Here is a 55,529-nt window from a genome sequence, read left to right as displayed (position 1 = left end):
GCAGAGGGCTCGGAGAGTACGATCCAGCATGTTGACGCTCCTTGAAAGCGTTGGCCATGCCCCGGGACGGCTCCACCCGTCGCCGGGGTCTTCTTTACACGTGGCACGCTACTGGGTGCAGGGGCTTGGTGTATAGCGGTTGGGCGCACTCCGTAGAGCCGCGCAGCTCAAGGGTGTCGTACATTGTTCGAATGGCAGGAGACTCAGCTCGCAATCGGCCGCCGATCGACCCGACGAAGATCGCGTACGTCTACATGCAGATGGCCGACCACATTGCCGAGCGCATCGCCAAAGGCGACCTGCACCCAGGGGCGCGCCTGCCCGGCGAGCGGGATCTCGCGGCAGAGTACGGAGTCGCCCACCTGACCGCCCGCCGCGCGACCCGTGAACTCCGCGAACGCGGCTTGGTCGTTACGCTGCCCGCCAAGGGATCGTTCATCGCCTACCCGGAGACCGAGACCGAGGGCGAAGAGCCCGACAAGAGCTGAGGCGGCTCCCGTGACCGAACAGCGCATCGCGCGCAACCTTCCACACCTGCTCTCGCTCGCCGAGCACGTCGAGGAGCGCGTGGAGGGGGTGGACGTCAGCGTCGTCGGCGACGTGGTGATGATGTCGCCCGTGTCTCCCGCCCACTTCCGCACACAGCGAGAAGTCGACCGTCAACTGCGCGAGCAGGTGGGTGACGCCGCCCTTGGTGGGATCGAGTTCACCCATCCCGAGTGGGACACGCGTCGCAGCCCCGACAACATCGTGTGGCACGGCGATGAGGAGGAGCCCGCCCCCTACGACGCGGACACCATCGATCTGGCTGTCGAGATCGTCTCCGCGTCGTCCGTCGAGAACGACTACGTCATCAAGCCGCGCGAGTACGCAGCCGCAGGCATCCCGGCGTGCCTGGTGCTCGACCCGTACACCAGGGCCTGGACCGTTTTCACCGACCCGTCGGGCGGTGGGTAACGCGAGCGTGCCACGGGCCCCTACGGCAAGACGCTCAGCCTCGACACCGGCGAGCACGTTCTGAGCATCGACACGGCGCTGCTCGCCGTCGCCAAGGAGTGGCAGCAACGGGACGCTTGGCCGACGCACCGGGTCTCGGGCGACGAACTGTGACGCGTAACGACGATCTGCTCGTCCTTACGCGTCACAGTTCGCTCAGTCGGACTTGGGGAGGGAGACCTCAACCCTGCGGTTCTTCTTGCGACCCTGTTCCGAGTCGTTGTCCGCGATGGGGTAGTCCTCGCTGTAGCCCCTGACCTGGAACGTGATGTCCCCGCCCTGCGCGCCGAGCGCCGCCGTCAGGGCATCGTGGACGGCTTCCGCGCGGTTCTTGGAGAGCTTGAGGCCGTGGGCGTACGAGCCGAGGTTGTCGGTGAACCCGAAGACGCGCACGGAGCTTGCCTTTTGGTTCTTGATCTCGTCCGCGATGGCCTGGATGCGGGAGTTTCCGTCGGGGTTCAGCTTGGGGCTGTCCTTGGGGAAGAGGACCTCGGCCTGGAGGGCGAACGTCACGTCCTCATTGGTGTCCGTGCGGCGCTCGTCGCCGGAGAGGTCCTCCACGACCGACTTGATGTCCAGGACCTTGGCGGGGGCGAGGGTGGCCCCGTCGGCGAGCTTCAGGCCGGGACTGTTGGCGTCCACCGAGGGCGGCGGGGAGCTGCTGTTGCTGCCGGGCGGGGCGCCGGTGGGTTCGTCGTCGGCGTGGGCGACCACCGCTCCGGTGGTGAGCAGGAGCGCCGTTGCGGCGGTGAGGACCGTGGCGGTTCGGCGGCGTCGGGGCATGGTTACTCGCCCTCGGTGAGGTTGAGTTGGGCCGGGGGCATGGTGGGAACCTGGAGCTGCACCGACTTCGTCCCCTCGGGTGGCGCGGGGAACTGGGCGAACCAGTCGGCGCTCTTGCCCTGGTCGATGCCGCCCTCGAACTTCGTGCACAGGCATCTGCCCTGGGTGTCACGGAGGACCAGGTACTTCTTCTTGCCTTCCTGGTCCACAACACTGGCACCGGCCAGGGACCCGCCATTGCCCTGCAGTTCGGTCTCGGGGCTGCGCCACTCGTTGGCGACCCATATGCCGGACGTGTTGTTGGTGACCGAGCCGGTAACGGTGAGGAAGCCGCCCTGATCACGAGTGGCCGAAGTGACCTTCACCGTGATGTCGTTGCCCTTCACCTCGGCGAGCGTCTTGTCCGCCGCCGGCACTGACGGCTTCGCCTTGCCGTCGCCACCCTGCTGCGCCGGGGCAGAGGACTTCGCGGAGCCCCCCTCGCTCTTGTCGCCGTCACCTCCGCAGCCAGTCACGGACAGGATCAGGCCCGCCGAGATCGTCGCCGCAGCCAACGCTCGGCGGGTGGTGGTCGTACGCCGAAGATTCATCGCTGCGGCTTCCCTCTCTCGTCAGTCGGCAAGGTGGACGGCGAACAGGTCGGACGCGTCCGGCAGGTCGTCCAGGTCGAAGTCCTCGGGGTCGAAGTCCAGCTCCCTACCGTCGCAGGTGAGTTCCAGGGGCTCCTTCGGGTCGGCGTCCAGGGGGACTTCGCAGCGCGGCTGAACCACCGCTGTGGCATGCGCCTTGGCGTGCTTGCCCTCAGTGCCGGGGATGACCGTGTCGCCGACCGTGTAGCGGGTCTCCACCTCGACCCGATAGCCCGGAAAGCCGTTGACCTCCGTGGAGTCCGGGCCGCCCACGACGTCGGCATGATTGGCTGCGGCCAGACGGCCCGCCGCGGCCCCGGCATCGGCGTCATTGGTGTTCTTGCCATCCAGCCAGTCCAGCCAGTTGTCCCCACCTTTGAGCGCACCGCCGAGGCCCAGCATCAGCTCGTCGCGAGACGACTGCGCCGCCGCCAATGCGGCCGCGTCGGCGGCCGATTGCGCCCCGTTTCGCGCCGAAGCCGCCTGAGCGAAGGCGAAGAAGGCGAAAGCAGCGAACAGGAGAATCCCGGTCAACCAGATGTAGATCGGCAATGTGGAACCTCGATCCCCGCGCGGCAGGCGTGTGGTCAGCCGCCTCCGATGACGCGGTTGATGGCATTGCCGATGGCCTGGGAGATCTTCCCTCCCAACCCCAACTGGTCGATCGCCACGAAAATCCCCGCGATCAGAATCATCAGCCCCGCGTACTCCACAAACCCGGCCCCGGAATCCCGCCGGGACCCCCGAACCCGCTCCCCGAGCGCATTGGTCCACGTCACCCACACCCCGAGCAATTTGTCCCTGATCACGGGAGCCCCCTTTCACCACTTCCGGCACTTTCGCCAAGGCAACCAAATCAACACACGCAACGTACGTGGAGCGCAACCCTCTGCACTCGTATTCGCCAAGTAAGGGGTCGCGCTTGACCGGAAGTTGTCGGCGCGTTGCGTCGCCCGTCATCGCCGGTACCCCCCTTACGTAGAAGAATCAACGGCCCAATACGGAGCCGAAGTTGGTTCCGGAACCGAGGAACATCCCGGTTCCGATCAGGATCATCGTCGCCGGCAACATGAACACCAACGTCACCATCGTCGCCTTCGGAATCGTCTTCGCCGCCCGGCGGCGGGAGTTCTGGGCGTCCGTGCGGCGCATGTCCGTGGCGAGTTGGATCAGGGTGTCGGCGATCGGGGAGCCGAGTTCCTCGCCCTGTTGGAGTGCCGAGACGAACTGGGCGACCTGTTCCGAGGCGTTGCGGCGGCGGAGTTCGTTGAAGGCCTGGCGGCGGGGGACGCCCATGTCCATCTGGCGGAGCGTGATGCGGAGTTCGTCGGCCCACGGGCCCTCGTACTTCTCCGAGACCCGGTCGAGCGCCTGGCGGAAGCCGAGGCCCGCGGAGACGACGACCGCGAGGACGTCCAGGAAGTCCGGGAGGGTGCGGTCGATGACCTCTTTGCGGTCCCGTACCGCCTGCCAGATGAGCGCGTCCGCCGCCAGCGCGCCGAAGGCAAGGGTCAGGAGGCCGAAGAGGGGGCTGTCGGCGGAGAGGAAGACCAGGCCCATGACCAGGCCGAACGCTCCGTAGACCGCGCGGCGGGCCGCGTAGCGGTCGATGGTCAGGCCGCCGGGGTTGCCCGCCTGGTCGATCTTCCGGCGCTTCGCGTCGACGCGGCGCGGGCCCATCAGCCGGAGCACCAGCGGCGCGAACCGCATGCCGATGCGGTCGACCGCCGAGCCTGCCGTGGAGACCCGGCCGGCGCCCACCTCCAGGGCCAGGGCCAGGTCGCTGGGGACCTTGGCGTCCGCGCGGTACATGCGGATGCCCAGGCAGATGCCGAGGGTCGCCGCCCCCGCGAGGGCCGCGAGGAGTATGCCCACCATCGTCGTCGACATCGTCGCCTCACACCTCGATTCGGCCGAGGCGGCGGATCACGAAGAAGCCGATGCCGTAGAGGGCCAGGGAGATCAGGATCAACGTGCGGCCCACTCCCGATTCCGTCACGCGCGCAAGTGCTCCGTCGTTCGAGGAGTTGATCAGGAGGAGGGAGCCGAGGCCGAGGAGCGGGACGGTGAAGGCCGTCGCGTTGACCTCGGAGAGCATCGTGCGGATCTCGCGGCGGGTCTCCTTCCGGTCCTCCAGGGTTTTTGTGAGGTTCCGGAGGGACGAGACCACCGTGCCACCCGCCTTGTTGGACAGGACCAGGGTGGTCACGAGCACGACCAGTTCGCGGGAGGGCAGGCGGGACGCCAGTTCGTCCAGGGCGTCGTCCACCGAGCGGCCGAGTGCCAACTGGTCGGCCACGCGCGAGAGTTCCTCGCCCGCGGGGGCCTCCAGTTCCTCCGCCGCCATCGCGAGCGATGTGCGCAGGGCGAGGCCCGCGGCCGTCGCGTTCGCCAGGAGGCGGGCGACGTCCGGGAGTTGGTTGATGAAGGCCTCGATGCGTTTCTGGCGTTGCCAGTTGAGGAAGATGAGCGCGCTGTAGATGGTCACCAGTGCGGCGATCGGGCCGAAGAACGGCGCCAGGGTCGATGCCGCCAGCAGCCACAGTGCCACCGCGACCACGGCGACGTAGACCGTGAACTCGCCCGCCGTCACGTTCAGGCCCGTCGCCGACAGGCGCAGGTGGACCGAGCGGCCGAGGCGGGTGCGGCGCAGGCGGCGGTCGACGGCGGCGAAGCGGCGGGCCCGGCCGCCCGCGCCGGAGGCGGCCGGGTCGCCGCCCGCCGGGTACGCGTCCAGACGGTCGGCCAGGTCCTGGCGCCGGGCGCGCCCCGAGGCCAGGATGTGGACGCCCGCGATCGCGACGACGCAGGCGAGGACCGTGGCGGCCAGGGCCAGCAGGACAGGGGTGGTCATCCCGTCGCCTCCCTCGTGTTGCGTACGTCCACCGACTCCACGACGCCGAACGCCGGTGGCACCGCCTCCCCCGCCACGTACAGCCGGTCGGCGAGGAGGCGGGGCAGCGGAAGGTGTTCGTAGTAGCCGCGGACCCGGCGGATCTCGTCGTCCGTGGCCCCGGAGACGTAGGGCTGCGCGACGAAGCGGGTCGCGGTCGCGATCCTGAACTGTTCGCGGCCGTGGGAGATGAGGAGGGCGATCTCCGTGATGCGGCGGGAACCGTCGGCGGCGCGCGTGAGCTGGACGAGGACGTCCACCGCCGAGTTGATCTGGTCGCGCAGCGCCTCGAAGGGGATGTCGACCTCCGACATCGAGCCGAGGGTCTGGAGGCGGGTGAGGGCGTCCTCCGCCGTGTTCGCGTGGACCGTGGCGAGCGAGCCGTCGTGGCCGGTCGACATCGCCTGGAGCATGTCCAGGGTCTCGCCGCCGCGGACCTCTCCGACGATGATGCGGTCGGGGCGCATGCGCAGGCTGTTGCGGACGAGGTCGCGGATGGTGATCTGGCCCTTGCCCTCGACGTTGGAGGGCCTCGATTCGAGGCGGATCACGTGGTCCTGTTGGAGTTGGAGTTCCGCCGAGTCCTCGATGGTGATGATGCGTTCGCGGGCGGGGATGAGGGCGGAGAGCGCGTTCAGGAGGGTGGTCTTTCCGGAGCCCGTGCCGCCGCTCACGATGACGTTGAAGCGGGCGCGGACGCAGGCGGCGAGGAACATCAGCATGTGCTCGTCGAGCGAGCCGAGTTCCAGGAGTTCGCTCAGGCTGTACGCGCGCGGGAAGCGGCGGATCGTGAGCGTGGCGCCGGTGAGCGAGAGCGGCGGGATGATCACGTTGACGCGTTCGCCGGTGGGGAGGCGGGCGTCGACCATGGGGTTCGACTCGTCGACGCGGCGGTTGACGGTCGACACGATGCGTTCGATCGTCTGCATGAGTTGTTCGGGGGATGCGAAGCGGAGCGGGAGTTGTTCTACGCGGCCGGCTCGCTCCACGAAGATCGAGTCCGGGCCGTTCACCATGATTTCGGTGACCGACGGGTCCGCGAGGAGGGGTTCGAGGATGCCGAGTCCGAGGGCCTCGTCGACGACGCGGCGGATCAGCTGGGTGCGTTCCGTCGAGGAGAGGACGGGGCCCTCGCGGCTGATGATGTGGCCGAGTACGCGCTCCAGGCGGACGCGGCGTTCGTCGGCCTGGAGGGATGACATCTCCGCGAGGTCGATCTCTTCGAGGAGCTTGGTGCGGTAGACGGCGACCAGGCCCTCGTCGCGGGCGGCGGGGGTGGCGGGGCCGGGGCCTCCGGCCGGGTCCTGGGTGGCGACCACGCGGGAACGCAGGCTCATCTCCGCGTCACCTCAACTTCCTGCGTCTGTGCGGTCGTTGGGCATGGTTGCGGTGCGGCGTACGTTCCAGCCGTCGCCGAACAACGGGATGATCGGTGGTACGTGGACGGTCACGGTGAACGTCACCGTGTCCTCGCCGCCGGACCCTTCGGCCTTGGGCTCCAGCCAGGAGCTGGTGGAGGCCGCGGCGGCCGTCTGTGCGGTGCCGGGGGCGAGGGATTGGGCGCGGGCCGCTGCGCGGGCGGCGGATCCGGCCTGGTTCGCGGCGTAGCCGACGAGGCCGAGTTGGATCGCGGCGATTCCTATCACCAGGAGGAAGGGGAGGAAGCCAGCGAACTCCAGCATGGAGACTCCGCGGTCACCGGTCAGGTTTCGCCGCGGCGGCGTTACGGCCTCGGGGCTCCGCCCCGGACCCCGCTGCTCAATCGCCGCAGGGGCTTGAAAGGCCTGCTCAAGCGCCGCAGGGGCTTGAAGTGCCTGCTCAAGCTCCGGCGGGGCTTGAGGGATCAAGCCCCGCCGGCGATTGAGGCGATCCAGCCCCGCCGGCGTTTGAGGCGCGGGGTCCGGGGCGGAGCCCCGTGGCGTCAACCACGTCACCGGGTCGCCTCCGTTGCCGCGCCGGCTTCGCCCTTTACGGACCAGCCTGGGTTGACGCCCGGGAAGAACAGCGGGACGTCGACCTCGACCGTGGCCTTCGTGACCACGCCGTCGCTGTCCGGGCAGCTGATCTCCGCTCCCTGCCACGCCCCCGGCAGGTTCTTGCGGCCCGCAGCGTCGCACGCCCCCTGCCCATCCGCGCCGGAGGCGTACGCGGACGTCGCCGCCCGCGCCGCCTCGTCCGCCGCATTCCCGGCCAGGGAGTACGTGTAGCCGTACAGGACGCACTGCCACATCAGGGCGAGGACGACCAGGACCAGCGGGAACATCGCCGCGAACTCGAGGGTCACCGCGCCCTTGTCGGAGGCGCGGCGGCGGGCCCGGCGGCCCGATGCCGGGGGCGTGGGCGTGGCGACCAGGTCGAGTTCCGCCGCCAGCGCCCACATCGCCTGCTTGACCGTGGAACGGTTGTCGAGGTCCTGCATGCGGCCCGCGTCCACGGCCGCCTGGAGTTCCTTGTACGCGGCCGGGATGGAGGTGCGGGCCGTCTTCGTGCCTGTTACGCGTTCCACCAGCGTCGATTGGATCTCCGCCGAGCGGGCGTGGCGGTTCACGACCGTGAGGGTTTCCTCCGCCTTGCGGATCTGGAGGCGGTCCCAGAGGCGGACCATGCGTTTGGCCGCTCGTACCGCCACGACGTCCGGGGTGACCAGGAGGGCCGCCTGGTCGGCGAGTTCGATGGCCGTGGTGTTCGCCGCGCCCATCTGCGTACCGCAGTCGATGATCACCACGTCGTAGCGGGCGCGCAGGGCGTGGATCACCTGGCGGGCGACGCGGTCCGTGACGTCCTCGCCGCGTTCGCCGTCGGCGGGGGCCAGGAGGAGGTCGACGCCGGACTCGTGGGCGAAGGCGGCGTCCTGGAGGACACGGGGCGTGATGTCGCGGATCGCGGCGAGGTCGGCGACGGAGCGGCGGAACTGGACGTCCAGGTAGGAGGCCACGTCGCCGGACTGGAGGTCCAGGTCCAGGAGGGCGGCGGTGCGGCCCGAGGCGCGGGCGGCGAGGGCGAGTTGGACGGCGGTGACCGTCGTTCCCACGCCGCCCTTCGCGCCCGCCACCGCGATGACGCGGCCGCCGCCGCCCGCCGGGACGAGTTCCGTTCCGGTGCCGCCGGCCAGGTGGCGGCGCATGCCGGCCGACCAGGCGGCGGCCGCGTGTACGCGTTCCGCGAGGGCGTCGTAGCCGAGGGGGAAGGCGACGATGCCGCGCGCTCCGCTGTCCATCGCGGCGGTGAGGAGGGCGGGGCCGGTGTCGGCGGTGAGCAGGACGACGCCCACCGCCGGGAAGCGGAGGACGAGGTCGCGGATGAGGTCGAGGGCGGGGACGGGGCCGATGCGGTCGTGGACGAGGACGACCTCCGGGAGTTCGTCCAGGGATTCGGCGGCGAGGGCGGCCAAGGTGTCGAGGAGGGCGGTGGCGTCGGGGGCGGGTGGGGCGGGCTCGGCGTCCGGGAGTTGGGAGAGGAGGGTCCCCAGGGCTCTGGTGGTTTCCGGGTCGGCGGTGGCCGGGAGTATGCGAATGGTCATCGGCGGGACGCTCCGTTCCACGACACCGTGGTCGACGCCTCGGGGCTCCGCCCCGGACCCCGCGGGCTCTCGTCCAAGAGCGGGGCTTGAAAGACCTGCTCAAACGCCGCAGGGGCTTTAAGTGCCCTCACTTGTCCCCCTCCAGCGTGTACGACTTGTCGTCAGGGGCGATCGTGGCGTCGGCGCCCGGGGCGACCAGCGCCAGCCTCACGTGGGACGCGAAGGACTCGGCGTACGCCACCCGTTGGGCGTCCGCGGCGGACAGCGCGAAGGTGATCGGGACCGCCTCGCCCTGCCGCCGGGCGGCACTGTCGTCGCCCGCGGCGCCCTGCTGGTCGATCGGGGTGAGCTTGCCGACGTCGATGACGCCGGCGTTCTCCACGATGACCTTGGACTGGTCCTTCTCCTTGTCGTTCTCGGCCTTGAACGTCGCGTAGATGTTGACCTTCGAACCGGGGCTGATCTTCCCGGCGACGCCGGTCTCCGCGTCGATCATGATGGCGATCTCCTGCTGGCCCGCCTCCAGCTTCGGACGGTCGACGATCATGTCGGTCTGGAGGAGGGAGCCCTTCTTCAGCTGCGTGACGGCGATCTTGCCGCGCAGGTCGCCGAGGTCGGTGACGGCCGTGTCCGACAGCCACCGTTTCGGCATGTCCACCTTCTCGAACTGGTCCGCCGTGAGCTGCTTGTACGGGGCCACGTCCTGCTTCAGCCGGTACGCGGCCACCTCGTCGCCCACCTTGGAGTTCACGTCACGGATCACCGCGAGCACACCGGCGAACGCGCCGATGGCACACAGGGCCGAGACGACCAGGAGTATGACGCCGCGGCGCTGACGTGAGTTCATGGACCGGGCAACCTCGTTGGTAGGGACGGGTAGGGACGGGCAGGGCCAGTTCGGGTCAGTGGTGGTGCGCGCGAGGGAGCGCCGTGCGGGTCGAGCCCGACGCGGGTGCGAGCGCCGAGCGCGCCGGAGCGCCCGCGCCCTCGGGTGGCGCCTCGCCCGCCAGCGGCGCGGAGCAGAACCCGCAGCGGTCCCCGATGAGTTCGAGGCCGCACCAGTGGCACTGCTCGCGGCGGACGGACGAGACCAGTTGGTAGAGCACGGAGATGTTCGGGATGGCCGCCGCGAACTCCACGATCCGGCCGGGGTTGTCCGGCCTGCCCGTCGCCCACCACCGCGACGACTCGGCCGGCAGCCGCGTCCGCGTCACCCCCTGCACCCGCCAGGCGGGGGCGAGGACGCCGGTGAGCCAGTCCGGGGTGTGGCGGCCGACGGCGTAGACCATGCGGGTCCCGAAGGCGGGTCCTGTGGGGGTCTCGGAGCCGGTCAGGCGCAGGAGTTGGGGTTGCGGTGAGGCCACCACCGCGAACTGGGCGTTCGGGGACCAGGACTTGGCGTGCGCCTTGAGGGAGACCGGGACCCGGTCCAGTTTGGCCACGGAGCCGACCACCGCGCCCGCGTAGACGTAGTGGGCGAGCAGCCGGGCGGACGACGCCAGCACCCCGGGGCTGAAGTCGCAGATCGACAACTGGCGCAATTGCAGCGCGAGGACGGCGAGTCCGAGGGGCGGGAGCGCGGGGCGCAGGATCGCGATCCGGTCGGTTTCCAGCACCGAACGGATCGAATGCAGCCGGTGCACGGTCGCGTCCGGCGCCGATTCCGGGCAGAGCACGATCACGTACCCGTGCTGTTCGATCAGCGTGTGGACGTCGGTGAGGGCGCGGTCGAGCGGATACTTCTGCTGCGGTTCGCCCACGGGCAGCACGGTGGCGGTCGGTGTGTGCCGGTCCGGTGAGGCGAGGACCAGGTCGGGGTCGGTCACGGCTATGGCGGTCGGCACGCGTGAACCCCCCGGTCGTCGCTCTGCGTCCCTGCGGCAGCACCTCGCGATGGTGCTCCCGGTTCTGCTTGAGCACCATATCCACGCCGCCGCCCCGCAACACCCCACTTCGCACTGTTCACAGCGCGATCGGCGTCGGCCGGTGGCGGGTTGGCGAAGAAGCGTCGGTGCCAACCCTTGACAAGTTCAATGGTCTGGACCAGCTTGTACGGCCAGCAGCTGCTTCCCCAACTCCCCCCACTTCTCCCCCACTTCGGTGCCGGGAGACCTCCCCCCACTTGGAGGAAGAAATGGCGCATTCCTATCGCAGACGGTCCCGGCTCGGCGTACTTCTCGGCGCGTTCACGGCGGCGGCGCTCGCCGTGGGCGGTCTCGCCACGACAAGTACGGCGAATGCGGCGAGTACGGCGGAAAGCACCACGGCCGCCGTTCCGGCGCACGCCGTCACCGGCTACTGGCAGAACTTCGACAACGGCGCGACCGTGCAGAAACTCGCCGATGTCCCGGACGCGTACGACATCGTTGCCATCGCCTTCGCCGACGCCACCGCGAAGCCCGGAGCCGTCGACTTCACGCTCGACTCGGCGGGCCTCGGCGGCTACACGGAGGACGCCTTCAAGGCCGACGTCAAGGCCAAGCAGGCGGCGGGCAAGTCCGTGGTCATCTCGATCGGCGGCGAGAAGGGCACCATCCAGGTCAGCGACGCGGCCTCCGCGGCCAACTTCGCCGACTCCGTGTACGCGCTCATGCAGGAGTACGGCTTCGACGGGGTCGACATCGACCTGGAGAACGGGCTGAACTCCACGTACATGTCGCAGGCGTTGAAGTCGCTGGCGTCGAAGGCGGGCAGCGGGTTCGTGCTCACCATGGCGCCGCAGACCATCGACATGCAGTCGACCTCGGCCGAGTACTTCAAGACGGCTCTCGCGGTGAAGGACATCCTCACCGTCGTCAACATGCAGTACTACAACAGCGGTTCGATGCTGGGCTGCGACGGCAAGGTCTACAGCCAGGGGTCCGTGGACTTCCTGACCGCCCTTGCCTGCATCCAGCTGGAGGGCGGGCTCGACCCCTCGCAGGTCGGCATCGGCACGCCCGCGTCGTCGAGCGCGGCGGGCAGCGGATACGTCGCCCCGTCGGTCGTGAACGACGCCCTCGACTGCCTCACCAAGGGCACGAACTGCGGTTCGTTCAAGCCGTCGAAGACCTACCCGGGCCTGCGCGGCGCGATGACCTGGTCCACCAACTGGGACGCCTCGTCCGGCAACGCGTGGTCCTCGGCCGTGGGCCCGCACGTCGACGGCCTGTAATTCCCCTGTACGTGGGCCGCACCGCCGCTCCCCCGGCGGCGCGGCCCGTCACCCGTTCTCCGCCGCCGCCACTTCCTTCTCCGCCCAGTCGGCCCACTCCGCCTGCATCGCCATGAACCGCTTGCCCCATTCCAGGGTCAGCCGGCCGTAGACCGAGAGCGGGTCGGCGCTCCAGTCCATCGCCGCGTCGAGTTCCTCCAGGTCGCCGAGACGGCCGCGCGCCGACTCGGCCCTGCCGCGCAGGAAGGCCCGCGCCTCGCCGCCCTTCACGGTGCCGAGGAGGAAGACCCGCAGCAGCACGTCGTTGCGCCGGTATCCGATCGGGGCCGCCTCAAGGAGCCAGTGCCGCAGCTCGCCGCGGCCGGCGTCCGTGATCTCGTACGTCTTGCGGCCGCGCGGCCCCTCCTCCGCGACCCGGATCAGCTCGGCCGCGTCGAGCTTGGTCAACTCGGTGTAAATCTGGCTCTGAGTGGCGGGCCAGACGTTTTCAAGGCTGATACGAAAGGTCCCGAGCAGGTCGTATCCGCTGGCCGGACCGTCCGCGAGGAGGCCGAGCAGTGCGTGTCGAAGGCTCATGGGACTACTGTAACCACGACATTCCAGTATTGACATGTCGCGACGTGAAGTTCTAACTTCGACATGTCAGTTCAGGAATGTCGAATGTCGTATGTCGGGCCGGACCATACCTGGGGGATCTCATGGCTTACCTGCGCAGCTTCCTTCCGTGGATCGCCGTGAGCGTGCTGATCGGCGCCATCGAGGTCCGGTACGCGCTGCTCGTCGGGCTCGTCCTGGCCGTCGTGCTCGCGATGGGCCAGCGGCGCGCGGGCCGTGCCTGGGACGCGCTCGTCATCGAGGTGAGCGCCGCCGTGTTCTTCGCGGTCGGCACCGGCGTCGCGTTCGCCGTGCCGGACTCCGCCTTCGTCGAGCACTACGCGTCGGCCGGATCCTCGCTGTGGCTGGCCCTGATCGCCTGGGGGTCCCTCCTCATCGGACGGCCGTTCACGCTGGGGATCGCGAAGACGCAGGTGCCGGCCGCGTTCTGGGGCAACCCCGTGTTCCACAGGGTGAACGTCACCATCAGCGCCGTGTGGGCCGCGTCCTTCACCGTCAGCGGGATCGGCAGCGCGTGGCTGCGCCACTCCCAGCCGGGCAGCGACACCGCCCGCACCGTACTGACCGTGGCCTGCATCGCGCTGCCGATCCTCTTCACGGTGCGCTACCCGGACATCGCCCGGGCCCGCGCCACCGCCAAGTAGGCAGAACTAGAAGAACTCCGACCACGGCTGGTCCCAGATCTGCTTCACGCACAGGACGACGAACAGCAGGCCGGAGATGGTGAGCATGCTGTTGCTCAGCCAGCCGTTGCGCCAACTGGCCGGTGTGCGCGAGGAGTTGAGCAGCCAGACCAGGGTGAGCGCCAGGAACGGCATGAAGGCCGCGCCGAGGACTCCGTAGATGATGACCAGGCGGAACGGCTGGCCCTGGAAGAGCAGGACGATCGGCGGGAAGGTCATCCACAGCAGGAACGCGCGGAACGGCCAGCCCTTCTCCCGGTCGCCGCGCGCCACTTCCTCGCCGGTGACGACGCGGGACAGGCGGTAGCGCTCGACGAAGTCGGCGAACATCAGGCTCACGCCGTGCCAGACGCCGATGAGGGAGGTGAAGGACGTGGCGAAGAAGCCGACCAGGAAGAGCTTCGCCGTCGCCGTGCCGTACTGGGCCTCAAGGATCTTGGAGAGGTCGACGAGTCCCTTGTCGCCCTCGGCGATCGCGGTGTGGGACGAGTGCAGCAGTTCCGCGCCGACGAACAGCATCGCCACGACGAAGATGCCGGTGGTGATGTACGCGACCCGGTTGTCGAGGCGCATCACCTTCATCCACGACGTGTTCGTCCAGCCCTTCGCGTTGACCCAATAGCCGTACGCGGCAAGGGTGATGGTGCCGCCGACGCCACCGATCAGGCCGAGCGTGTTGAGGATCGAGTCCTTCTCGTCGGGCAGGACCGGGAGCAGGCCGGCGAAGGCATCGCCGAGGTGCGGGGTGACGCGGATCGCCAGATAGACCGTCACGACGAACATGACGCCGACGAGCACCGTCATGACCTTCTCGAAGACGCTGTACTTGTTCAGCCAGACGAAGACCAGGCCGACCACGCCGGACAGAATCGCCCACGGCTTGATCGACCAGTCGGCCGGGAACACGTCGGGGAACAGTGCCTGAAGGGGCAGTCCGCTCGACGACATCGCGGCGGCGCCGTACACGAAGCCCCAGATCACCGCGTAGATCACGAAGAAGTACGTGGTCCACTTGCCGAGGCTCGCCCAGCCGTCGAAGAGGGTGCGTCCGGTGGCCAGGTGCCAGCGGCCCGCCGCCTCCGCGAGGCTGATCTTGACGAGGCAGCCGAGGACCGCGGCCCACAGCAGGGTGTAACCGAAGTTGCTGCCCGCGATGAGGGTGGCGACGAGATCGCCCGCCCCGACGCCCGTCGCGGCGACGACGATGCCGGGGCCGATGTACTTCCAGCTGGACTTGCGGGGTTGCGAGTCGGAGGGGGTGGTGATGCCGGTTCCTGGGGTGCCCGTGGTGTCCGCCATGAACATCAAGGGTGCGTAAAGCTGGGCCGCTGGCAAGAGGGCGGGGCGGACTACTCCCGTTCGATCCCGCTTCTCCCCGTCCCCTACCCCTCCTCTACTCCTCGAAGTACGTGTCCAGCGCCTTGTCCAACTGGTCCGTCCACTCGGTGAGGCGGGCCTTGTCGGGGGCCTCGACGTCGTTCGGGAACCAGCGGCTGTTGGGCATGTGGACCGTCACCGTGAGGCGCTTGCGGACGGTGCCGTACTCGACCGCGCTGATCTCGTCCCAGGTGAAGTCGGCCTCCTGGTCGTCGAGCGTGAAACGGACGCCGGTCGCGTCGACGGTGATGGAGCCACGGCGGTCCTCGGCCTCCATGACGGGGCCTTCGGCGTCATCGGGGTCCGCCGGGTCCTCGGCTTCCGTTTCGGCTGTTGCCTCCGCGTCCGCCTCTGCCTCTGCCTCCGCTTCCGCCTCTTCGGGCTGCGTCGTCGTCACCTCCTCCGGAGTCTCTTCGGCATCCGTGACATCGGCGTCCGGCTGCCGTGCGGGAGCCGTCAGGCCGGGGATGTGCGCCGGGTCGAAGCCGGCACCGGTGACGGGCGTGACCTTCTCGTTCTCCATACGCTGCTCCACGGCGGAAGTATGGCGGACAAGCCTGTGCCGCACCTCCCCCAGGGGTGGGTGCGGCACAGGTGCGCGGCGGTGCGCTAGACGAACAGGCTGATCACGAGGGCCACCACGAACCCGGCGACCGACAGGACCGACTCCAGGACCGTCCACGTGCGCAGGGTGTCCCGCTCGGTGATGCCGAAGTACTTGGAGACCATCCAGAAGCCGCCGTCGTTGACGTGCGAGGCGAAGATGGAGCCCGCCGAGATCGCCATGATGACGAGGGCCGTGTACGGCTGCGAGTAGTCGCCCGCCTGGAGCAGCGGGCCCACGATGCCGGCCGTGGTGACGATGGCGACCGTCGCCGAACCCTGCGCGACGCGCAGCACCAGCGAGATCAGGTACGCGAGGACCATGATCGGCAGGCCGATGCTGCTGAACGTGTCGGACAGCGCCTGCGCGATGCCGCTGGCCTGGAGGACGGCGCCGAAGACCCCGCCCGCGCCGACGACGAGCAGAATGTTGGCGACCGGCTTCAGGGACGAGGTGGACACCGTCTCCAGGGACTTGCGGGACCAGCCGCGGCGCAGGCCGAGCAGGTAGTACGCGGCGAACAGCGCGATGGTGAGCGCCACGAACGGGTTGCCGAAGAACTCGATGACCGAGCGGGCCGTGGAGGGGTCCATCGCGATCGAGGAGAAGGTCGCGGCGAGGATCAGCACCAGCGGGATGGCGATGATCGTGAAGACGATGCCGAGCGGAACCGGGTCCTCGCGGGGCGTGATGCCGTCCTTGCGCTGCTCCGCGGCGAGCGCGGCCTTCGCCTCGTCGGCGGCCTCGACCATGTCCTGCGGCACGGACACGAAGATCTTCTTGCCGATCCAGGCGGCCCAGGCCCACGCGGCGAGCACGGCCGGGATGCCGCAGACGATGCCCATGAGGATGACCCAGCCGAGGTCGACGTGGAGCAGTCCGGCCGCGGCGACGGGCCCCGGGTGCGGGGGCAGGAAGGCGTGGGTCATCGACAGGCCGGCCAGCAGCGGCAGGCAGTACAGCAGGATCGACTTGCCGCCGCGCTTGGCGGCCGCGTAGACGATCGGCGCGAGCACGAAGATGCCGACGTCGAAGAAGACGGGGATGCCGAAGATGAGGCCGGTGAGGCCCATCGCGATGGGGGCGCGCTTCTCGCCGAAGAGGTGGATCAGGCGGGACGCCAACACCTCGGCGCCGCCGGACACTTCGAGGATCGCGCCGAGCATGGTGCCCAGGCCGATGATGATCGCGATATGTCCGAGGGTGCCGCCCATGCCGTCCTCGATGACGGACGTGGCGGTGGACTTCTGGACGGTGCCGAAGAGTTCGGTGACGGAGAGGCCGGCGGCGAGGCCGACGACGATGGAGACCGTCAGGAGGGCCACGAAGGGCTGAAGGCGGGCCTTGATGATCAGGAAGAGCAGCAGCACGATGCCGAGGACGGCAACGGTCAGCAGGCCGGCCGTGCCGGGTATCAGGAGGAGCAGACCACCGGTGTGTTCGGGCTGCTCCGCGGCGGCGGCCGCGAGCGGGGCGTACGGGGACATCGTTGACCTCGTAAGTACATGGTGCTTTCGGGCAGGGGGGGTCGCGGCACGGCGCGCCGTGGGGGTGCGCCGTGCCGTGATGACGAGCGAAGTGCCGTTGAGGCAAAGGGAGTTAGCTCAGGACGGCGAGCGCGTCGATCTCGATGAGCAGACCCTTGGGCAGACCGACGTAGACGGTCGTGCGGGCGGAGGCCGGGGCCTTGAGGCCCTCGCCCTCGAAGTACTCGTTGTAGATGGCGTTCATCTCGGCGAAGTGGTCGACGTCCGTCAGGTAGACGCGCATCATCATGACGTCGTCCCAGCTCGCGCCGCCCTCTTCGAGGATCGCCTTGACGTTGGCGAAGGTCTGGAGCGTCTGCTCCTTCAGCGTCGGGCCCGCGGGGGTCGGGGCCTTGCCCTCCTCGGCCGGCAGGAAGCCGACCTGACCCGCGACCTGAAGGATGTTGCCCTTCTTGACGCCGTGCGAGAACTTCGCCGGCGGGGTGGTGTGGGTGGAGGGCGTGAGCGCGGTCTTCTCGGTCATGAGAACTGGTCCTTCTTTGAGGGGTGTTACTTGGGGGTACTTGGGGGTTCTGGCGGGCCGGGCTACTTGGGAGGGGTACCGGAGTAGTCCCGGCTGATGGCTTCCGCCGTGCGGCGCACCAGCGGGAGCAGCGTGAGGAGTTCCTCGGCGGTGACGACGACATTCGGCGCGGAGACCGACATGGCGGCGACGACCCGGCCGTCCGCGCCGCGGATGGGGGCGCCGACGCAGTTGATGGACTCCTCGTGACCACCGAGATCGGTGGCCCAGCCCTGTTCGCGGACCTTCTCCAACTCCCGCAGGAAAGCCGCGGCGTTGGGGGTCGAACGGGACGTGTACATGGGGTAGTCGAGCTTCTCCGCGAGGGCGCGGCGCTCGGCTTCGGAGAGGTCGGCGAGCAGCAGCTTGGCGACGGCGGCCACGGTGATGGCGACCGGCTTGCCGACGCGCGAGTACATGCGCACCGGGTAGCGGCTCTCGACCTTGTCGATGTAGAGGACCTCGTTCTCCGCGTACACGGCGAGGTGGATGGTGTGCCCGACCTTCTCGTTGAGTTCGACGAGGTGGGCGTGGGCGATCTCGCGGACGTCGAGGTTCTCGACGGCCTCCTGGGCGAGCGCGAAGAGGCGGGCGCCGAGGCGGTAGCGCTGGTCGGTCTGCCGGTAGACCAGGCCGTGCTCGTGGAGGGTGCGCAGCAGGCGCAGCGCCGTGGACTTGTGCACGTCGAGGCGGTCGGCGACCTGGCCCAGGTCGGCGGGTCCCTCGGCGAGCAGCGGCAGGATGCTGAGCGCGCGGTCGACGGTCTGGCTCATGGCGTACGTACCTCCTCTGCGGCCGGCTCGTCGGCGGCATCGGCTGCCGCCCAACCGGGGCCGACGTGCAGTGTCCCCCACCGCGCCGCGTCGAGGCCGACCAGGCGGTCCGCCCGGGCGCGGCTCGGGGGCGCGGCGAGGTCGCCGGGCTCGGTGAGGGCGACGGCGGCCCAGAGGTGGCCGTGGCGCAGGCGCTCGGCGACGGGCAGCCCGCGCAGCGTGGCGGAGAGGAATCCGGCGGCGAAGGCGTCGCCCGCGCCCACGGCGGCGACGACGTCGACGCGCGGGGAGGGCTCCTCGTGGCGGCCGTCGGCGTCGTAGGCGATCGCGCCGTCGGCGCCCCGCTTGACGACGAGCAGCGCGGGCTCGGGCAGCGCGTCCCGGATCGCGTCCGGTCCGCCGGTGATGCCCCAGGCGTCCTCGGCCTCGTCGTCGCCGACGAAGACGATGTCGGCGCGGCGCGCGAGTTCCAGGAGCACCTCCGGGCCCTCGGCCGAGCCGGACCACAGGCCGGGGCGGTAGTTGACGTCGAAGGAGACAAGGGGGCGGCCCGCGCGCGGTGCGGTCAGCTCGCGCAGCAGGTCGAGGCAGCTGTCGGAGAGCGCTGCGGTGATCCCGGACAGGTGCAGGATCCGGCCGGAGCGCAGCGCGTCCAGGTCCAGGTTGGCGGTGGACATCGCGGAGGCGGCGGACCCGGCGCGGTAGTAGGCGACCTCGTGGGCGGCGGTGGACCGGTCGCCCGCCGTGCGGAAGTAGATGCCGGTGGGGCGGTGCAGATCACGGCGTACGGCTCCGGTGTCCACGCCGTACGCGCCGATGGCCTCCACGAGGTGGTCGCCGAACCCGTCGGCGCCGACCCGGCTGACCCAGGCGGAGCGGTGCCCCGCGGCGGCGAGCACGCACGCCACGTTGGACTCGGCGCCGCCGATCCCGCGATCGAACGAGGGCACGTCGGCGAGCCGCCCCGGCACGGCGGGCCGGAACGTGACCATGGACTCGCCGAGCGCGACGACGTCGGGGGCGACGGCGTCGGGTGCGCTGTTCGGTACTGCGGGTCCGGTGGCGGTCACGATGGGTCGCACTCCTCGCGGCAGGGGACTTCGGGCTCCGTTGACCCGACGTTGGCTCGGATGTTAGACAGCATGAAGCGACATACGCAATGACCGTTGCAAATGGTGCAACGGGCTGCCTGGAGGAGGCGCCGTGACCGCCCAGAACGCCGACACTGCCGTCGAGCGCCGTACCGCTCGTCTTGAGGACCTGGCGCGGGAGCGGGTGGACTTCCGCTTCAAGGGGCTGCCTCCCGAGGCGGACGGCGCGACGGTCGGCGAGCTGGCCGCCCGCCGCCTGAACCTCTTCACGGACGGCTTCACCACCCCCGTCCTCGCCCTCTCCGCCGAGCGCCTGGAGCACAACCTCGCGCTCATGGAGACGTACTCGGCGCGCCACGGCCTCGCCTTCGCCCCGCACGGCAAGACGTCGATGGCCCCGCAGCTCTTCCACCGGCAGCTGGAGCACGGCGCGTGGGGCATCACCCTCGCGGTCCCCCACCAGGTGCGCGTGGCAAGGGAGTTCGGCATCGACCGGATCTTCCTGGCGAACGAGCTCGTCGACGCGGCAGCGCTGCGCTGGCTTTCGGGGGAGCTGGACGCGGACCCGTCCTTCCGCTTCATCTGCTACGTCGACTCCGTGCGCGGCGTGGAGTCGATGCAGGCCGCGCTGGCCGAGGCCGGCGCGGGCCGCCCGGTCGACGTGGTCGTGGAGCTGGGCGCGGGCGACGGCGCGCGCACCGGGGCCCGTACCGAGGCGGACTGCGCGGCGATCGCGGACGCGGTGGCCGCCTCCTCCGCGCTGCGTCTGGTGGGTGTCGCCGGGTACGAGGGCGAGGTGCCGGACGCCGACGGTGAGCGGGTGCGGGCGTGGCTGCGCCGGCTGGTGGCGCTCGCGGCGGACTTCGACAAGGCGGGCCGGTTCGCGGGGCCCGACCGCGACCTCGACGAGATCGTGGTGAGCGCGGGTGGCTCCGCGTGGTTCGACGCGGTGGCGGACGTGTTCGCCGAGATCCCCGAACTGAGCGTTCCTGTCCTGAAGTTGCTCCGCTCCGGCGCGTACGTCTCGCACGACGACGGCCACTACCGGCACCTCACCCCCTTCAACCGGGTCCCGGAGGAGGGTGCGCTGGAGCCGGCGTTCCGGCTGTGGGCGCAGTTCGTCTCCCGTCCCAACGACGAGCAGGCGTTCACCAACGCGGGCAAGCGGGACGCCGCGTACGACATCGACCTGCCCGAGGCGCAGGTCGTCCGGGACGCGCGGACGGGTGAGGTCCGCGAGGCCGCGGGGGTCGCGGTCACGGGCCTCTCCGACCAGCACGGTTGGGTTCGTACGGAGCCGGGTGCGGACGTCGAGGTGGGCGACTGGCTCGGCATGGGCCTCTCGCACCCGTGCACCTCCTTCGACAAGTGGCAGCTGATCCCCCTGGTGGAATCGGACGGCACGGTCACGGACTACATCCGCACGTACTTCTGAGCAGCCCGCCACGATCCACCCTGCGCCGCCTTGGGCAATCTGCCGCCTTGGGCGGCAGGGTGGGCAAGGCGGCACCCCGGCGCCGCGCGCCGACACGACGGCCCCACCACGGCACCGCCACGGGGCTCCGCCCCGGACCCCGCTGCTCAATCGCCGCAGGGGCTTGAAACAAGTGAGGCACCCCCCATGGACCTGGTCATCCGCGACGCGCGCGTCATTGACGGCAGCGGCGGCACTTCGTACCGAGCCGACGTGGCCGTCAAGGACGGCCGGATCGCCGAGATCACCCCGGAGGGCACCGGCCCCCGCCCGACCGCCCAGCGCACGCTGAACGCCGACGGCCTCGCCCTCTCCCCCGGCTTCATCGACATGCACGCGCACAGCGACCTCGCCGTGCTCCGCGACCCCGACCACAGCGCGAAGGCCGCCCAGGGCGTCACCCTCGAAGTCCTCGGCCAGGACGGCCTGTCCTACGCCCCCGTCGACGACCGCACCCTCGCCCAGGTCCGCCAGGCCATCACCGGCTGGAACGGCGACGGAAGCGACATCGACTTCGACTGGCGCACGGTCGGCGAGTACCTCGACCGCATCGACCGCCAGGGCACCGCGGTAAACGCCGCGTACCTCATCCCGCAGGGCACCGTCCGTATGTACGCGGTCGGCTGGGACGACAGGGACGCGACCCCGGACGAGCTCGACCACATGAAGCGGCTCGTGGCCGAGGGCATGGAGCAGGGCGCCGTCGGCATGTCGTCCGGCCTCACCTACACCCCCGGCATGTACGCGAAGGACGCCGAACTCACCGAACTGTGCCGGGTGGTGGCCTCGTACGACGGCTACTACTGCCCGCACCACCGCAGTTACGGCGCCGGCGCGCTCGACGCGTACCGGGAGATGGTGGAGCTGACCCGCACCGCGGGCTGCTCCCTGCACCTCGCGCACGCCACCATGAACTTCGGCGTGAACAAGGGCAAGGGCGTCGACCTGCTGGCCCTCCTCGACGAGGCCATCGCGGACGGCGCCGACATCAGCCTCGACACGTACCCGTACACCCCGGGCGCCACGACGCTCGTGGCGATGCTGCCGAGCTGGGCCAACGAGGGCGGCCCCGACGCCACGCTCGCGCGCCTGAAGGACGACGAGACCGCCGAGCGGATCCGGCACCACGTCGAGGAGATCGGCGCGGACGGCTGTCACGGCGTGCCGATCGAGTGGGACAGGATCGAGATCTCGGGCGTCTCCGACCCGGGCCTCGCGTCCTGTGTCGGCAAGACCGTCGCGCAGGCCGCCGCCGAGCGCGGCGAGGCTCCCTGGGTCACCGCCCGCCGGCTCCTCATCAGCGACAAGCTGGGCTCGACGATCCTCCAGCACGTCGGCCACGAGGACAACGTGCGGGCGATCATGCAGCACCCGGTGCACACCGGGGGCAGCGACGGCATCCTCCAGGGCTACAAGCCGCACCCGCGCGCGTACGGCACGTTCCCGCACTACCTGGGCCACTACGCGCGCGACCTCGGCATCATGTCCCTGGAGGAGACGGTCGCGCACCTCACCTCGCGCCCGGCCGCCCGCCTGCGCCTGCCGGACCGCGGCCTGGTCCGCGAGGGGTACCGCGCCGACCTGGTCCTGTTCGACCCGGAGACGGTCGCGGCGGGCTCCACGTTCGAGGCGCCGCGGACGCTGCCGGCCGGCATCCCGCACGTCCTCGTCGACGGGCGGTTCGTGATCGAGGACGGCAAGCGCACGGACGTCCTCGCGGGCCGGTCGGTGCGCAGGACCGTCTGACCGCTGCGATCACCGCACCCCGCGCGGCCGGAACTGGACGCTGATCCGGCCTCCGGCCGCGCGGGCGGACTTGGGGATCGCGTGCTCCCAGGTCCGCTGGCAGGACCCGCCCATCACGATGAGGTCGCCGTGCCCGAGCGGGCGGCGCACGACGGGACCGCCGCCGACGGGCCGCAGCGTCAGATCCCGCGGCGTGCCCACCGACAGGATGGCGACCATCGTGTCCTCGCGGGCGCCGCGCCCGATCCGGTCACCGTGCCAGGCGACGCTGTCCCGCCCGTCCCGGTAGTAGCAGAGGCCCGCCGTGCTGAACGGCTCGCCCAACTCCCTTGCGTAGTGCGCCGACAGCGTGTCCCGTGCCGCGTCGAGCACAGGGTGCGGCAGCGCCTCCCCCGCGTCGTAGAACCTGAGCAGCCGCGGCACGTCGACCATCCGCTCGTACATCTGCCGCCGCTCGGCCTTCCACGGGACGGTGTCCGCGAGGTGTTCGAACAGCGGGTCGGCGCCGCTCAGCCACCCGGGCAGTACGTCGATCCAGGCCCCGTTCCCCAGCACGGTCCGCCGCACCGCACCGAGCCCGCCGAGCGCGATGTCCTCGGCCTGGTCGAAGAGCGATCCCTGAAGCATGGCTCCACCGTAGCGAATGTTTCGAACAAGTGCGCGATTAGACGGGCCCGTGGCGCGCCCGCAGGACGGGCGTGGCCCATCTCACCCGCCCCGCCGACCCGCCGCATCAAAGCCGCGGCCACCCCGGAACCCGCCGTTCCGGAGGCATCCGGCACCCCGTGCCACCGCATCCGAAACCCGCGCCGACCGGGCCGCCCCACCGGCCGGCAAAGGGTGCGCGGCATCCCGAAACACGGCCGTAAAGTTTGGGGATGCAGCTCATCCAGTCGACCAAGCTCTCCAACGTCTGCTACGAGATCCGTGGCCCGGTTCTCGAAGAAGCGATGCGGCTGGAGGCGGCAGGGCACCGCATCCTGAAGCTCAACACCGGCAACCCGGCGGCTTTCGGTTTCGAGTGCCCGCCCGAGATCCTCGAGGACATGCTCCGCAACCTCGGGGACGCGCACGGCTACGGCGACGCCAAGGGCCTCCTCGCGGCCCGCCGCGCCGTGATGATGCATTACCAGACCCTCGGCGTGGAGACCGACGTCGAGCACGTCTTCATCGGCAACGGCGTCTCCGAGCTGATCGTGATGGCGATGCAGGGGCTGCTCGACGACGGGGACGAAGTGCTCGTGCCCGCGCCCGACTACCCCCTGTGGACCGCCGCCGTCTCGCTCTCCGGCGGCACCGCCGTGCACTACCGCTGCGACGAGCAGTCCGACTGGATGCCGGACCTCGCCGACATCGAGCGCAAGGTGACCGACCGCACCAAGGCGATCGTCATCATCAACCCCAACAACCCCACCGGCGCCGTCTACAGCGACGAGATGCTGCGCGGCATCACCGACATCGCCCGCCGCCACAACCTCCTCGTCTGCTCCGACGAAATCTACGACAAGATCCTCTACGACGGCGCCACGCACACCCCGACCGCCGCCATCGCGCCGGACCTGATGACGCTCACCTTCAACGGCATGTCGAAGGCGTACCGCGTGGCCGGCTACCGCGTCGGCTGGATGGCGATCTCCGGGCCGCGTGCGCACGCGGAGTCGTACATCGAGGGCCTGACGATCCTGGCGAACATGCGCCTGTGCGCGAACATGCCGGGCCAGCACGGCGTCGTCGCGGCGCTCAGCGGACGCCAGACGGTGAACGATCTGGTGCTGCCCGGCGGACGGTTGAAGGAGCAGCGGGACGTCGCGTACGAGCTGCTCACGCAGATCCCGGGCGTGACCTGCGTGAAGCCCAAGGGGGCCCTGTACCTCTTCCCGCGCCTCGACCCCAAGGTCTTCAAGGTCAAGGACGACCGGCAGCTGGTGCTCGACCTGCTGCGGGCCGAGAAGATCATGGTGGTGCACGGCACCGGCTTCAACTGGCCGGAGCCCGACCACTTCCGCGTCGTCACGCTGCCCGACACCCGGCAGCTGACGGAGGCGGTCACCCGGATCGGGAACTTCCTGGACGGCTACAGCCAGCCGTGACAGCGACCGGGCCCGAGGCCGGTTCCGTGTCCGTGACACTCCTACTTTGGACAAGTTCTAATTTAGACACGATCTAAGGTACGATGGAGGCCAAGCTGACACGCACGCCCTGGAGGCCTCCTATGTACGAGCCGATCCGCACCAAGTCGGTCCACTCGACGGCGGCCGACAGCGGCGAATTCCCGCACCGCTCCCGCGAGGAGGAGCTGGACATCCAGCTTGCCGGCCATCTGGCCGCCCTCCTCGCCGTGACGGACGAGCTGCGCCAGCTCGTGCCGGGCGCCGACCTGGATGAGGCGGCGGAGGCTCTGGCCTCACAGGTGGCCCGGCTGCGCGGAGGCCTCATGCCGGTCCGCGCCTCGGTGGCCGCCGCCATCCACGAACCCGGCCTCGACGCCCTGCACCAGCGGGCACACGCCCTCGCGGGCCGCGCCCTGGTGGTCGCGGCCTCCCGCGCCGACACCGCCGCCGCGATCCTGGCGGCGCAGCGCATGGAGGCGCACGCCCTCGTCGCCGCCTGAGCCCGGCCCAAGCACGAAGGAGCCCCCGCACGCGGCGCGTGCGGGGGCCCACTCATGTCCGGTCCGTCCGGCCGTCAGCCGAGCCGGTCCACCAGCTTGCGGTACTCGTCCCACAGCTCCGTCGGCGTGTGGTCGCCGAACGTGTTGAGGTGCGCCGGAACGAGCGACGCCTCGTCGCGCCAGGCTTCCTTGTCCACCGTCAGCAGGAAGTCCAGGTCGGCGTCGGCCAGTTCGAGGCCGTTCGTGTCCAGGGACTCCTTGGTCGGCAGGATGCCGATCGGCGTCTCGACGCCCTCGGCGCGGCCGTCGAGGCGGTCCACGATCCATTTCAGGACGCGCGAGTTCTCACCGAAGCCGGGCCACACGAACTTGCCGTCCGCGTTCTTCCTGAACCAGTTGACGTAGTAGATCTTCGGGAGCTTGGCGACATCCTTATCGGCGCCGACCTTCACCCAGTGCGCCATGTAGTCGCCCATGTTGTAGCCGCAGAACGGCAGCATGGCGAAGGGGTCGCGGCGCAGCTCGCCGACCTTGCCCTCGGCGGCGGCGGTCTTCTCGGAGGCCACGTTCGCGCCGAGGAAGACGCCGTGGTTCCAGTCGAAGGACTCGGTGACCAGCGGCACGGCGGAGGCGCGGCGGCCACCGAACAGGATCGCCGAGATCGGCACGCCCTTCGGGTCCTCCCACTCCGGCGCGATGATCGGGCACTGCGACGCGGGCGTGGTGAAGCGGGCGTTGGGGTGCGCGGCCGGGACGCCGGAGTCCGGGGTCCAGGAGTTGCCCTTCCAGTCGGTGAGGTGCGCCGGGGTCTCCTCGGTCATCCCCTCCCACCAGATGTCGTTGTCGTCGGTGAGCGCGACGTTCGTGAAGACCGAGTTGCCCCACAGGGTCTTCATGGCGTTGGCGTTGGTGTGCTCGCCGGTGCCGGGCGCGACGCCGAAGAAGCCGGCCTCGGGGTTGATCGCGTAGAGCCGGCCGTCCTCGCCGAACCGCATCCAGGCGATGTCGTCACCGATCGTCTCGACGGTCCAGCCGGAGATCGTGGGCTCCAGCATCGCGAGGTTGGTCTTGCCGCAGGCGCTCGGGAAGGCGGCGGCGACGTACTTCGACTCACCGGTCGGCGGGGTGAGCTTGAGGATCAGCATGTGCTCGGCGAGCCAGCCCTCGTCGCGCGCCATGACGGACGCGATGCGCAGGGCGTAGCACTTCTTGCCGAGCAGGGCGTTGCCGCCGTACCCGGAGCCGTACGACCAGATCTCGCGGTCCTCGGGGAAGTGCGAGATGTACTTCGTGGAGTTGCACGGCCACGGCACGTCCGCCTCGTCGGGACCCAGCGGGGCGCCCAGCGTGTGCACGGCCTTCACGAAGAAGCCGTCCTCACCCAGTTCATCGAGGACCGGCTGGCCCATCCGGGTCATCGTGCGCATGGAGACGGCCACGTACGCCGAATCGGTGATCTCGACGCCGATCGCGGACAGCGGCGAGCCGAGCGGACCCATGCAGAACGGGACGACGTACATGGTCCGTCCGCGCATCGAGCCGCGGAAGATCCCCCCGTTCCCCTCATTGCCCTGAAAGATCTCCCGCATCTCGGCAGGAGCCTTCCAGTGGTTCGTGGGGCCCGCGTCCTCCTCCTTCTCGGAGCAGATGAACGTACGGTCCTCGACCCGCGCGACATCGGACGGGTCGGAGGCGGCGTAGTACGAGTTGGGGCGCTTGATGGGGTCGAGCTTCTTGAACGTGCCCTTCACGACGAGCTCTTCGGCGAGGCGCTCGTACTCGGCCTCGGAGCCGTCACACCAGACCACACTGTCCGGCTGCGTGAGTTCTGCGATCTCGTTGACCCACGAGATCAGTTCCTGGTGCTTGGTCGGGAGGGTGTCCAGGGAGGGAGCCGCGATGTCGCGCGCCACGATCGCTCCTAAAAGAGGGGTTCTGAGGTTGATTGCCCCGTGGGGGCTGCGACCCGGACGCTGCGCCTCCCAGTCCACTGGAGCTCAGTGGGCGCTCATCCGGTGCCGACCGCACTCATTTGATCATCCGACCGAAACGCCCATCTGTCCAGGGGGCCTCACAGGTGAGCGGGGTGAGCATCGCCACTCATGCGGCCGGTTACCTACGGTCGCGTAGGTACGGCTGGGTACCATGCCGGGATGAGCGTCACCACCGATCAGTCCCAAGTCCCCGCCGCCCAGCCCTCCGTGCTGAAGCCGAGACTGCGCGGCTGGCTGCACGCGGGCATGTTCCCCGCCGTGCTGATCTCGGGCATCTTCCTCACGGCGCTCACGGACTCGACGCGCGGCCGGGTGGCGTGCGCCATCTTCGTGCTGACCGCCTGCCTGCTGTTCGGCGTGAGCGCGCTCTACCACCGGGGGAACTGGGGGCCGCGCGCGGACGGCGTGCTGCGCCGCCTCGACCACGCGAACATCTTCCTGATCATCGCCGGCACGTACACGCCGCTGACGATGCTCCTGCTCCCCGGCGCCAAGGGCGACGCGCTGCTGTGGAGCGTCTGGGCGGCGGCCGCGGCGGGCATCATCTTCCGCGTCTTCTGGGTCGGCGCCCCGCGCTGGCTCTACACGCCGTGCTACATCGCGATGGGCTGGGCCGCCGTCTTCTTCCTGCCGGACTTCATGCGCACGGGCGGCATCGCGGTGCTCGTCCTGGTGATCGTCGGCGGCCTGCTCTACAGCGCGGGCGGCGTCATCTACGGCATCAAGCGCCCGAACCCCTCACCGCGCTGGTTCGGCTTCCACGAGGTCTTCCACTCCCTCACCCTCGCGGCGTTCATCGTGCACTACGTGGGCATCTCGCTGGTGGCGTACCAGCACGGCTGACCCACCCCTCCGCCCCCTGTGGCCACAGCTTTCGAGCTGTGGCCATTTTTTTATTGACAGTAACCATAAAATGAGAGCTACTCTCATTTCATGGTTACTGTCACTGATGCGGTGGAGTCGCGCCCCGACCCCCGACGCTGGTGGGCCCTCGGGGCCCTGGTCGCGAGCATGCTCGTGCTCGGTTTCGACATGACGATCCTCAACGTCGCGCTGCCCACGATCGCCGGAGACCTCGGCGCCACCACAGGCCAGCAGCAGTGGATGGCGGACGCGTACATCGTGGTGTTCGCCGCCCTGATGCTCCCGGCGGGACTGCTCGGCGACCGCTTCGGGCGGCGCCGAATGCTCATCGCCGGGCTCGGCGTCTTCCTCGCGGCGTCCGTCGTGGGCGCGCTCGCCTCCGACGTGGGCTGGGTGATCGTGGCCCGTGCCCTGATGGGCGTCGGCGGCGCCTTCGTGATGCCGCTGGCGATGTCGGTGATCCCCTCGCTCTTCCCGCGCGAGGAGCAGACGAAGGCCATCGGTACGATCTCGGCGGCCTCCGCCCTCGGGCTGCCGCTCGGCCCGATCATCGGCGGCTGGCTCCTGAACCACTTCTGGTGGGGCTCGGTCTTCGTGCTCAACGTGCCGATGGTCGCGATCGGCATCACCGCCTGCCTGTTCCTGCTCCCCGAGAGCCGGGACCCGGCCGCCCCCAAGGTCGACACCCTCTCGACGGTGCTCACCACGCTCGGCCTCGGCGCCCTCATCTACGCGATCATCGAGGGCCCCGAGAAGGGCTGGACGAGCGCCGTGGTCATCGGGGGGTTCCTGGCGGCCGTCGTGCTGATCGGCGCGCTGGTGCTGCGCGAGCGGAGCAGCGAGCGCCCCATGCTCGACCTCGCGCTCCTCGCACACCGTGGCTTCCTCACCAACACCCTGGCGGCGACGCTCGGCATGTTCATCCTGGCCGGCCTGCTGTTCCTGCTGCCGCAGTACCTCCAGGCGGTGCTCGGCATGGACTCGTTCGGCACTGGTGTGCGGATCGTGCCGATGATGGGCGGGATGCTGCTCGCGGCGAAGATGGCGGGGCCCCTGGTCACCAAATTCGGGGCGCGGGCGGTGGTCTGTGTGGCGCTGGTGGTCCTCGCCTTCGCCGCGTTCCTCGGGGCGCGCACCACCGTCGACTCCGGGTACGGCTTCACGGCGCTGTGGCTGTCGATCGCCGGGGTCGGCGTGGCCTTCGCGATGATTCCCGCGATGGGCGGCGCCATGGCCGCGCTCTCCAAGGACCAGGCGGGCCGCGGCTCGGGCCTGCTGTCCACGGTGCGGCAGACCGGCAGCGCGCTCGGCGTAGCCCTGGTCGGCGCCGTCCTCTCCGGCGCGTACACGGCCAGGATCGCGACGGCGGGGCTGCCCGAGGCGGCGGCCGGCGCGGCCCGCGACTCGGTGACCGGCGCGCACGTCGTCGCGGAGAAGCTCGGCGACCCGGCGCTCGCGGCCTCGGCGAACAGCGCGTTCGTCCACGGCATGAACCTGGCTCTGGCCGTCATCGGCATCGTCGCCCTGGCCGCGGCGCTCCTGACAGCGGTGCTGCTGCCCGGCCGCACCACCCCCGGCCCCGCTCCCGACCCGGAGGTGGCCCCGCTCGGCGCCGATGCCTGAGAATGAGCGCCATGGCGGCCTCAGCACAGCGGCCCGCGGAGCCCAAGGTCGGGCTCCGCGAGCGCAAGAAGATCAAGACCCGGACGGCGATCCGCGAGGCGACGTACCGCCTGATCATGGAGCAGGGGTACGACGCGACGACGGTCGAGCAGATCGCCGAGGCCGCCGAGGTGTCGCCGTCCACGGTCTTCCGCTACTTCCCGACCAAGGAAGACATCGTCCTCACCGACGAGTTCGACCCGATCCTGGAACAGGAGCTGCTGAAGCGGCCCAAGGACGAGTCGATGGTCGACTCCGTGCGGCACGTCGTCGACCGCAGCCTGGAACTCGCCTTCACGGACGAGGACCCCGAGATCACCCGGCTGCGGATGCGCCTCCAGGTGGAGACGCCCGCGGTGCGCTCCCGGATGATGGAGTCGATGTCGGTGACCGGCAGGCTGATGTGCCGGGTCATCGCCGAGCGCACCGGCCGGGACGCCGCCGACCTCGAAGTCCGGGTCTACGCCATGGCGTTGGTCGGCGCCCTGATGCAGGCCACGATGTACTGGGCCGAGCACGACCACGAGGACGACCTGCGCGAGCTCGTGCTGCGCGCGCTCGACACGGTGCAGCACGGGCTCTGAGGGACTGGGCGCTCCGAAGGACCGAGCGCTTTTGAACGCCTGCGCTACCCCAGCATCCGCTTCAGCTCGTCGGCGCCCGTCACCGGCGCGTCGCAGACGAAGTGGCGGCACACGTAGGCCGCCTCACCCCCGTCGACGAGCGGCCGGTCGGTGAGGAGCGGGAGCTCGTCCCCGCCCTCCGGGCCCGCCGCGACGACGGCGCCCGGCGCGGTGCCGGTGAGCGCCGTGTGGTGCAGCTGCCCGCCGACCTCGCCCACCACGGCGACCTCGCGCGGTCCGTCGAGCAGCGCCTCGGCGACCGCGAGCCCGTTCCCGATGAACCGCGGCGCCCGCGGGGCGAGCGCCTTGACCACCCCGAGGGCGCGCTCGGCGGCGGTGCGGTGCGGCTCGGAGCCGGTGTGCGCGGCGTACGAGAGGAGGGCGCCCGCCGCGGCGGTCCAGCCGGAGGGCGTGGCGTTGTCGGTCGGGTCCTGGGGCCGGCGGATGAGCTGCTCGGCGTCGACGGCGGTGTCGTACAGCGCGCCGCTCTCCCGGTCCACGAACCGGTCGAGGACGTGGTCGAGCAGGAATCCGGCGAACTCCAGCCACACGCCCTCGCCGGTCACGCCGGCGAGCGCGAGGAAGCCCTCGGCGACGTCCGCGTAGTCCTCGAGGACGCCCGCGTTGGCGCCGACGTGCCCGTCCTTGCTGGTCCGGGCCAGCCGGGCGAGGGGGTCCATGTGCAGCCGTACGAGCAGGTCACCCGCGCACACGGCGGCGTCCACGAGATCCTGGCGGCCGAAGTACGCGCCGGTCTCGGCGAGCGCGGCGATCGCGAGCCCGTTCCACGCGGCGACGACCTTGTCGTCCCGGCCGGGAGCGGGGCGCTCGGCGCGGGCGGCCAGCAGTCGCTGCCGGATGCGCTCGATCTGTCCGGCGTCGAACACCTCGTCGCCCTGCGGGAGCTGGAGCACCGAGGAACCTTCCTCGAAGGTGCCCTCCTCGGTGACGCCGAAGAAGCGGGCGGCGACGGTGGCATCCTCGTCGCCGAGCACCTCGGTGAGCTGCCGCGGCGTCCACACGTAGTACGCGCCCTCGACGTGCTTCCCGGTGACCGGGTCCTCGCTGTCGGCGTCGAGCGCGGACGCGAATCCGCCTTCGTTCGTCCGCAGCTCGCGCACCATGAAGTCGGCGGTTTCGAGGGCGACGCGCTTGGCCAGTTCGGAGCCGGTGGAGCGCCACAGGTGCGCGTACGAGCGGCACAGCAGCGCGTTGTCATAGAGCATCTTCTCGAAGTGCGGCACCGTGAACTCCCGGTCCACCGAGTACCGCGCGAAACCGCCCCCGAGCTGGTCGTAGATCCCGCCGCGCGCCATCCGCTCGCAGGTGTCCACGGCCATCTGCAGCGCGCCCTCGGCGCCGGCGCGCGCGTGGTGCCGCAGCAGGAACTCGATCACCATGGACGGCGGGAACTTGGGCGCGCCCCCGAAGCCCCCGTACGTCGCGTCGTACTCGCGTGTGAGCCCGAGCAGCGCCTGCGCCAGCTCGTTCTCACCGGGCAACTCCGTGCCCCCGTACGGGAGTTCACGCGCGGCCAGATCGGCGGTGATCTTCCCGGCGACCTCGGTGACCTCGCCGTGCCGATCGGTCCACGCGTCCCGCACGCCGTGCAGGACCTGCGTGAACGAGGGCATGCCGTGGCGCGGCTCGGGCGGGAAGTACGTGCCGAAGTAGAACGGCTCGGCGTCCGGCGTCAGGAACACGGTCATGGGCCAGCCGCCCTGGCCGGTCGCGGCCTGCACGGCCTCCATATAGACGGCATCGACGTCGGGGCGCTCTTCGCGGTCGACCTTGATGTTGACGAAGTTGTCGTTCAGGACGGCGGCGGTGGCCCCGTCCTCGAAGGACTCGTGAGCCATCACGTGACACCAGTGACAGCTCGAATACCCGACGCTGAGCAGCACCGGCACCCCGCGCCGCTGCGCCTCCGCGAAGGCCTCGGCCGACCAGGGCCACCAGTCCACCGGGTTGTCGGCGTGCTGGAGGAGGTAGGGGGACGTTTCATGGGCCAGTCGGTTCGGCATGCTTCCCATCCTCGCTCATGGTGCCGCGTCCCCTCACTCAAGGCGCCCCGCGTCGCGTCTCTGATCGCCGGGACCCTCGCGCCGACACCCCATACGCAGCACACTTGACTCCGTACTGTCGCCACCGGAGGGGGACCGAAGATGCGGGACAGCCATCGGGCGGAAGCCGAACGGCTGTTGGCTCGGGCCGTGGAGGAAGAAGTCAGGCGTTCGGGAGGGCGCGCGGACGGGGCCGTGCTGCTGTCGCGGGCGAAGGGCGCGCTGGACGCGATGGGGCGCAGCGCGGCCGACGAGTACGACGCGTTCACCCGGGCCCTCGACGAGGCCGACGCGGGACGGATGACGTTCGGGCAGCGGTTCGCCAAGGAGGGCGGGTCAACGCCGTTGATGGTGGCGGGAGTCGGCGCCGTCACCGCCTGTGTCGCGGATCTGGTGCTCGGGGCGGGGACCGGGACGGCCGTGGGCGCGGGTGTCGCCGTGGCCGTGCTGGGGTCCGCCGCGACCGTCGCGAAGGTGACCGCTTCGCACGTGCCGGCCGCGAGCCGCAGCGCCGGGGCGCGCAATCAGCCGGGCGGGCCCGAGCAGCTGCGGTTGCAGTGGCTGACCGCGTTGGAGGTGCGGGGCATCAGGCCGTTTTTCGACCAGCAGCGGGTGCTCGCCGCGAGCACCGGGACGTCGAAGAAGACGGTGGGGCCGCAGCTGCGGCGTACCGACAAGAGCGCGGCCGCGCGGCGCAGGAGTGTTCTTGAGCAGTCATTTGGTCAACTGCCCGAGCCAGAGGGGCCGTTCGCGGGGCGGCGTGCCGCCATGTCGCAGATCGCGCAGTGGGTGCACGCGGCGCGGGCCAGCACCGAGACCCGGCCGACCGTGGTGGTGCTGCACGGGGAGCCGGGCGCGGGGCGCACGACGCTCGCGGTGCGCGCGGCGCACGAGCTGCGGGACCAGTTCCGCGGGGCGTGCGTGGTGGATCTGCGGGGCGACCGCCCGGACGCGCCGCCGCTGCCGACGCGGGACGCCCTGCTGCACCTGCTGAACCGGCTCGGGGCGCCGCGCGAGCAGCTGCTCTTCCGTGAGCGGTCCTCGCAGGAGCAGCAGGTCAAGCGGCTCAGCGAGCTGTACCACCAGCATTTGACCGGGTTGCCGGTCACGATCGTGCTCGACGACGCGGCGAGCGCGGAGCAAGTGCGTACGCTCGTCCCCGAGCGCTCCGACAGCCTCGTGATCGTCACCGCGCGTGAGCCGCTCGAGCTCGGCAACGACACGCCCGCTTGGGTGCACCACCTGCCGGTCCAGGCGCTCGACGCGGCGGGCGCGGAGGAGCTGCTGCGGGAGGCCGCGGAGGACCCGAGCGGCCCGTACGATGCCGAATCCACCGATGCCGTACGGGAGTTGTGCGGCGGCCTGCCGCTCGCGCTGCGCGTCGCGGGTTCCTCGATCGGGCCGCGTACGACGCGTCAGCTCGCCGCCGACCTCGCCGCGTACGGGCCCGTGGACCCGGTCGAGCGGGTGCTGTGGCTGCGCTACACCGACCAGTCCGAGCAGGGCAGGCGGCTGCTGCGGCGGCTCGCGCTCGCCGGGCGCGCCTCGCTCGGCGCGGCCGCCGCGGCGGCGCTGCTCGCCACCAACACCGCGGAGGCGAAGCGGCACCTGTCGGCGCTCGCGGGCGCCGGTCTCGTCGACCACGTGCGCGGCAGCCGCTACCGCCTGCACGACGTCGTCCGCACCTTCGCCCAGGCCCGCCTCGCCGACGAGGAGGAGCCCGCGGAGCGCACGGCCGCGCAGGAGCGCCTGATCCAGAACTACGCGGACCTGGCCGACTCCGTGATCCGCCTGGTCGACGGCAACATGTCGACGCGCGCGGGCCAGACAGGGCCGCACGGCTTCACGTCCCTGGACGCGGCGCTGCGCTGGCTCGACGACGAGTCGAGCTTCATCACGGCGGCGCTGCGGCACGCCGAGGGCGTCAACCAGGACGCGGTGCTCGGCCTGCTCGGCGCGCTGTGCGACTACTGCCTGCTCCGCGGCGACCTCTACCGGCTCGGCGAGATCCAGGAGCTGACGCAATCCATCGACCAGGGCCTGCTCATGCGCTCGGTCCAGTGGCGCACGGGTATCGCGGCCCGTCAGCTCGGCGAGCTCGACAAGGCGCGTACGACGCTGTCCTCGGTGGTCGACCTCTACCGCGAGGCGCACCACAGGGCGGGCGAGGGCCGCGCGCTGTGCTCCCTCGGCATCACCCTGCACCATCAGGGTCAACTCGCCGAGGCGGCCGGGCGGTTGCGGGAGGCGCTCGACCTTCAGACGACGCCGGAGACGAAGGGCGACCGCGGCTGGACGCTGCACGCGCTCGCGGCGGTCGAGCGCGACCGCGCCAACGTACGCATGTCGCTCGCGCTGCTCACCGACGCGTTCGCCCTGCACCGCGAGAACGAGTCGCTGCACGGCGAGGCGTGGGCGCACTTCCAGCTCGGCCAGCTGTGCCTGCGGATGGGCAACGTGCCGCGCGCGGAGGAGGAGCTGCGGACCGCGCTCGACCTGTACGGGCAGACCCGCGACGGCCGCGGCCAGGCCTGGGCGCTGACCGAGCTGGCCCGCGCCCGGCTCATGGACGGCGAGGCGTCCGCGGCGGTCGACGGCCTGCGCCAGGCGGCCTCCCGGCACCGTGAGAACGAGGACGCGCGCGGCGAGGCGTGGACGTACTACTACCTGGGCCAGGCCCTGGAGGAGACCGGCGACCTCGACAAGGCGGTGCGGGAGCTGGAGCGCTCACGCACGATGTTCTCCCGGATGCGCGACGTCTACGGCCTGGCCTGCGCCCGCCACCACTCGGCGCGCGTCACCCGCGACGAGCGGGCCGCGCAGACGGGCTCGCTGCGCAACTCCGGCTTCGCACGGCAGCTCCTGGTCGACGCCCGCGCCGACTTCCAGCGCATCGGCGTGCCGCACGGCGAGGCGTGGACGTGCCTGGAGCTCGCGGTGGTCGACGCGGGCAACGCGCGGCTCGCGCAGGCGATGGAGCTGTGCGAGGAGGCGGCGGCCATCTTCGCCGGGTACGAGGACCAGAGGGGCGAGGACTGGGCGACGTTCCTGCGCTGCACACTGCTCCCGTACGCCTCCCCCGGCGGCTCGGAGGTGGGCACGGCGGTCGCCCAGGAGGAGCTGTCCCAGCTCGCCGCCGCCACGCATCCGGCCCGCGACGGAAAGCTCGACGACTACGTGGAGGCGTACCAGCTGCTCCTGGAGCGGGGCGTGGATCTGGACGCCGGCTGGCAGGCCTGGCGCCTCGGCATGGTCCCGAACCGGCACGCGCGGGACGTGATGGGGGTCGCCAAGGAGGCGCAGCGGTCGTAGGCACGGCGATGACCCGCACCGCGACCCGCCCTGGACATGACAGGCGGGGACGCGCGGCGGACGGCGCAACGGCCCCGCGCGCTCTCGTACGCGTTCGTACGCTCTCGTGCGCGGGGCCGACGGCGGGTTCAGGCGGACGTCTGCCCGGCGTCCTTGCCGCTCGTCGCACCGGCGGGTTCGTCCGACTTCTCCTTGAAGTCGACCTTGCCCATGTGCTTGTTCATCGACTTCATCAGGCCCCAGACCGCGACGGCCATCACGGCGAAGACGATGAAGCCGAGCACACCCGGAGTCACCTTGTTCTCGTCGACCTCCTTGGCGGCAAGGGGGACGAGATGGGTCAATGCCAGATTCGCGTTCACATCAGGCATTGTGTCGGATGCCCGCGAAGAGGTCGTCCTCGGGGAGGGAGGTATCGACGAGCGACTTCGCGAGCTCGTACTCCTCGGTCGGCCAGACCTCCTGCTGGATGTCCATCGGCACGCGGAACCAGCCGCCGTCGGGATCGATCTGCGTGGCGTGCGCGATCAGCGCCTTGTCACGGATCTCGTAGAAGTCGGCGCACGGAACATGCGTGGTCAGCGTGCGCTCGACCCGCGAGACGTCGGCGTCCCAGCGCTTCAGCCAGTCCTCGTACGGGGACTCCATGCCGCGCTCCAGGAGCGCCTTGTGCAGCGCCTCGGTGCGCGTCCGGTTGAAGCCCTGGTTGTAGTAGAGCTTCTTCGGCTGGTAGACGGGCCCGAACTCGTCCTCGGGGTACTTCTCGGCGTCGGCCGCACCGTCGAAGGCCACCATCGTGATCTTGTGGGTCATGATGTGGTCGGGGTGCGGGTAGCCGCCGTTCTCGTCGTACGTCGTGATGACCTGCGGACGGAAGGCGCGGATCTGCTTGACCAGCGCGCCGGCCGCGTGGTCGACCTCCTGCAGGGCGAAGCAGCCCTCCGGCAGCGGCGGCAGCGGATCGCCCTCGGGCAGCCCCGAGTCGACGAAGCCCAGCCAGTCCTGCTTGACGCCGAGGATCTCGCGCGCCTCGTCCATCTCCTTGCGGCGGACCTCCCGAATGTTCTCCTCGACGTACTTGTCGCCCTGGAGCTTCGGGTTGAGGATGGAGCCGCGCTCGCCGCCTGTGCAGGTCACGACATGCACGTCCACCCCCTCGGACACGTACTTGGCCATGGTGGCCGCGCCCTTCGACGACTCGTCGTCGGGGTGGGCGTGAACGGCCATGAGGCGCAGCTGCTCGGTCAAGACAAGTTCCTCATTGAGATAGGGCGCCCTGGTGTTATCCGGCGCAATGGGCGGCTTCTATAGTGACGGAACCGGGGGGCGGAAAATTCCGGTGCCCGTCCATCTGGCGGGCGACGCGAGAGGAACTGGCCGATGAGCGCCGTGCAGCAGCTGCCCGAGGGCCGATACGGATCCTCGCGCTCCGCGGACGCCCGCGCCGACCGCAAGCTGAGGATCGCGGGAATCGTCCTCGGCGCCCTGTTCGCGGCCCTGATGGTCTGGTTCGGCTGGTACTACGTCGTCGGCGGCAGCAAGTTCAGCGGCGAGGTCATCGCCTTCGACACGAACAAGCACGACGTCCAGGTCCACATGGAGATCCGCAAGGACACCGACGCCACGGGCTACTGCACGATCCGCTCGCAGAGCGAGGACGGCACCGAGGTGGGCCGCGCCGACTTCCGCTTCGACCAGAAGTCCGAGCGGATCGACAAGGTCGTCACGCTGAAGACGACGGGCGACGGCACGACCGCGGAGCTCCTCGGCTGTCACGCCGACTGATTGTCGATACGGGCCGGCGAAACGGCGGGCGCTGACCTGCGCCGACGCAACGCTGATGCCTTTTGTCCTCCCCCTTTCACGCCTGAATTGTTAGGCTCGTGGTTTCGCCCACTCAGCAGGGAACATCCTTCTGAGTAGGGCGATGCTTTGTATACCCAGTACCTACGAGGAGCGACCTGTGACCCAGACCAGCGAAGACGTCACCTGGCTGACGCAGGAGGCGTACACCAAGCTCAGGGACGAGCTGGCGTACCTGTCTGGTCCCGCGCGCGAGGAGATCACCCAGAAGATCGCCGCCGCGCGTGAGGAGGGCGACCTGCGGGAGAACGGCGGGTACCACGCGGCCAAGGAGGAGCAGGGCAAGCAGGAGCTCCGCATCCGCCAGCTGACTCAGCTCCTGGAGCGGGCCAAGGTCGGCGAGGCCCCGGCGGCGACCGGCGTGGTCGCGCCCGGCATGGTCGTCACGATCGCCTTCGACGGTGACGAGGACGACACCCTGGAGTTCCTGCTCGCCTCGCGCGAGTACGCGAGCAGCGAATTCGAGACGTACTCCCCCCAGTCCCCGCTCGGCACTGGGGTCAACGGCCACAAGGTGGGCGAGGACGTCGACTACGAACTGCCGAACGGCAAGAAGGCCTCGGTGAGGATCCTCAAGGCGGAGCCGTTCAACGGCTGACGCCTTCCGAGCACGGACGAGGCCCCCGCGACGTACGCGCCGCGGGGGCCTCGTCGTGTTCCCGGCAGGTCAGGGTTCCCGGCGGGTCAGGCCGCCTTCCGGTACTTGCGCACCGCGAGGGCGCGGAAGACCAGGATGATCAGGACGGACCAGATCAGCGAGGCCCAGACCGGGTGCTCCATGGGCCAGGCGCCGGTCACCGACTTCGGGACGCCGTCGATCGTGTTGCCGAACAGCTCGCGGGCCGCCGCCACCGTGGCGCTGAAGGGGTTCCATTCCGCGACGTACTGGAGGAACTTCGGCATGCCGTTGACCGGCACGAACGCGTTCGAGATGAACGTCAGCGGGAAGAGCCAGATCAGGCCGCCGGAGGTCGCCGCCTCCGGGGTGCGCACCGACAGGCCGATCAGCGCGCCGATCCAGGTGAACGCGTACCCGAGCAGCAGGAGCAGACCGAAGCCCGCCAGGACCTTGCCGAGGTTCTCGTGCGTGCGCCAGCCGACGAGCAGCGCCACCACCGCGAGCACGGCCAGCGTCACGGCCGTCTGCACCAGGTCGGCGAGGGTGCGGCCGGTGAGCACGGCGCCGCGCGCCATGGGCAGCGAGCGGAACCGGTCGATGAGGCCCTTGTGCATGTCGTCCGCGATGCCCGCGCCCGCGCCCGCCGTGGCGAAGGTGACGGTCTGGGCGAAGATGCCGGCCATCAGGAATTCCTTGTAGGCACCGGCACTGACACCGGCGCCCGGGATGGCGATCGAGCCGCCGAAGACGTACGTGAACAGGACGACGAACATCACCGGCTGGATGATCCCGAACAGGATCATCTCGGGGATCCGGGTCATCCGGATCAGGTTCCGCTTGCCGACGACCAGGGAGTCGCTCCAGGCGCTCATTTCCTCGCCCCCTTCGGGCTCTCGGCCGGCTCGGCCGGCTCGGCCGCGTCGGAGGCCGCGGGCTCCTCGGCGACATGGCCGGTCAGCGAGATGAACACGTCGTCGAGGGTCGGGCGGCGCAGGCCGATGTCGTCGATCTCGATGCCGCGGGCGTCCAGGTCGCGGATGATCTCGGCGAGCAGCTTGGCGCCTCCGATGACGGGGACGGTCAGTTTGCGGGTGTGCCGGGCGACGGTCGTCTCGCCCTTGCCGTAGCCGCTCAAGATCTCGCGCGCCGCCTCGATGTGCTCCCGCTCGTGCACCACGACCTCGACGCGCTCGCCGCCGGTCTGCGCCTTGAGCTGGTCGGCGGTGCCACGGGCGATTACGCGGCCGTGGTCCACGACGCAGATGTCGTGCGCGAGGTGGTCCGCCTCTTCCAGGTACTGGGTGGTGAGGAGCAGCGTCGTACCGCCGGCGACCAACTCCTGGATGACCTCCCAGAGTTGCTGCCGGTTGACGGGGTCGAGCCCGGTCGTCGGCTCGTCCATGAACATCACCGGCGGGGAGACGACGAGCGCGGCCGCGAGGTCGAGCCTGCGGCGCATGCCTCCCGAATACGTCTTGGAGGGGCGGTCCGCGGCGTCCACGAGGTGGAATCGATCGAGGAGTTCCCCGGCCCGCTTCTTCGCCTCCTTCTTGGACAGTTGGTAGAGCTGGCCGACCATCTGGAGGTTCTCCCGGCCGGTCAGATACTCGTCGACCGCGGCGAACTGGCCCGACAGGCCGATGGAGCGCCGCACTTCGTTCGGATGCTTCAGTACATCGATCCCGGCGACGACCGCCTTGCCGCTGTCCGGCGTGAGCAGCGTCGTCAGGCAGCGCACCGCCGTCGTCTTCCCCGCCCCGTTCGGCCCGAGCAGGCCGAGGACCGTGCCCTCCGGTACGTCGAGATCGACGCCGTCCAGAGCCCTTACATCGCCGAAGGTCTTCACCAGGCCTTCGGCGTAGATGGCGCCTGGCATGTGGTTCCCCCAGTGTGTGGGTGTTACCTATGTGAGTGCCTATGTGAGGAAAGTGTAAATTTGCCAGGTTTTCGGTGCCCGGCGAAGAGTGAAGCGCGCCACACACTAACGCGATGTATCGCGTACCGCCATCGCATTACTCGATGACCGTGTAGCCCGCCTCCCGCAGCGCCGCGCCGACCTCGGTGCAGTGCGCGGGACCCTTGGTCTCCAGGTGCAACTCCACCTCCGCCTCCGTGAGTCCGAGCCGCGGATCGGTCCGTACGTGGCTCACATCGGTGACGTTAGCGTCGGCCACTGACAACACCCCGAGGAGCGTGGCCAGGGCGCCGGGGCGGTCGGGCAGGCGCAGCCGCAGCGAGAGATAGCGGCCCGCGGCAGCCAGGCCGTGGGTGAGGACGCGCTGCATCAGGAGCGGGTCGATGTTGCCGCCGGAGAGGAGGGCGACGACCGGGCCCTCGAAGGCGCCGGGCTCGCTCAGGAGCGCCGCCACGGGGCTCGCGCCCGCGGGCTCGACGACCAGCTTGGCGCGCTCCAGGCAGAGCAGCAGGGCACTGGAGAGCGCGTCCTCCGTGACCGTACGGACGTCGTCGACGAGGTGGGACACGAGCCCGAACGGGACGTCGCCGGGCCGCCCCACCTTGATCCCGTCGGCCATCGTCGACGGGGCCTTGATCGCGACCGGGTGCCCGGCGGCCAGCGAGGGCGGGTACGCGGCGGCGCCCGCCGCCTGCACGCCGATCACCCGCACGTCGGGTCGCAGCGCCTTCACGGCGACGGCGATACCGGCCGCGAGTCCGCCGCCGCCGACGCCGACCAGGATCGTGCGGACCTCCGGGCACTGCTCCAGGATCTCCAGGCCGAGCGTGCCCTGGCCCGCGACGACGTCCGGGTGGTCGAAGGGGTGGATGAACACCGCCCCGGTCTCCTCCGCGTACTGCTGGGCCGCCGCAAGGGTCTCGTCGACGACCTGGCCGTGCAGCCGGACCTCGGCGCCGTACTCGCGGGTCGCGGCGACCTTCGGCAGGGGCGCGCCGACCGGCATGAACACCGTGGAGCGCACGCCGAGGAGCGAGGAGGCGAGAGCCACACCCTGGGCGTGGTTGCCCGCGCTCGCGGCCACGACTCCGGCGGCCCGCTCCTCGGGCAGCAGGCCCGCGATCCGCACGTAGGCGCCGCGCAGCTTGAAGGATCCGGTGCGCTGGAGGTTCTCGCACTTGAGGTGGACGGGCGTACCGGCCAGCTGGGAGAGGTGGTGGCTGTGCGCCATCGACGTCACCCGCGCCACCCCGGACAGCATCTTCTGGGCGCCGCGGACGTCGTCGAGGGTCACCGGGGGCGTCGGGGTCGGCAAGTAGTCAGACGCGCTGTTGCTCATGACGAAAGTCTTGCAGCTCACGGCGCACGCCTCTCGGGATGCTCACGCTGCGAGACCGGATTGCGCACGGCCGGTACGGCCGGCGCTTTCGCCGCGTACCCTGTGGGACCAATCCAGTGCAATCCACCACCCACGCATGAAGTGAGCCCCCGGCCATGCCCACACCACAGGAAATGATGGACATGACGACCGCAGGCGACTCCGGCCTCCTCGAAACGCTCCAGCACGAGGTGGCGGTCTTCGCCCGTCGTGCCGAACAGACCCGGCTCGGCGGGGTCGGGCAGGTGCGCAATTCGATGGACCGAGCCGCCTATCTGCTGCTCAACCGCCTCGACAAGGAAGGCCCGATGGGCGTCAAGGCGCTCGCGTCGAGCATGGGGATCGACTCCTCGACGGTGACCCGTCAGGTCGCCCCGCTCGTCGACACGGGTCTCGTCAAGCGCACCTCTCACCCGGAGGACGGACGTGCGGTGGTGTTGCAGCTGTCGCCGCGCGGTGCGGCCCGGCTCGACGAGGTACGCACATCCAGGCAGGAGTTGATGGCGCAGTTGACGCAGGAGTGGGAGCCGAAGGAGCGCGAGCAGTTCTGCGCGCTCCTCGCACGCTTCAATTCCGCGCTCTCCGCGCGCCACGGCCAGCCGACGCCGCCCGCCGAATCCTGACGGTTCCCGGGCACACCGGTACGGCATGAGCGGCTCCCGCCTCTTGACCAGGGAGCCGCGGTCGGCCTCATATGAAGGGTGCGTCAACGGCAGGCGTTGCAGGACGCCCGCCGGGCCCGCGAGTTCGAGGCGTTCGTCGCGGGCGCGGCCGGGCGGCTGCTGCGTGCCGCGACGCTCCTGACGGGCGAGCCCGCGGACGACAACCCGCGCGCGCGGAAGCTGCTCACGGCCGCCCTCGGCCGAACGTACGCCTCCTGGGACCGTCTTCGCGGTGAGGATCCCTACGACTGCGCGCGCAAGGATCTGGCCGTCCGGTTCGCGCGCGGCGCATGGCGACAGCATCGCGCGCGTGGCGGCGCGTTGGGCCGGCTCGGCCCCCAGGAACGCCTCGTCCTCGTGCTGCGGCTCTTCGAAGGCGTCGGCGAGGAGCAGACCGCGTCGCTGCTCGGGCTGCCCGCGGAGCGCGTCCGCGCCGTGCACGCGCGGGCGATGGCCCTCGTCCTGCATCCGCCGCGCGGCCCCGCGCCCGCCGAACTGCGGGGAGCTGCTCCGGCATGAGTCTCCAGGAGCGCAATGAGGCGGCCGTGCGCGCCGTGCTCGACGCCGGGCCGGCTCCCGTGGTGCCCGCGGAGCTGTGCGCGGACGCAATGCGCAGGGGCGGCCGCGCGCGCAGGCGGCGCAGGGCGGCGGCGCGCTTCCTGTGGTTCGTGCTGATCGTCGCCGTCGTGGCGTTCGTCGTGTGGGCGACGGTCGAGCGCCCGTGGGTGGAGCCGCCCTCGAAGACGACTCCACAGCTGACGGGTTGGTGACCTACTTCTTGTCGAGCGCCTGCTGGAGGTCGGCGAGCAGGTCGTCGACCGATTCGATGCCCACGGAGAGGCGTACGAGGTCGGCGGGGACCTCCAGGGCGGAGCCCGCGACGGAGGCGTGCGTCATCCGGCCGGGGTGTTCGACGAGGGACTCGACGCCGCCGAGTGACTCGCCCAGGGTGAAGAGCTTCGCCCGGTTGCAGACCTCGACGGCCGCCTCCTCGCCGCCCTCGACCTGGAACGAGACCATGCCGCCGAAGGCCTTCATCTGCTTCGCCGCGATCTCGTGCCCGGGGTGCTCGGGCAGGCCCGGGTAGAGCACCTTCGTGACGCGCGGGTGGCGGGAGAGCATGTCGGCGACGCGGGTCGCGTTCTCGCTGTGCCGGTCCATGCGGACGGGCAGCGTCTTGATTCCGCGCAGCACGAGCCAGGCGTCGAAGGGGCCCGCGATCGCGCCCATCGCGTTCTGGTGGAACGCGAGCTCGTCGCCGAGGGCGTCGTCGTTGACGACGAGCGCGCCGCCGACGACGTCGGAGTGGCCGCCCATGTACTTGGTCATCGAGTGCACGACGACGTCGGCGCCGAGCGCGAGCGGCTGCTGGAGGTAGGGGCTGGCGAAGGTGTTGTCGACGACGAGCTGGGCCCCGGCCTCGTGGGCGACCTGGGCGACGGCGGCGATGTCGGTGATGCCGAGGAGCGGGTTGGAGGGCGTCTCCACCCACACGGCCTTGGTCAGCGGGGTGATCGCGGCGCGCACCGACTCGACGTCGCTGGTGTCCGCCACCGAGAACTCGACGCCCCACCGCATCACGACCTTCGCGAACAGCCGGAACGTGCCGCCGTACGCGTCGTTCGGGATGACCACGTGGTCGCCGGGGCTGAGCAGGGTGCGCAGCAGGCAGTCCTCGGCGGCGAGCCCGGAGGCGAAGGCGAGCCCCCGTCGGCCGCCCTCCAGGGCGGCGAGGTTCTCCTCCAGGGCGGTACGGGTCGGATTGGCGCTGCGGCTGTACTCGTAGCCGCCGCGCAGGCCGCCCACGCCGTCCTGCTTGTACGTGGAGACCTGGTAGATCGGCGGGACGACGGCGCCGGTCACGGGGTCGGCCGTGTTGCCGGCGTGGATGGCGGTGGTCTCGAAGCCGCGCGGGGTGCTGCCGCTGTGGCTGTGCGTGTCGCTCATGGCGCCCGAGCGTAGGCGCTCGGGCGCGCGCGGGTGGGGCGCGGCGCCCATTTGTCGCCAGGGCGGTTGTCGACGGTTGTCGCCACGCGCTCGGGAACCCCGTGTCGGACCGGCACGTTAGCGTTGTTGATATGGGAATTCTCTGGGGGCTGATGGCCGCGGTCATGATCGGGCTCGTGGTGTCGCAGTTGCTGCGGCGCCGCGGCGGGATTCGGCAGGTCGCTCCGGGGTCCCCGGACGCCGCCGACCCGGCGGACTACGGATTCATGCTCCAGGAGGACCTGGACGTCCGGCTCCCGGGGCCCGATCAGGACCTGCTCGACGTGATGGCGGTCGTGCAGCGGAACCAGGACTACACCGCCGCCTCCCAGTTGCTCGCCGGGACCGGCAAGGAGACCGAGACCCGGTGGGAGCGGGTGCAGGCAGTCGCCGGGGCGGCCGCCCTCGAGGCCCAGCAGACGCCGCGGCTCGGTGCGGGGTGGCTGCACGCGTGGCGCTCGCAGCAGCCGAAGGACGCGGGCGGGGCGCAGGTCTTCGCCGAGTTCCTGGTGCAGCAGGCGTGGCGCGGCGGCGGTACGCCCGACGAGCAGCGGATCGTCCTCGAAGAGGCGCGCAACGCGTGTGACCAGGCGGCGCTGCTCGCTCCCGGCGACCCCGTCCCGCACATCACGCACCTCGCCGTCGCGCGCGGACTCGGCTACTCGCAGGCCGAGTTCGAGCAGCTGTGGCTGAAGATCCTCGACACCGCGCCGGGGCACATGGGCGCGCATCTGGCGGGCCTTCGGTACTGGACGGAGAAGTGGCACGGCTCGCGCGAGCAGGCCTTCTCGTTCGCCGAGGCCGCCGCAGCGCGTGCGCCGCGCGGTTCGCTGCTCGCGGCGCTCCCGCTGTTCGCGCTGTACGAGCACGTGCCCGAAGTGAACCTGGTGCGCGGCTTCTACGAGAGCGAGGTCGTCACGAAGGCCCTGCACGGGGCCCTGTTCGCGGTGCACGCGGCGCGCCCCGACGACCCGATGCTCGCGCACGTCCGGCATCTGCTGGTGTTCTTCCTGGTCCGCAGCGAGCGCTGGTCCGAGGCGATGCAGCAGCTGGTGCACATCGACGGCCACGTGGGCGCGATTCCGTGGACCGCCGAGCCGGACCCTGCGGCTTCGTACGCCGTGTACCGGGCGCTGGCCGTGGCCGGTTACGAGGCGAACGGCGGGAGCCCGGCGACGCTGCGGCATTGACCCGGTGCCGTGCCTACGTCTCGGGGCTCTGCCCCGGACCCCGCGCCTCAATCGCCGGCGGGGCTTGGTCTTGCCCGCGGGCTTGATCTTGCCCACCGGCTTGATCTTGCCCGCGGGCTTGATCCTGCCCGCGCGGGAACATCCGTCCAATACCGTCGGCGCCTTCCGCCGCGATGCTCGACCCACAGCCGGTACGGCAACGGGAGGCGGGCAGAGTCATGGCGGAGCTCTACGCAGAAGACGTCCACGTGGAGGTGAGCGGGCCCTCGCAGGCGCCCGCCGTGCTGCTGATTCACGGCAGCGCGGGCTCCCTCGAGCACTGGGACCCGGTGGTCCCGGCGCTCGCGGAGACCTTCCGGGTGATCCGGCTCGACCTGCCGGGCTGCGGGCGCTCCCCCGCGCCGAGCACCGGCGGTTTCGAGGTGCCGGAGCAGGCACGCCGGGTCGAGGCCGTCCTGGACCGGCTCGGGGTGGACCGGGTGACCGTCGTCGGGCACTCGTCGGGGTGCATGGTCGCGACGGCGCTGGCCGAGCGGCGGACCGGGGCGGTGGCGGGCGTGGTGCTCATCGGCATGGGCCCCGACCTGAACGCACAGACGGCCGAACTCCCGCTGGTGAGGCTGCTGTTGGTCCCGGTCGTCGGGCCGCTGCTGTGGCGGCTGCGGACACCGGACGCGCTCCGCAAGGCCGCGAGCGCGTCGGCCACGCGACCCGTCGAGATCCCCGACTCCTACGTCGAGGCCACCCTGTCCATGACGCACCGCGCCTTCGTCGGGACGATGCGCGGCAACCGGGAGTACCTGGCACAGCGCCCGCTCCCGGAACGCCACGCCCCGCTGGGGCTGCCGGTGCTCGTCCTCTTCGGCGCCGAGGACCGGCGCTGGCGCCCCTCATCGGCGCAGACGTACCGCGCCGTGCCGGGAGCCCGAGTCGAACTGTTGCCGGGGGTGGGGCACATGGTCATGCTGGAAGCGCCGGAGGAGACCGGAGCGCTGCTGCGGGAATTCATCGCGGCGGCCACGGCCCGCACCGAATGACAGTCGGCGTCGACTGACAGCCGACGCCGGACCGAGGCCACCCAACACCCCCCGGCCTTCGATGACTTGAGAAGGGCATCCCATGCCTCGACCCTCGTGGGACATCGCCGTACCGACCGGGCCCCGGCGGCTCGCGGGGCTGCGGATGGCCGGATTCAGCGACCGGGCGACGGAGCTGCGGAACCTGCAACTGATCCCGCACCCTTCGGTCACCGTGGCCCTCAATCTCGGTGACGCTCCCCTGTCCATGCACGACGGGGCGGGCAGCCGTACGTGCGAGCGGATGGTCGTCGGCCTCGCCTTCGAGTCCGTACGGGCCGGGGGCGACCGGGGCTTCGCCTGCCTGCAACTGCGGCTCTCGCCCGCACTCTCGCACGCGGTGCTCGGGGCGCCCGGCGGCCCGTACGGGGAGCCGGTCGAGCTCGACGCGCTGTGGGGGCGGCCCGCCGCCGAGCGCTTTCAGGAGCGGCTGCGCGCGGCCGGATCCTGGGCAGAGCGGTTCGCGACCGCCGAGCGCGAACTGACCCGGAGAGCGGAGGAGGGCCGCGCCCTCTCACCCGAAGTCGCCTACGCCTGGCGGCGATTGACGGCCGACCACGGCCGCGTACGGGTCGACCGGCTCGCCCACGAGACCGGCTGGAGCCGCAAACGCCTGTGGTCCCGGTTCCGCGCGCAGGTCGGGCCTACGCCGCAGCACGCCGCCCGCCTCATCCGCTTCGACCGTGCCGCCCACCGCCTCGCGGCGGGCGCACCGCCGTCCCGCGTCGCGGCGGAGAGCGGCTACGCCGACCAGTCCCATCTGCACCGGGACGTCCGCGCGTTCACCGGAGCGACGCCCTCGGCGGTCGCGGGGACACCGTTCCTGGCGGTGGACGACGTGGCGTGGGCGGGCGACGGCCACTGACGCGGGCACACCGACCGGCGGAGGCGCCGGAGCCGCCGGAGTCGCCCGAGCGGTCCAGTCTGTCCGATATATCGAATGGCCTTCGATTTCTCGTACCGATCTGCGTCGGAATTCTTGACCCCCCTGCCACAGAACTCTTCACTGACACACATGCCGCCCACCAGAAACCACCAATACCCGTTGCCCACAGCGGCCTTGACGCGACGTCGTCTGCTGGCCGCCGGTTCCCTCGCCCTCGCGGCGGTCGCGCTGCCCGTCCCCGCCGCGCACGCGCGGGCCCGGGAAGGGGCGTACGAGGGCTATCTCTTCGTCTACTTCACCGGCGAGGGCGCCGCGAACGGCGAGCAGATCCACATGGCGCTCAGCCGCGGTGACGACCCGGTGCGGTTCCGGGAGCTGAACGGCGGCGCCGCCGTGCTCACCTCCGATATCGGTGACAAGGGAGTGCGCGACCCGTTCGTCATCCGCTCCCCCGAAGGCGACCGCTTCTTCCTCATCGCCACCGACCTGAAGATCAACGGCGGTCCTGGCTGGGACTACGTGCAGCGGCACGGCAGCCGGTCGATCATCGTGTGGGAGTCGACCGACCTCGTGACCTGGGACGGCCCCCGGTCCGTGCGGGTGTCGCCGGAGACCGCGGGCAACACCTGGGCCCCGGAGGCGTACTGGAGCGAGGAGCTCGGCGAGTACGTCGTGTTCTGGGCGTCGAAGCTGTACGCGGAGAGCGACTCGGCGCACACCGCGGACACGTACAACCGGATGCTGTACGCCACGACGAAGGACTTCCGCACCTTCAGCGAGGCCAAGGTGTGGAACGACCCCGGCTACTCGGTCATCGACTCCACGGTCATCGCGCACGACGGGACGTACTACCGGTTCACGAAGGACGAGCGGTCGGCGTCCCAGTCGCCGTACGGCAAGTTCATCCTGGAGGAGAAGGCGGCCGACCTGCTCGACAGGGACTGGGACACGGTCGCCGAGGGCATCGGCATGGGCTCGATGGCGCAGGGCGAGGGGCCGCTGGTCTTCAAGTCCAACAGCGCGTCCCGGTGGTACCTGTTCATCGACGACTACACCGGCAGCGGCTACATCCCGTTCGTCTCCGACGACCTCGCGGCCGGGAAGTGGACCGAGGTCGAGCGCCGCCGGCTGCCCGCCGCGCCGCGACACGGGACCGTACTGCCGGTCACCGCCGCCGAGTTCGAGCGGATACAGAAGAAGTGGGGCGTCGCGCCGGTGCTCGCCGACGAGCACGGGCTCGTCGCGCACTGGCCGCTGACCGCCGACGCCAAGGACGCCTCGGGGCACGGCCACCACGGCACGGCCTCCGGTGACGCCGCCTGGTCCGACGGGGCGCTGGTGCTCGGCGGCGCCGGCGGGCACGTGAAGCTGCCCGACGACCTGCTCGCCGGGCTCGACGCGGGCACCGTCACCGCCGACGTATGGGTGGACGCGGACCAGGCGACGCCGTACTTCCTGTACGGGTTCGGGAACACGACCTCCTCGACCGGGTCCGGCAACGGCTACCTGTTCGCCACCGGCGGCGGCACCGACTCGGGGTTCCGGGCCGGGCTCTCCGACGGCGACTGGAAGCGGGAGGAGGAGGCGAACGCGGGCGTCGGCCTGCCACGCGGGCGCTGGGCGAACGTCACGTTCACCGTCGACGGCGCCACCTCGCGCCTCTACCTGGACGGCGCGGAAGTGGCGACGAACACCACCGCGGACCTTACGCCCGGTGACATCGGCGGCGGCCGCACCACCGCCAACCACCTGGGCAGATCCCAGTACACCGCCGACCGCACCCTCAAGGGCCGGCTGCGCGACGTACGGCTCTACAACCGCGCCCTGTCCGCCGACGACATCGCCGCGCTGCCGGCCAACGCGACCCGGATCCGCGCGGTCGAACTCACCGCGCTGAAGGTGCCCGCGGTCGTCGAGGGCGAGGGCGGGACGGTGGTCCTGCCCGTCGAACCGGGTACGCAACTGCGCGCCCTGAAGCCGGAGTTCACGCTCGCGCCGGGCGCCCGGATCAGCCCGGCGAGCGGCAGGCGCGTCGATCTGCGCTCCCCCGTCACGTACACGGTCGCCTCGGCCCGGGGCGAGAAGCGGGCCTGGAAGGTGTCGGCCGTCGAGATGCGCACGCCGGTACTGCCGAAGTTCCACGCCGACCCGAACATCGCGGCGTTCGGCGGCACGTACTACCTGTACTGCACGACCGACGGGTTCGCGGGCTGGGGTGGTACGACGTTCGGCGTCTGGTCGTCGAAGAACCTGGTCGACTGGACCGACCGCGGCGTGATCCTCGACCTCGGCAAGGACGTGAGCTGGGCCGAGTCCCGCGCCTGGGCGCCGACGATCGCCGAGAAGGACGGCCGGTACTTCTTCTACTACTGCGCCGAGGCGAAGATCGGCGTCGCGACGGCCGACTCCCCCACGGGCCCGTTCAAGGACAGCGGCAAGGCGCTGATCACCGCCAACCCGGACGGCGCGGGGCAGGCCATCGACCCCGCCGCGTTCACCGACGACGACGGGCAGACGTACCTGTACTGGGGCAACGGGTCGGCGTGGGTGGTGCCGCTCAACGCCGACATGGTGTCCTTCGACTCCGCGAAGGTGCGGCAGATCAAGGGGCTCGCGGACTTCCGGGAGGGCCTGTTCGTCGTCAAGCGCAAGGGCGTCCACCACCTCACGTACTCCATCGACGACACCCGCAGCGAGAACTACCGCGTCGGGTACGCCACCTCCGACTCCCCGTACGGACCGTTCACCGACCGCGGTGTCGTCCTGGAGAAGGACCCCGCGCAGGGCATCCTCGGCACCGGCCACAACTCGCTGCTCCAGGTGCCGGGAACCGACGACTGGTACATCGCCTATCACCGCTTCGCGCTCCCGGACGGCGACGGCACCCACCGCGAGACCACCCTCGACCGGGTCTCGTTCGGCGCGGACGGGCTGCTGCGGCCCGTCACTCCGACGCTGACGGGGGTGCGGCCGCGGCGGATTCCCTGAGCCGCGCCGCCGTGCGCCCCGCGTCGTACGACTGCGGGACGCCCTCCACCCACTCCCCCGGCTTGCCGTGCACAAGGAAGCGGCCGCCGTACGGGGCGAAGGTCGACTGGACGCGTTCGATGTACGTGAGGACGTCGGGGTGCGGCGCACCGGGCGTGGTGCCGAGTACGGCGATCGCGTAAGCGGTCATGAGAGAGCCCTCCCTCGGGTCGGCGGGATCTGGTCGATACGGGGGCGATCCTGCCGGGGCCCGGGGAGGGCGGCCATGACCTCTCAGGTCATGAAAGTGGTGCGGGCGCTCAGATGGTCGCCGCGTCGATCACGAAGCGGTAGCGCACGTCCGAGCCGAGGACCCGCTCGTACGCCTCGTTGACCTGGCTCGCCTCGATCAGTTCGATCTCGGCGCCGAGGCCGTGCTCGGCGCAGAAGTCGAGCATCTCCTGGGTCTCGGCGATGCCGCCGATCATGGAGCCGGCGAGCACCTTGTTGCCGCCGATGAGGGAGAACAGGTTGAGGGAGATCGGCTCCTCGGGGGCGCCGACGTTCACCAGCGCGCCGCCCGTCTTCAGCAGGCCCAGGTAGGCGCCGAAGTCCACCTGCGCGGAGACCGTGGAGAGGATGACGTCGAAGGAGCCCGCGAGCTCCTCGAAGGTCTTCGGGTCGCTCGTCGCGTAGTAGTGGTCGGCGCCCAGCTTCAGGCCGTCGTCCTTCTTGCGCAGCGACTGCGAGAGGACGGTGACCTCCGCGCCGAGCGCGTGCGCGATCTTGACGCCCATGTGGCCGAGGCCGCCGAGACCGACGACCGCGACCTTCTTGCCGGGACCCGCGCCCCAGTGCTTCAGCGGGGAGTACGTGGTGATGCCGGCGCAGAGCAGCGGCGCGGCCACGTCGAGGGCGAGGCCCTCGGGGATGTGGACGGTGAAGGCGTCCGAGACGACGACCTTCTGCGAGTAGCCGCCGTAGGTGGGTTCGCCGTCCTTGCCGACGCCGTTGTAGGTCTGGACGTTGCCCTGGACGCAGTGCTGCTCCTGGCCGGAGCGGCAGGGCTCGCACTCGCCGCAGGAGTCGACCATGCAGCCGACGCCGACGCGGTCGCCGACCTTGAACTTGGTGACGCCCGCGCCGACGGCCTCCACGACACCGGCGATCTCGTGGCCCGGCACCATCGGGAAGATGGCCTCGCCCCAGCCCTCGCGGGCCTGGTGGATGTCGGAGTGACAGATTCCGGCGAACTTGATGTCGATCAGTACGTCGTGCTCGCCGACGGTGCGGCGTTCGATGGTGGTGCGCTCCAGCGGGGCCTTGGCGCTGGGAACGGCGTATGCGGCAACAGTCGTGGTCATGGCCTCAAGCCTGCTACCGGCCCACCCGGATCGCCAAAGAATACGCAGGTCACCGCTTTGCGTACGTCCAGTGGTCCTACTACTGGCGGGGTCAGGCTCCCGGTCGTACGACCGGGAATACTGGACAGCATGGACGAGAACGATGCGGCCAGGGAACCGGCGGCGGACCGCCCGGACCAGCTGGACCGGCGCGCCGAGCTGAGCGAGTTCCTGCGTACCCGGCGGGCCCGGCTCAAGCCAGAGGACGTGGGGCTCGCCTCGGTGGGGCGGCACCGGCGGGTGCCGGGCCTGCGGCGCGAGGAGCTGGCGCAGCTCGCCGGGGTCTCGGTCGCGTACTACACACGCCTGGAGCAGGGCAACGGGCGCAATGTGTCGGCGGAGGTGCTCGACGCGATCGCGCGCGCCCTGCGGCTCAGCGACACCGAGCACGCGCACCTCGTGCACCTGGCCAGCCCCACGCGGCAGCGCCGCAGGTCGCCGGCGCCGAAGCGGCAGCAGCAGGTGCGGCCCGCGCTGCGCCATCTGCTCGACTCCCTGGAGGGCGTGCCCGCCTACATCGGCGGGGCGCGCTCGGACATCCTCGCCTGGAACCGGATGGCGGCGGCCCTGTTCGGCGACTGGGGGCGGATGCCGCGCGCGGAGCGGAACTGGGCGCGGCTCACGTTCCTGAACCCGGACTACCGGGAGCTGTTCGTCGACTGGGACTCCAAGGCGACCGACATGGTCAGCTTTCTGCGGCTGTACGCGGGCCGCAACCCCGAGGACCCGGAGCTGTCGGCCCTGGTCGGCGAACTCTCCGTCAAGAGCGAGGAGTTCAGGCGGCTGTGGGCCACGCACGACGTGAAGGAGAAGGGCCACGGGGTGAAGCGGATGCGGCATCCGCTGGTGGGTGAACTGACCCTCGCGTACGAGACGTTGCACTTGCCGGACGATGACGGGCAGTTCTTGTCCGTGTATCACGCGGAGGCGGGGTCGGCGTCGGCGGAAGCGCTTCGCCTGCTGGCGAGTTGGGGGGCGGATGCCGCGTTGCGGGAGAAGTTGTAGACGTCGCGGGGCGCTGCCCCGGACCCCGCTGCTCAATCGCCGCAGGGGCTTGATTTGGGGCTCCGCCCCGGACCCCGCGCCTCAAACGCCGGCGGGGCTTGATTTGGGGCTATGGGCGGTACGGAGGCGCCGAGCCCCATGTCCAGTGGGGTACCGGCTGTTCCGCCGGGCGCTCGGCTCCCGGGTCCGAGAAGTGGACCGCCAGGCGTGTGCCCCACTCGATGTACGCGAGGAACGCGGAGCGGAATTCCGCGTCCGTCGGGAGGCCCGCCTCGTCGGCGGCGTCCTGCATGAGGTTGACCCAGCGGCGGCGCTGCGGCTCGGTGACGCTCTTGCCGATGTGCATCGCGACCATGTGGCCGTGGCCGCCGACCTGTTCGGAGTAGACCGAGGGGCCGCCGAAGACCTCGCCGAGCCAGAGGGCGACATGGGCCGCGTGTTCCGCCGGGAGGTCGGCGAAGAGCGGGCCGAGAAGGTCGTCCTTCACCACCTTCGCGTAGAAGGCCGAGGTGAGGCGCTCGAACGCCTCGGCGCCGCCCGCCCATTCGTAGAGCGTGGGGTCCGAGGAGCCCGTGCCGCGCACCGTGGTCGGCGCGTAGTGGCGCATCTCGTCGATGTACCCGACGTAGGGGCGGATCTCCGTGAGGAACGCCGGGAAGAGGTCCGACGTGCGGAAGCCCTTCAGGTGGTCCTCGGTCGACGTCCACTCGATGCGCAGGACGTAGTGCTCGAAGTCCTCTTCGCAGCGGGTGAGTTCGTACGAGGCGCAGTACGGGGACGCCGCGAGCTGCGTCGCCGCGCGGGTGTATGACGCGAGGAATTCGGCGGAGCGGGGCTCGGGGATGCGGTAGCGGATGTACTCGATGGTGCGGGATCGAGTCGTCATGCCATCCAGCGAAGCACTGGCGCTCCGCTGTGGCCAGCGCCGGGGGTGCGGTTTCGGGGCTCCGCCCCGGACCCCGCTGCTCAATCGCCGCAGGGGCTTAAAAGATCTGCTCAAGCGCCGCAGGGGCTTGAGTGCGCTCAAGCGCCGCGCGGGCTTGATTGGGCTCTACCCAGTCACCGGGCGGTCCTCCCTGAGTTCCGTGAACAAGCGGGACGCCTTCTGCTTGTCCCAGAGGATGGCGCTGCCCTTGGACGTGGCGAGGCCCAACGTGCCGACGGGGACGCCGAGTTGTTTGCCCTGGCCCGACGACACCGCCCGCATCGACTTGAACAGGCTGGTCAGCTGCGGGATCTTGGTGGACTTGTCGACGATGAGCGTGTCCAGGCCCGCGCCCGCCGTGCCGTACATCGTGGACGGGTTCATCAGCACCCCGGGCGACGCCGCCTTCTCCGCGAGCGCGGAAAGGAACTTCTGCTGGTTGCGGGAGCGGCCGAGGTCGCCCTCCTTCTCCTGGTGACGCTGGCGGACGAAGCCGAGCGCCTCGCGGCCCGTCAGGTTGTGGCAGCCCTTGGCCAGGTCGAGCCCCGCCTTGTCGTCGACGATGTGCCGGTCCACGCACATCGGCACGCCGCCGACCGCGTCGACGATGCCGACGAACCCCGCGAAGCCGATCTCCGTGTAGTGGTTGATCCGCAGCCCGGTGTTCGACTCGATGGCGCGGACCAGGAGTTCGGGGCCGCCGAGCGAGAACGCCGCGTTGAGCTTGTTCTTCGCCGGCTTGTGGTGGATGCCGGTCTTCGGATCCACGTAGGAGGGGATCGTGACCCAGGAGTCGCGCGGCAGGCTCATCAGCGTGCTGCCGTGCGCGCCCGTGTGCAGCACCATCATCGAGTCGGTGCGGCGCCCCTCGGAGCCCAGCTCGGAGCCGGTGTGCAGGTTCTTGGTCTGCTTCTCGCTGAGGCCCTCGCGGCTGTCGGAGCCCACGATCAGGTAGTTCGTGCCCTTGCCGGGGGCGGCCCGGCTCGGCAGCGAGGCCAGGTTCACCTCGCCGTCGAGCCGGGAGCCCGCCCACACATACGTACCCGCGCCCGCGAGCAGCGTGAGCAGGACGAGCAGGCACAGTCCGCGCACCAGGAGCCCGAACTTGGTGCGCCGCCGCTTGCGCTTGGGCTCGCGCTCGCTGCGCTTGTAGCTGCCGTCGAACCGCCCGCCGGGCCGGTTGGCCGGCACCGGATCGATCGGGTGGTGCTCGACTTCGTACGAGTGGGGCTCGGGCTCGTACCCGTGGGGCTCGGGCGCGTACCCGTACTGCTCCCCCTCGTACCCGCCGTACGGGTACGGCGTCGGGGTGTGGGCGCTGGGGTTCAGGGTCGTCACCTCGCGACCGGCAGGTCCGGCTGATCGGCCGGCCTGACGATGTGCTGGGCCGCCGCGGCGGCCGTTCCGGAACGGTGCATGCGCTGCCACTTCAACCGGCTGCCGCCCACGAAGGCCACCACGGACTGGATGACCACGAGGTACATCAACTGCCGGTACACGAACAGCTGGAGGGGCAACGACCAGAGCGTGCGCCTGCGCTCTCCGTCGAGCTTCAGAGCGTACGCCGCGACGACCATCTGGAGGGCGAGAAAGCCCACCCAGGCGGCCACGGACGTGACCGTGTCACCGGCGAACAGGGCGCTGTAGAGCATGAAGACGTCGATCATCGGGGCGAGCATCGGCAGCACGACCTGGAAGAGGAACAGGTAGGACAGGCCGCGCCGCCCGAAGCGGCCCGCGGGCCCGACCTCCAGGACCGCGCCCCGGTGCTTCCACATCGCCTGGAGCGTGCCGTAGCACCAGCGGTAGCGCTGGCGCCACAACTGCCGCAGCGAGGTGGGGACTTCGGTCCAGGCGACGGCCGTCTCCTCGTACACGACCCGCCAGCCGGCCCGCCACAGCGCCATCGTGAGGTCGGTGTCCTCCGCGAGGGTGTCCTCGCTCAGGCCGCCGACGCCCATCAGCGCGTCGAGCCGGAAGGCACCGATCGCGCCGGGCACGGTCGTCATGCACTCCAGGACCTCGAACATCCGGCGGTCCAGGTTGAACCCGAAGACGTACTCCAGGTGCTGCCAACGACCAAGCAACCGCTTCCGGTTGCCGACCTTGGTGTTGCCGCTGACCGCGCCGACGGCCGG

General features: G+C 70.5%; 54 protein-coding genes (1 of these 54 running past the window's edge). 22 read left to right on the top strand and 32 right to left on the bottom strand.

The window, feature by feature from the left end; genetic code table 11:
* Positions 1-191: 191 nt before the first annotated feature.
* A complete protein-coding gene (locus ACIRHA_RS39725; RefSeq protein WP_403856127.1) occupies positions 192-488 on the top strand; it encodes a GntR family transcriptional regulator in 297 nt (98 codons plus the stop codon).
* A 10-nt stretch (positions 489-498) separates the two neighbouring features.
* Complete coding sequence (locus ACIRHA_RS39720; RefSeq protein ID WP_403856125.1) at positions 499-957, top strand: Uma2 family endonuclease; 459 nt, start codon at positions 499-501, stop codon at positions 955-957.
* 195 nt (positions 958-1,152) lie between these two features.
* Here the strand turns inward: ACIRHA_RS39720 and ACIRHA_RS39715 are convergent, their stop codons facing one another.
* From ACIRHA_RS39715 to ACIRHA_RS39665, 11 genes are all read right to left on the bottom strand, one after another.
* Entirely contained in the window at positions 1,153-1,779 is a 627-nt protein-coding gene (locus ACIRHA_RS39715) for an OmpA family protein (protein ID WP_403856123.1), read from the bottom strand.
* 2 nt (positions 1,780-1,781) lie between these two features.
* Positions 1,782-2,369 (bottom strand): hypothetical protein, encoded by a 588-nt coding sequence (locus ACIRHA_RS39710; protein WP_403856121.1) that lies wholly within the window; start codon positions 2,367-2,369, stop codon positions 1,782-1,784.
* Between the two features lie 21 nt (positions 2,370-2,390).
* Positions 2,391-2,960, bottom strand: a complete 570-nt coding sequence (locus ACIRHA_RS39705; RefSeq protein ID WP_403856119.1) for a pilus assembly protein TadG-related protein — start codon at positions 2,958-2,960, stop codon at positions 2,391-2,393.
* Positions 2,961-2,995: 35 nt separating this feature from the next.
* On the bottom strand, positions 2,996-3,217 hold the full coding sequence (locus ACIRHA_RS39700; RefSeq protein ID WP_403856117.1) for a hypothetical protein: 222 nt from the start codon (positions 3,215-3,217) through the stop codon (positions 2,996-2,998).
* Positions 3,218-3,395: 178 nt separating this feature from the next.
* Positions 3,396-4,298 carry a DUF5936 domain-containing protein gene (locus ACIRHA_RS39695; RefSeq protein WP_403856115.1) on the bottom strand — a complete coding sequence of 301 codons (903 nt, stop codon included), beginning with the start codon at positions 4,296-4,298 and terminating at the stop codon, positions 3,396-3,398.
* 7 nt (positions 4,299-4,305) lie between these two features.
* On the bottom strand, positions 4,306-5,262 hold the full coding sequence (locus tag ACIRHA_RS39690) for a type II secretion system F family protein (RefSeq protein WP_403856113.1): 957 nt from the start codon (positions 5,260-5,262) through the stop codon (positions 4,306-4,308).
* Positions 5,259-6,638 carry a CpaF family protein gene (locus ACIRHA_RS39685; protein ID WP_403856111.1) on the bottom strand — a complete coding sequence of 460 codons (1,380 nt, stop codon included), beginning with the start codon at positions 6,636-6,638 and terminating at the stop codon, positions 5,259-5,261. The genes ACIRHA_RS39690 and ACIRHA_RS39685 overlap by 4 nt, the downstream gene beginning before the upstream one ends.
* A 12-nt stretch (positions 6,639-6,650) precedes the next feature.
* Positions 6,651-6,983, bottom strand: a complete 333-nt coding sequence (locus ACIRHA_RS39680) for a TadE/TadG family type IV pilus assembly protein (protein WP_403856109.1) — start codon at positions 6,981-6,983, stop codon at positions 6,651-6,653.
* Positions 6,984-7,231: 248 nt separating this feature from the next.
* Entirely contained in the window at positions 7,232-8,821 is a 1,590-nt protein-coding gene (locus tag ACIRHA_RS39675) for a CpaE family protein (RefSeq protein WP_403856107.1), read from the bottom strand.
* A 127-nt stretch (positions 8,822-8,948) separates the two neighbouring features.
* Positions 8,949-9,668: a Flp pilus assembly protein CpaB gene (gene cpaB / locus ACIRHA_RS39670; protein WP_403856105.1), complete on the bottom strand. Its 720-nt coding sequence runs from the start codon at positions 9,666-9,668 to the stop codon at positions 8,949-8,951.
* Positions 9,669-9,723: 55 nt separating this feature from the next.
* Complete coding sequence (locus ACIRHA_RS39665; protein ID WP_403856103.1) at positions 9,724-10,665, bottom strand: hypothetical protein; 942 nt, start codon at positions 10,663-10,665, stop codon at positions 9,724-9,726.
* A gap of 290 nt (positions 10,666-10,955) precedes the next feature.
* Here ACIRHA_RS39665 and ACIRHA_RS39660 point away from each other — a divergent pair, with 290 nt between their 5' ends.
* A complete protein-coding gene (locus ACIRHA_RS39660; RefSeq protein WP_403856101.1) occupies positions 10,956-11,975 on the top strand; it encodes a chitinase in 1,020 nt (339 codons plus the stop codon).
* A gap of 48 nt (positions 11,976-12,023) precedes the next feature.
* Here ACIRHA_RS39660 and ACIRHA_RS39655 read toward each other — a convergent pair whose 3' ends face one another.
* Positions 12,024-12,551, bottom strand: coding sequence for a PadR family transcriptional regulator (locus ACIRHA_RS39655; protein WP_403856099.1), 528 nt, complete (start codon positions 12,549-12,551; stop codon positions 12,024-12,026).
* Between the two features lie 122 nt (positions 12,552-12,673).
* Between ACIRHA_RS39655 and ACIRHA_RS39650 the strand changes: the two genes are divergently transcribed.
* The gene (locus tag ACIRHA_RS39650) at positions 12,674-13,234 is read left to right on the top strand and encodes a hypothetical protein (RefSeq protein ID WP_403856097.1); all 561 of its coding nucleotides are present in this window, start codon (positions 12,674-12,676) and stop codon (positions 13,232-13,234) included.
* Between the two features lie 6 nt (positions 13,235-13,240).
* Here ACIRHA_RS39650 and ACIRHA_RS39645 read toward each other — a convergent pair whose 3' ends face one another.
* The 6 genes from ACIRHA_RS39645 to ACIRHA_RS39620 form a co-directional block, all read right to left on the bottom strand.
* Positions 13,241-14,572 carry an Nramp family divalent metal transporter gene (locus ACIRHA_RS39645; RefSeq protein ID WP_403856095.1) on the bottom strand — a complete coding sequence of 444 codons (1,332 nt, stop codon included), beginning with the start codon at positions 14,570-14,572 and terminating at the stop codon, positions 13,241-13,243.
* Between the two features lie 94 nt (positions 14,573-14,666).
* A complete protein-coding gene (locus ACIRHA_RS39640; protein WP_403856093.1) occupies positions 14,667-15,185 on the bottom strand; it encodes a hypothetical protein in 519 nt (172 codons plus the stop codon).
* Between the two features lie 74 nt (positions 15,186-15,259).
* On the bottom strand, positions 15,260-16,741 hold the full coding sequence (locus tag ACIRHA_RS39635; RefSeq protein ID WP_403856091.1) for a GntP family permease: 1,482 nt from the start codon (positions 16,739-16,741) through the stop codon (positions 15,260-15,262).
* Positions 16,742-16,853: 112 nt separating this feature from the next.
* Positions 16,854-17,264 (bottom strand): RidA family protein, encoded by a 411-nt coding sequence (locus ACIRHA_RS39630; protein WP_351340763.1) that lies wholly within the window; start codon positions 17,262-17,264, stop codon positions 16,854-16,856.
* 62 nt (positions 17,265-17,326) lie between these two features.
* Positions 17,327-18,076 (bottom strand): IclR family transcriptional regulator, encoded by a 750-nt coding sequence (locus tag ACIRHA_RS39625; protein WP_403856088.1) that lies wholly within the window; start codon positions 18,074-18,076, stop codon positions 17,327-17,329.
* The gene (locus ACIRHA_RS39620) at positions 18,073-19,146 is read right to left on the bottom strand and encodes a sugar kinase (protein WP_403856086.1); all 1,074 of its coding nucleotides are present in this window, start codon (positions 19,144-19,146) and stop codon (positions 18,073-18,075) included. The genes ACIRHA_RS39625 and ACIRHA_RS39620 overlap by 4 nt, the downstream gene beginning before the upstream one ends.
* Before the next feature lie 133 nt (positions 19,147-19,279).
* Between ACIRHA_RS39620 and ACIRHA_RS39615 the strand changes: the two genes are divergently transcribed.
* Positions 19,280-20,602 carry an alanine racemase gene (locus tag ACIRHA_RS39615; RefSeq protein WP_403856084.1) on the top strand — a complete coding sequence of 441 codons (1,323 nt, stop codon included), beginning with the start codon at positions 19,280-19,282 and terminating at the stop codon, positions 20,600-20,602.
* Between the two features lie 186 nt (positions 20,603-20,788).
* Positions 20,789-22,387 (top strand): amidohydrolase family protein, encoded by a 1,599-nt coding sequence (locus ACIRHA_RS39610; RefSeq protein ID WP_403856082.1) that lies wholly within the window; start codon positions 20,789-20,791, stop codon positions 22,385-22,387.
* 9 nt (positions 22,388-22,396) lie between these two features.
* On the opposite strand, the gene ACIRHA_RS39605 is transcribed toward ACIRHA_RS39610, so the two are convergent.
* Entirely contained in the window at positions 22,397-23,014 is a 618-nt protein-coding gene (locus ACIRHA_RS39605) for an alpha-ketoglutarate-dependent dioxygenase AlkB (protein ID WP_403856080.1), read from the bottom strand.
* Positions 23,015-23,265: 251 nt separating this feature from the next.
* Between ACIRHA_RS39605 and ACIRHA_RS39600 the strand changes: the two genes are divergently transcribed.
* Together ACIRHA_RS39600 and ACIRHA_RS39595 are read left to right on the top strand one after the other, a co-directional pair.
* The gene (locus ACIRHA_RS39600; protein ID WP_403856078.1) at positions 23,266-24,477 is read left to right on the top strand and encodes a pyridoxal phosphate-dependent aminotransferase; all 1,212 of its coding nucleotides are present in this window, start codon (positions 23,266-23,268) and stop codon (positions 24,475-24,477) included.
* A 122-nt stretch (positions 24,478-24,599) separates the two neighbouring features.
* Positions 24,600-24,998: a hypothetical protein gene (locus ACIRHA_RS39595; protein ID WP_403856076.1), complete on the top strand. Its 399-nt coding sequence runs from the start codon at positions 24,600-24,602 to the stop codon at positions 24,996-24,998.
* Between the two features lie 74 nt (positions 24,999-25,072).
* Here ACIRHA_RS39595 and ACIRHA_RS39590 read toward each other — a convergent pair whose 3' ends face one another.
* Positions 25,073-26,911, bottom strand: coding sequence for a phosphoenolpyruvate carboxykinase (GTP) (locus tag ACIRHA_RS39590; protein WP_403856074.1), 1,839 nt, complete (start codon positions 26,909-26,911; stop codon positions 25,073-25,075).
* Between the two features lie 240 nt (positions 26,912-27,151).
* On the opposite strand from ACIRHA_RS39590, the gene ACIRHA_RS39585 reads away from it, so the two are divergent.
* The 3 genes from ACIRHA_RS39585 (at position 27,152) to ACIRHA_RS39575 (ending at position 30,102) form a co-directional block, all read left to right on the top strand.
* Positions 27,152-27,835 (top strand): hemolysin III family protein, encoded by a 684-nt coding sequence (locus ACIRHA_RS39585; protein WP_403856072.1) that lies wholly within the window; start codon positions 27,152-27,154, stop codon positions 27,833-27,835.
* A gap of 90 nt (positions 27,836-27,925) precedes the next feature.
* Positions 27,926-29,479, top strand: a complete 1,554-nt coding sequence (locus ACIRHA_RS39580; protein ID WP_403856070.1) for a DHA2 family efflux MFS transporter permease subunit — start codon at positions 27,926-27,928, stop codon at positions 29,477-29,479.
* Between the two features lie 11 nt (positions 29,480-29,490).
* Complete coding sequence (locus ACIRHA_RS39575) at positions 29,491-30,102, top strand: TetR/AcrR family transcriptional regulator (RefSeq protein WP_403856068.1); 612 nt, start codon at positions 29,491-29,493, stop codon at positions 30,100-30,102.
* A 44-nt stretch (positions 30,103-30,146) separates the two neighbouring features.
* Here the strand turns inward: ACIRHA_RS39575 and ACIRHA_RS39570 are convergent, their stop codons facing one another.
* Positions 30,147-32,165 (bottom strand): thioredoxin domain-containing protein, encoded by a 2,019-nt coding sequence (locus ACIRHA_RS39570; protein ID WP_403856066.1) that lies wholly within the window; start codon positions 32,163-32,165, stop codon positions 30,147-30,149.
* Positions 32,166-32,306: 141 nt separating this feature from the next.
* Between ACIRHA_RS39570 and ACIRHA_RS39565 the strand changes: the two genes are divergently transcribed.
* Entirely contained in the window at positions 32,307-35,516 is a 3,210-nt protein-coding gene (locus ACIRHA_RS39565) for a tetratricopeptide repeat protein (RefSeq protein WP_403856064.1), read from the top strand.
* 128 nt (positions 35,517-35,644) lie between these two features.
* Here ACIRHA_RS39565 and ACIRHA_RS39560 read toward each other — a convergent pair whose 3' ends face one another.
* Together ACIRHA_RS39560 and mca are read right to left on the bottom strand one after the other, a co-directional pair.
* A complete protein-coding gene (locus tag ACIRHA_RS39560; RefSeq protein ID WP_326018707.1) occupies positions 35,645-35,887 on the bottom strand; it encodes a hypothetical protein in 243 nt (80 codons plus the stop codon).
* A complete protein-coding gene (gene mca / locus ACIRHA_RS39555; protein ID WP_403856062.1) occupies positions 35,880-36,764 on the bottom strand; it encodes a mycothiol conjugate amidase Mca in 885 nt (294 codons plus the stop codon). Before mca ends, ACIRHA_RS39560 begins: the two co-directional genes overlap by 8 nt.
* Positions 36,765-36,896: 132 nt before the next feature.
* Here mca and ACIRHA_RS39550 point away from each other — a divergent pair, with 132 nt between their 5' ends.
* A complete protein-coding gene (locus ACIRHA_RS39550) occupies positions 36,897-37,301 on the top strand; it encodes a DUF4307 domain-containing protein (RefSeq protein WP_403856060.1) in 405 nt (134 codons plus the stop codon).
* Positions 37,302-37,479: 178 nt separating this feature from the next.
* A complete protein-coding gene (greA, locus tag ACIRHA_RS39545) occupies positions 37,480-37,977 on the top strand; it encodes a transcription elongation factor GreA (RefSeq protein WP_403856058.1) in 498 nt (165 codons plus the stop codon).
* A gap of 86 nt (positions 37,978-38,063) precedes the next feature.
* On the opposite strand, the gene ACIRHA_RS39540 is transcribed toward greA, so the two are convergent.
* From ACIRHA_RS39540 to ilvA, 3 genes are all read right to left on the bottom strand, one after another.
* Positions 38,064-38,870 carry an ABC transporter permease gene (locus tag ACIRHA_RS39540; RefSeq protein ID WP_403856056.1) on the bottom strand — a complete coding sequence of 269 codons (807 nt, stop codon included), beginning with the start codon at positions 38,868-38,870 and terminating at the stop codon, positions 38,064-38,066.
* Positions 38,867-39,874, bottom strand: a complete 1,008-nt coding sequence (locus tag ACIRHA_RS39535; protein ID WP_403856054.1) for an ATP-binding cassette domain-containing protein — start codon at positions 39,872-39,874, stop codon at positions 38,867-38,869. The genes ACIRHA_RS39540 and ACIRHA_RS39535 overlap by 4 nt, the downstream gene beginning before the upstream one ends.
* Before the next feature lie 136 nt (positions 39,875-40,010).
* Positions 40,011-41,252 (bottom strand): threonine ammonia-lyase, encoded by a 1,242-nt coding sequence (gene ilvA, locus ACIRHA_RS39530; protein ID WP_403856052.1) that lies wholly within the window; start codon positions 41,250-41,252, stop codon positions 40,011-40,013.
* Between the two features lie 176 nt (positions 41,253-41,428).
* Here ilvA and ACIRHA_RS39525 point away from each other — a divergent pair, with 176 nt between their 5' ends.
* The 3 genes from ACIRHA_RS39525 (at position 41,429) to ACIRHA_RS39515 (ending at position 42,723) form a co-directional block, all read left to right on the top strand.
* Complete coding sequence (locus ACIRHA_RS39525; RefSeq protein WP_403856157.1) at positions 41,429-41,914, top strand: MarR family winged helix-turn-helix transcriptional regulator; 486 nt, start codon at positions 41,429-41,431, stop codon at positions 41,912-41,914.
* A gap of 78 nt (positions 41,915-41,992) precedes the next feature.
* Entirely contained in the window at positions 41,993-42,472 is a 480-nt protein-coding gene (locus ACIRHA_RS39520; RefSeq protein ID WP_403856050.1) for a sigma factor-like helix-turn-helix DNA-binding protein, read from the top strand.
* A complete protein-coding gene (locus ACIRHA_RS39515) occupies positions 42,469-42,723 on the top strand; it encodes a hypothetical protein (RefSeq protein ID WP_403856048.1) in 255 nt (84 codons plus the stop codon). The genes ACIRHA_RS39520 and ACIRHA_RS39515 overlap by 4 nt, the downstream gene beginning before the upstream one ends.
* A gap of 1 nt (position 42,724) precedes the next feature.
* Here ACIRHA_RS39515 and ACIRHA_RS39510 read toward each other — a convergent pair whose 3' ends face one another.
* A complete protein-coding gene (locus tag ACIRHA_RS39510; protein ID WP_403856046.1) occupies positions 42,725-43,900 on the bottom strand; it encodes a cystathionine gamma-synthase in 1,176 nt (391 codons plus the stop codon).
* A 131-nt stretch (positions 43,901-44,031) separates the two neighbouring features.
* Between ACIRHA_RS39510 and ACIRHA_RS39505 the strand changes: the two genes are divergently transcribed.
* The 4 genes from ACIRHA_RS39505 (at position 44,032) to ACIRHA_RS39490 (ending at position 50,079) form a co-directional block, all read left to right on the top strand.
* The gene (locus tag ACIRHA_RS39505; RefSeq protein WP_403856044.1) at positions 44,032-45,129 is read left to right on the top strand and encodes a hypothetical protein; all 1,098 of its coding nucleotides are present in this window, start codon (positions 44,032-44,034) and stop codon (positions 45,127-45,129) included.
* A 218-nt stretch (positions 45,130-45,347) separates the two neighbouring features.
* Positions 45,348-46,166 (top strand): alpha/beta fold hydrolase, encoded by an 819-nt coding sequence (locus ACIRHA_RS39500; protein WP_403856042.1) that lies wholly within the window; start codon positions 45,348-45,350, stop codon positions 46,164-46,166.
* Between the two features lie 82 nt (positions 46,167-46,248).
* Complete coding sequence (locus ACIRHA_RS39495) at positions 46,249-47,070, top strand: helix-turn-helix domain-containing protein (protein ID WP_403856040.1); 822 nt, start codon at positions 46,249-46,251, stop codon at positions 47,068-47,070.
* 195 nt (positions 47,071-47,265) lie between these two features.
* The gene (locus ACIRHA_RS39490; protein ID WP_403856038.1) at positions 47,266-50,079 is read left to right on the top strand and encodes a family 43 glycosylhydrolase; all 2,814 of its coding nucleotides are present in this window, start codon (positions 47,266-47,268) and stop codon (positions 50,077-50,079) included.
* Here the strand turns inward: ACIRHA_RS39490 and ACIRHA_RS39485 are convergent.
* Together ACIRHA_RS39485 and ACIRHA_RS39480 are read right to left on the bottom strand one after the other, a co-directional pair.
* Positions 50,036-50,269 carry a DUF1330 domain-containing protein gene (locus tag ACIRHA_RS39485; RefSeq protein ID WP_403856036.1) on the bottom strand — a complete coding sequence of 78 codons (234 nt, stop codon included), beginning with the start codon at positions 50,267-50,269 and terminating at the stop codon, positions 50,036-50,038. The genes ACIRHA_RS39490 and ACIRHA_RS39485 overlap by 44 nt on opposite strands.
* A 109-nt stretch (positions 50,270-50,378) precedes the next feature.
* Positions 50,379-51,422 (bottom strand): NAD(P)-dependent alcohol dehydrogenase, encoded by a 1,044-nt coding sequence (locus tag ACIRHA_RS39480; RefSeq protein ID WP_403856034.1) that lies wholly within the window; start codon positions 51,420-51,422, stop codon positions 50,379-50,381.
* Between the two features lie 129 nt (positions 51,423-51,551).
* Between ACIRHA_RS39480 and ACIRHA_RS39475 the strand changes: the two genes are divergently transcribed.
* Positions 51,552-52,466, top strand: a complete 915-nt coding sequence (locus ACIRHA_RS39475) for a helix-turn-helix domain-containing protein (RefSeq protein ID WP_403856032.1) — start codon at positions 51,552-51,554, stop codon at positions 52,464-52,466.
* Positions 52,467-52,575: 109 nt separating this feature from the next.
* Here ACIRHA_RS39475 and ACIRHA_RS39470 read toward each other — a convergent pair whose 3' ends face one another.
* From ACIRHA_RS39470 to ACIRHA_RS39460, 3 genes are all read right to left on the bottom strand, one after another.
* Entirely contained in the window at positions 52,576-53,352 is a 777-nt protein-coding gene (locus ACIRHA_RS39470) for an antibiotic biosynthesis monooxygenase (RefSeq protein ID WP_403856030.1), read from the bottom strand.
* Positions 53,353-53,517: 165 nt separating this feature from the next.
* Positions 53,518-54,729 (bottom strand): LCP family protein, encoded by a 1,212-nt coding sequence (locus ACIRHA_RS39465; protein ID WP_403856028.1) that lies wholly within the window; start codon positions 54,727-54,729, stop codon positions 53,518-53,520.
* On the bottom strand, positions 54,726-55,529 hold the end of the coding sequence (locus ACIRHA_RS39460; protein WP_403856026.1) for a glycosyltransferase. 1,302 nt of this gene lie beyond the right edge of the window; the window shows 804 of its 2,106 coding nt (coding positions 1,303-2,106); its start codon lies off the right edge, out of view; the stop codon is at positions 54,726-54,728. The genes ACIRHA_RS39465 and ACIRHA_RS39460 overlap by 4 nt, the downstream gene beginning before the upstream one ends.

The sequence above is a fragment of the Streptomyces sp. NPDC102360 genome (assembly GCF_044766085.1).
In the GTDB taxonomy this organism is placed as follows: domain Bacteria; phylum Actinomycetota; class Actinomycetes; order Streptomycetales; family Streptomycetaceae; genus Streptomyces.
Note: the sequence above shows the minus strand (reverse complement) of the source record. Positions and strands in the feature narration are given on the sequence as shown.

Coding starts and splice junctions, on each gene's coding strand:
- ACIRHA_RS39675 (WP_403856107.1), bottom strand. CDS start 8,821: ATGACCATTCGCATACTCCCGGCCACCGCCGACCCGGAAACCACCAGA.
- ACIRHA_RS39550 (WP_403856060.1), top strand. CDS start 36,897: ATGAGCGCCGTGCAGCAGCTGCCCGAGGGCCGATACGGATCCTCGCGC.
- ACIRHA_RS39480 (WP_403856034.1), bottom strand. CDS start 51,422: ATGACCACGACTGTTGCCGCATACGCCGTTCCCAGCGCCAAGGCCCCG.
- ACIRHA_RS39725 (WP_403856127.1), top strand. CDS start 192: ATGGCAGGAGACTCAGCTCGCAATCGGCCGCCGATCGACCCGACGAAG.
- ACIRHA_RS39475 (WP_403856032.1), top strand. CDS start 51,552: ATGGACGAGAACGATGCGGCCAGGGAACCGGCGGCGGACCGCCCGGAC.
- ACIRHA_RS39655 (WP_403856099.1), bottom strand. CDS start 12,551: ATGAGCCTTCGACACGCACTGCTCGGCCTCCTCGCGGACGGTCCGGCC.
- ACIRHA_RS39485 (WP_403856036.1), bottom strand. CDS start 50,269: ATGACCGCTTACGCGATCGCCGTACTCGGCACCACGCCCGGTGCGCCG.
- ACIRHA_RS39685 (WP_403856111.1), bottom strand. CDS start 6,638: ATGAGCCTGCGTTCCCGCGTGGTCGCCACCCAGGACCCGGCCGGAGGC.
- ACIRHA_RS39540 (WP_403856056.1), bottom strand. CDS start 38,870: ATGAGCGCCTGGAGCGACTCCCTGGTCGTCGGCAAGCGGAACCTGATC.
- ACIRHA_RS39645 (WP_403856095.1), bottom strand. CDS start 14,572: ATGGCGGACACCACGGGCACCCCAGGAACCGGCATCACCACCCCCTCC.
- ACIRHA_RS39580 (WP_403856070.1), top strand. CDS start 27,926: ATGGTTACTGTCACTGATGCGGTGGAGTCGCGCCCCGACCCCCGACGC.
- ACIRHA_RS39625 (WP_403856088.1), bottom strand. CDS start 18,076: ATGAGCCAGACCGTCGACCGCGCGCTCAGCATCCTGCCGCTGCTCGCC.
- ACIRHA_RS39610 (WP_403856082.1), top strand. CDS start 20,789: ATGGACCTGGTCATCCGCGACGCGCGCGTCATTGACGGCAGCGGCGGC.
- ACIRHA_RS39605 (WP_403856080.1), bottom strand. CDS start 23,014: ATGCTTCAGGGATCGCTCTTCGACCAGGCCGAGGACATCGCGCTCGGC.
- ACIRHA_RS39515 (WP_403856048.1), top strand. CDS start 42,469: ATGAGTCTCCAGGAGCGCAATGAGGCGGCCGTGCGCGCCGTGCTCGAC.
- ACIRHA_RS39570 (WP_403856066.1), bottom strand. CDS start 32,165: ATGCCGAACCGACTGGCCCATGAAACGTCCCCCTACCTCCTCCAGCAC.
- ACIRHA_RS39505 (WP_403856044.1), top strand. CDS start 44,032: ATGGGAATTCTCTGGGGGCTGATGGCCGCGGTCATGATCGGGCTCGTG.
- cpaB (WP_403856105.1), bottom strand. CDS start 9,668: ATGAACTCACGTCAGCGCCGCGGCGTCATACTCCTGGTCGTCTCGGCC.
- ACIRHA_RS39630 (WP_351340763.1), bottom strand. CDS start 17,264: ATGACCGAGAAGACCGCGCTCACGCCCTCCACCCACACCACCCCGCCG.
- ACIRHA_RS39495 (WP_403856040.1), top strand. CDS start 46,249: ATGCCTCGACCCTCGTGGGACATCGCCGTACCGACCGGGCCCCGGCGG.
- ACIRHA_RS39710 (WP_403856121.1), bottom strand. CDS start 2,369: ATGAATCTTCGGCGTACGACCACCACCCGCCGAGCGTTGGCTGCGGCG.
- ilvA (WP_403856052.1), bottom strand. CDS start 41,252: ATGAGCAACAGCGCGTCTGACTACTTGCCGACCCCGACGCCCCCGGTG.
- ACIRHA_RS39585 (WP_403856072.1), top strand. CDS start 27,152: ATGAGCGTCACCACCGATCAGTCCCAAGTCCCCGCCGCCCAGCCCTCC.
- ACIRHA_RS39535 (WP_403856054.1), bottom strand. CDS start 39,874: ATGCCAGGCGCCATCTACGCCGAAGGCCTGGTGAAGACCTTCGGCGAT.
- ACIRHA_RS39560 (WP_326018707.1), bottom strand. CDS start 35,887: ATGCCTGATGTGAACGCGAATCTGGCATTGACCCATCTCGTCCCCCTT.
- ACIRHA_RS39695 (WP_403856115.1), bottom strand. CDS start 4,298: ATGTCGACGACGATGGTGGGCATACTCCTCGCGGCCCTCGCGGGGGCG.
- ACIRHA_RS39595 (WP_403856076.1), top strand. CDS start 24,600: ATGTACGAGCCGATCCGCACCAAGTCGGTCCACTCGACGGCGGCCGAC.
- ACIRHA_RS39715 (WP_403856123.1), bottom strand. CDS start 1,779: ATGCCCCGACGCCGCCGAACCGCCACGGTCCTCACCGCCGCAACGGCG.
- ACIRHA_RS39525 (WP_403856157.1), top strand. CDS start 41,429: ATGGACATGACGACCGCAGGCGACTCCGGCCTCCTCGAAACGCTCCAG.
- ACIRHA_RS39510 (WP_403856046.1), bottom strand. CDS start 43,900: ATGAGCGACACGCACAGCCACAGCGGCAGCACCCCGCGCGGCTTCGAG.
- ACIRHA_RS39600 (WP_403856078.1), top strand. CDS start 23,266: ATGCAGCTCATCCAGTCGACCAAGCTCTCCAACGTCTGCTACGAGATC.
- ACIRHA_RS39575 (WP_403856068.1), top strand. CDS start 29,491: ATGGCGGCCTCAGCACAGCGGCCCGCGGAGCCCAAGGTCGGGCTCCGC.
- ACIRHA_RS39470 (WP_403856030.1), bottom strand. CDS start 53,352: ATGACGACTCGATCCCGCACCATCGAGTACATCCGCTACCGCATCCCC.
- ACIRHA_RS39660 (WP_403856101.1), top strand. CDS start 10,956: ATGGCGCATTCCTATCGCAGACGGTCCCGGCTCGGCGTACTTCTCGGC.
- ACIRHA_RS39565 (WP_403856064.1), top strand. CDS start 32,307: ATGCGGGACAGCCATCGGGCGGAAGCCGAACGGCTGTTGGCTCGGGCC.
- ACIRHA_RS39650 (WP_403856097.1), top strand. CDS start 12,674: ATGGCTTACCTGCGCAGCTTCCTTCCGTGGATCGCCGTGAGCGTGCTG.
- ACIRHA_RS39690 (WP_403856113.1), bottom strand. CDS start 5,262: ATGACCACCCCTGTCCTGCTGGCCCTGGCCGCCACGGTCCTCGCCTGC.
- ACIRHA_RS39680 (WP_403856109.1), bottom strand. CDS start 6,983: ATGCTGGAGTTCGCTGGCTTCCTCCCCTTCCTCCTGGTGATAGGAATC.
- ACIRHA_RS39500 (WP_403856042.1), top strand. CDS start 45,348: ATGGCGGAGCTCTACGCAGAAGACGTCCACGTGGAGGTGAGCGGGCCC.
- ACIRHA_RS39635 (WP_403856091.1), bottom strand. CDS start 16,741: ATGTCCCCGTACGCCCCGCTCGCGGCCGCCGCCGCGGAGCAGCCCGAA.